Source organism: Arthrobacter sp. AL12 (assembly GCF_029960645.1).
In the GTDB taxonomy this organism is placed as follows: domain Bacteria; phylum Actinomycetota; class Actinomycetes; order Actinomycetales; family Micrococcaceae; genus Arthrobacter.
The window spans coordinates 1-46,966 of sequence record NZ_JASBQY010000007.1 but is presented as its reverse complement, the minus strand read 5'-3'; the positions used below and the strand labels follow the sequence as shown (position 1 = coordinate 46,966).

Genomic DNA, 46,966 nt, shown 5'->3' with positions numbered 1-46,966 from the left:
ACCTCGGCGCGCAGCGGGAGCGCGGGAAGGGGCGCCGGTCGTGGAAGGGTGGCGATGGGGCGCCACGTGGCGGGAGCGCGGGCCGGGCGGGAAGCGCGGAAGGGGGCGCGACGTGGCGGGCAAGCGCGGGCCGGGCGGGGCGGCGCGGGCGGGTGCTGCTAGAGGTCGCGGAGGGTGCGCAGGGCGGCGGCGGTGAGGACTTTGATTCCGAGGCCCAGGGCGCGCTCGTCCAGGATGTAGTCGCCGCGATGCAGGTCGTACTCCTCGCCGCCGGGGGTCTTGGTGCCCAGCCGCATCATGGCGCCGGGAAGGTCCGCGAGGAACCAGGCGAAATCCTCGCCGCCCATGGACTGCGGGGTCAGAACGACGGCTCCCTCGCCGATCTCGGCGCGGGCCGCGGCCTCGATCAGGGCGGTCTCGTGCTCGGAGTTCACCACGGGTGGCACGCCGCGGGTGTGCTCCAGATGGACGTCGACGCCGTACGGGGCGGCGATCTGCTGGATGACCTCGTCGAGGATCTCGCCGGCGTTGTGCCAGGCGTCCCGGTCCAGGCAGCGCATGGTGCCCGCCATGTAGCCGCTGGCCGGGATCGCGTTGGGGGCGGACCCGGCGGAGATGTGGCCCCAGACGACGGACACGCCGCTGCGGACATCAACGCGGCGGGAGAGCACGGCCGGGACGTTGACCGCGATCTGCGCCAGGGCGAAAACCAGTTCCTCGGTCAGGTGCGGGCGTGAAGTGTGGCCGCCGCGGCCGGTCAGTTCGATCTTGATCGTGTCAGAGGCGGAGGTGATGGCGCCGATCCGGGTGCCGATCTTCCCCACCTCGATTCGGGGGTCACAGTGCAGGGCGAAGATCCGCGGCACACCGTCGAGGACGCCCTGATCGATGCAGCTCTGGGCACCGCCGGGCATGGTTTCCTCGGCAGGCTGGAAGATGATCCGGACGGTACCGCGCAGCGGCGACTCCTCGTGCATCCGTTGCAGGACCAGGGCCGCGCCCAGCATCGTGGCGGTGTGGACATCGTGGCCGCAGGCGTGGGTGACGCCGTGGTGCTTCGAGGCGAACGGCAGGCCCGTCTCCTCGATGATCGGGAGGGCATCGATGTCCCCGCGCAGGGCGGTGGCGATCGGACCGTCGCCGATGTCCACGGTCAGGCCGGTGCCTTCGAGGCGGCGGGGCTTGAGCCCGGCTTCCTCCAGGCGCCTGGCGAGCTTGTCCGTGGTGCGGAACTCCTTGAAGGACAACTCCGGGTGCGCATGCAGGTCCCGGCGGAACGCGATCAGCTCCGGCAGCAGGGGCTCGAGCCATGGCCCCACCAATGTGGTGGGCTCAGCTTCAGTAGAGTAGTTACGCACGGAATAACTCTAGCGAGCACACATAAAATAGCGGCATCGCGTACGGCGCGTTACGGACTGGCGAACATTTTCCGGCCGCACCGGTAGGGGCGGAAGACCCTGGAGCGCGACGCCAACGAGAGCGCCGCAAGCTAGAGAACGTCGGTGTCGCCGCTGGCCTTGAGGGCGTCGACGGCCTGCTTCACGCGCTGCGAGTGCTCCTTGTGCATTACGAGCAGCGCGTCCGGGGTATCCACCACCACAACGTCCTTGATCCCGATCAGCGCGATCACGCGCTTGGTATCGGAGACCACGACGCCGCTCGCGTCCTCGGTGAAGACGCGGGCGCCCTCGCCGATCACGGTGACGTCCTTGACTTCCTTCGCGCTGTTGAGCCGGCCCACCGAGGCGAAGTCCCCGACGTCGTCCCACCGGAACGTGCCCGGAACGACGGCGACGTCGCCGGCGGCGGCGGCCGGTTCGGCCACAGCGTAGTCAATGGCGATCTTGGGCAGGGTGGGCCAGACGCGGGCCTGGACCTCGTCGCGCTGCGGGGTGTCCCAGGCCCTGGCGATTTCCTGCACGCCGGCGAAGAGTTCGGGCTGGTTGGCTTCGAGGTGCTTGAGCATCAGCGCGACAGGCGCCACGAACATCCCGGCATTCCAGACGTATTCGCCGCTGTCGAGGTACTCCTGGGCGACCTCTTCGCTGGGCTTCTCCACGAACTCGACGACGGCCTGGGCACTGGCGGCCCCGGCGACGCCAAGGTTCTTCCCGGCCCGGATGTAACCGAAGCCGGTGGACGGGTGGGTGGGCTTAATGCCGATCGTGACGATCTTCCCGGCCGCGGCCGCGTGGATGGCCTCCCTGACCGCGTCATGGAACAGCTCGTCCGGGCTGATCACCTGGTCCGCGGCGAAGGAGCCCATGATGGTGTCCGGGTCGCGCTCGTGCAGGATCGCTGCGGCCAGCCCGATGGCGGCACCGGAGTCCTTGGGCTCGCTCTCCAGCACCAGGTCGGCGTCGTCGATCTCCGGCAGCTGGCGGCAGACCGCGTCGCGGTGGGCCCTGCCGGTTACCACAAGCATGTGTTTGCCGGCGAGCGGTTCCAGCCGGTCGTACGTGGATCTCAGCAGGGTACTGCCCGAACCCGTAAGGTCGTGCAGGAACTTGGGGGCTGCTGCCCGCGACAGGGGCCAGAGGCGGGTCCCCACACCGCCTGCCGGAATCACGGCAATAAACCGGCGCAGGGCCGAATCGTTGAGTGAGTCCTGGCTTGTCGCTTTGTCTGTAGTCATCACGGCTACTTTAGCCGAACCTGCCGCACGAGTCCCCGCCCACACGCGGACACGGCGCTGACGCGTCGTCCCGGGGATGCGGTCCCGGCCCGGTGGCTGCACTGCCGGTCCGGTCCGGGAATGTGGCGTTCGTCTCAAAAGTGGACGAAAACCCCGCCGGGCGCCGTCACCAAGAGGTGGCTGAATTGAATAAGCTGTTAGCGAAGCCTAGATTTAGGCTTGAGCTTACGAGTGCTCTCGCAGCAGGCGTTCCCCCCGCGTGGATCCCATGCCAGCGCCGCTGTGTTGCAGGGAGGTTTATTCAGTGCCGACAAAACCAGCTGGCACCTTGTACCGCGGCCGTGAAGGCATGTGGTCCTGGGTTGGACATCGCATTACCGGCGTAGTGATCTTTTTCTTCTTGTTGGTCCACGTCCTGGACACCTCATTGGTGCGTGTGTCCCCGGAGGCCTACACCGCCGTGATCGGCGCCTACAAGAATCCCCTGATGGCCCTGGGTGAAACGGGTCTTGTCGCGGCGATCGTGTTCCACGCCTTCAACGGCCTGCGGATCATCGCCGTCGACTTCTGGAAGAAGGGCGCGAAGTACCAGCGCCAGATGCTGTGGGCGGTGCTCATTCTCTGGGCAGTCGTCATGGTGGGCTTCTCCATCCGCCACCTTTCCCTCGCCCTTGGAGGTCACTAGCCATGAGTGCAACTCAGATTGAGAGCCCGCGCAGCCCCAAGGCCGCTGCGAAGGTCGGCAGCAACCGGATTGCGCCGCAGTACCGCCGCAACGGCAGTTCCAAGGGGAACTTCGAAATGCTCGCATGGCTCTTCATGCGGCTCTCGGGCGTTGTCCTGGTTGTCCTGATCTTCGGGCACCTGACCGTCAACCTGCTGGTGGGCGAAGGCATCAAAGCGATCGACTTCGGTTTTGTGGCCGGCAAGTGGGCCGATCCGTTCTGGCAGATCTGGGACCTGGCCATGCTGTGGCTCGCCATGCTGCACGGCACCAACGGTGTCCGCACCATCATCAACGACTACGCCGAAAAGGACGCCACGCGTCTCTGGCTGAAGATCGTGCTGTACGCGGCCACCACCGCCATCATCATCCTGGGCACCCTGGTCATCTTCACGTTTGACCCGTGCCCCGTGGTCAACGGCGTCCAGCTGCCCGGCGGGTTCTGCCCCGCGCCGTAGCGGCGCAGCCCCAGCGGCACCCGATCCCTTGCCTGCCCGGTGCGGGCAAGGGATCTCCACGAGGTTTCACCGTCCTGGCTCCGCCGGCCGGTGTTGTTAGCGAATTTTGAGAGAAAGAGCGTCTGGTATGCAGGTCCATAAGTACGACGTCGTCATCGTCGGTGCCGGTGGCGCCGGGATGCGCGCGGCGATCGAATCAGGTCAGCGCGCCCGAACAGCGGTACTGACCAAGCTGTACCCCACCCGCTCCCACACCGGCGCGGCGCAGGGCGGCATGTGTGCGGCCCTGGCCAACGTCGAGGAAGACAACTGGGAGTGGCACACCTTCGACACCATCAAGGGCGGCGACTACCTGGTTGACCAGGACGCCGCCGAGGTGATGGCGAAGGAAGCGATCGACGCCGTCCTGGACCTGGAAAAGATGGGCCTGCCGTTCAACCGCACGCCCGAGGGCCGGATCGACCAGCGCCGTTTCGGCGGCCACACCCGCGACCACGGCAAGGCTCCGGTCCGCCGTGCCTGCTACGCCGCCGACCGCACCGGCCACATGATCCTGCAGACCCTCTACCAAAACTGCGTCAAGCACAACGTCGAGTTCTACAACGAGTACTACGTCCTTGACCTGCTCACGGTCGAGGAAGACGCCGTTCGCGAGGACGGCACGCCGTACAAGCAGAAGCGCGTGGCCGGCGTCGTGTCCTACGACCTCGCCTCCGGCGAGCTGCACGTCTTCCAGGCCAAGTCCGTGGTGTTCGCCACCGGCGGCGCCGGCAAGGTCTTCAAAACCACGTCCAACGCCCACACCCTCACCGGTGACGGCATGGGCATCGCGTTCCGCCGCGGCATCCCGCTGGAGGACATGGAGTTTTACCAGTTCCACCCGACAGGCCTCGCCGGCCTGGGCATCCTCCTCTCCGAGGCCGCCCGTGGCGAAGGCGCGATCCTGCGCAACTCCGAGGGTGAGCGCTTCATGGAGCGCTACGCCCCGACCATCAAGGACCTCGCCCCCCGCGACATCGTGGCCCGTTCCATGGCCAACGAGGTCCGTGAGGGACGCGGCTGCGGCCCGAACAAGGACTACGTCCTGCTGGACCTGACGCACCTGGAGCCGGCGCACATCGACGCCAAACTGCCGGACATCACGGAGTTCGCCCGCACCTACCTCGGGGTCGAGCCGTACACGGAGCCGGTACCGGTCTTCCCGACGGCGCACTACGCCATGGGCGGCATCCCCACCAACATCACCGCGGAGGTCCTCCAGGACAACGACACCGTCGTCCCGGGCCTCTACGCCGCCGGTGAGGTTGCCTGCGTCTCCGTGCACGGCTCCAACCGGCTGGGCACCAACTCGCTGCTGGACATCAACGTCTTCGGCAAGCGCGCCGGCATTGCCGCCGCGGAGTACGCCAAGACCGCCGAGTTCGTGGAGCTCCCCGTCGACCCGGAGGCCTACACGCTGGACCTGCTGGACCACGTCCGCACCTCCGACGGCACCGAGAAGGTCGCTGCGATCCGCAAGGAACTGCAGGACACCATGGATGCCAACATGCAGGTGTTCCGCACCGCCGAGACGCTGAACCAGGTCCTGACGGACATCGCCTCCTTCGAGGAGCGGTACCAGCGCATCAGCGTCCAGGACAAGGGCAAGCGCTTCAACCTGGACCTCCTGGAGGCCGTGGAGCTGGGCTTCCTGCTGGAGCTCGCCAAGGTCATGACCGTGGCGGCCCTGCACCGCGAGGAATCCCGCGGCGGCCACTTCCGCGAGGACTTCCCCGAGCGCGACGACGAAAAATTCATGAAGCACTCCATGGCGTACAAGGATGAGCATGCCCCGGCGGATGGCGGTGCGGAAACCGCAGAAACCACAGCGGGCATCCGCCTTGCCACCAAACCGGTGGTCTTTACGCGCTACGAGCCGATGGTGAGGAAGTACTAAGATGACCGCTGAACTTGCTGAGCCAGCCTCCAAGATCGAACTGCCCGCCCACATCGGTGGCGGCGGTGACATCCCGTCCTTCGACGTCCACCTCCGAGTGCGCCGCTACAACCCGGAGGTCTCCGACGAGTCCACCTGGGATGACTTCCACGTGACCATGTACGGCACGGACCGTGTCCTCGACGCCCTGCACAAGGTCAAGTGGGAAATCGACGGCAGCGTCTCCTTCCGCCGTTCCTGTGCGCACGGTGTCTGCGGTTCCGATGCCATGCGCATCAACGGCCGCAACCGCCTCGCCTGCAAGACCCTGCTGAAGGACCTGGACACGTCCAAGCCCATCACGGTCGAGCCGATCAAGGGCCTTCCGGTGGAGAAGGACCTGATCGTGGACATGGAGCCGTTCTTCCAGTCCTTCCGCGAGGTCATGCCGTTCCTGATCAACCGCGGCCACGAGCCCACGAAGGAACGCCTGCAGTCCGCCGAGGACCGCGAACGCTTCGACGACACCACCAAGTGCATCCTTTGCGCCGCGTGCACCTCGTCCTGCCCGGTGTTCTGGACCGACGGGCAGTACTTCGGCCCGGCGGCGATCGTCAACGCGCACCGCTTCATCTTCGATTCCCGTGATGATGCCGGCGACATGCGCCTGGAGATCCTCAACGACAAGGAAGGCGTGTGGCGCTGCCGCACCACCTTCAACTGCACCGAGGCATGCCCCCGCGGCATCCAGGTCACGCAGGCCATCGCCGAGGTCAAGCAGGCCATCCTTTCCCGCAAGATCTAGCACCTGGCTCCCCAGAACCTGGAGAGCCAGAAGCTAGAGAATCACGACGACGGCGCCTCTCACCTTTCGGGTGGGGGCGCCGTCGTCGTAGTCCGCCCGAACGAAAGGTTCAACGTGTCCCGCTCCGAAAAAGTCTCCTTCCAGGGTTCCACCGGCGAACTCCTCTCCGGCATCGTCGACGTCCCCGAGGGGCCGGTGAAGGGCTGGGGCGTGTTCTCGCACGGCTTCACGCTGGGCAAGGACAGCCCCTCGGCCTCGCGGATGTGCAAGGCGCTGGCGGACAACGGGGTGGGCATGCTCCGCTTCGACAACCTTGGCCTCGGCGAATCCGCCGGGCTCTGGTCGGAGGGCTCCTTCAGCCACAAGGTGGCGGACACCGTGAAGGCCGCCGAATTCATGCGCGACTCCGGCCGGCCGGTCTCACTGCTCGTGGGCCACTCCTTCGGCGGCGCCGCCGTGCTGGCGGCCACGCAGGAGATCCCGGAGCTCGACGCCGTCGCCACCGTGGGCGCGCCGTTCTCACCCAAGCATGTGGCCCACGTCTTTGACGCCGCCCTTGACCGGATCCTCAGCGAGGGCAGCGCCGAGGTGGACCTGGGCGGCAAGCGGGTGGAGATCCGCCGGCACTTCGTGGAGGACCTGGAGAAAGCCGACCTGACGGACTGCATCCGGCGGCTGGGAAAGCCTCTGCTGGTGCTGCACTCCCCCACCGACAACACGGTCGGCATCGAGAACGCCAGCACCATCTTCCAGACGGCACGGCACCCGCGCAGCTTCGTGTCGCTCGAGGGCAGCGATCACCTGCTGACGGCCAAGGGCCAGGCGGCCCGCGCCGCCAAGATTATTTCAGCCTGGGCCGACCAGTACCTCGACGCCACCGCGTAGTCACGGCCGGGCGGGGGCTCTCCCCGGACTCCACGGGCGTCTTGCCCGGCTGGACCCGGCGGGCGCCCCACCCGGTCTTTTTGCCGTCCGGCGCCAGCCTAAGGTCCTTCTCCCGGATCGCCACCCACGCGGCGCAGACCAGGTACACCTGGCTGACCAGGTTGAACCAGATCAGCAGGCCGATGATGATTGCGAAGGGCGCCAGGATGGGGTTCCGTCCGGCGCTGGCCAGCAGCTGGGTGCTGAAGATCTGCAGCACGGTGGTGCCCACCGCGGCCAGGATGGTTCCCTCCAGGAGCGACCGGCGGGCCAGCTTCAGCCCCGCGGCCACCCGGAACATGATCAGGGCGGTCCCCCAGCCGAGCAGCAGCGGCACGAGGATCGTGACCGAGGTCGTCAGGGGCCCGGCCAGCAGCGGATCGAGGTTCAGGGTCGCGGCGACCCAGCCCGCCGCCGTGCCGAACACCAGCGAGGCGGCCGCGCTGGTCACCAGCGCCGCGCCGAGCAGCAGCAGGGTGCCGGCGTCGCGCAGTATCTGCAGGACCGGGTTCATCCCCCGAGGGCCGAGCTGCATCATGCCCCGCACGCCGTCGCGGATGCCGCTGATCCAGCCCAGGGCGGTGAAGACTGTTACGGCGGCGGCGATCACGGCGGCCCAGCCGAGGCTGGCGGGGTTCAGCAGCGCGTACGGGTCGACCAGCCCCTCGCTGCCGTTGACCTGCAGAAGGCCGGGCGCGGTCATGGCCACGCTCCTGATGATCTGATCCAGCAGCGCGGGCTGTCCGCTCAGGAAGAGACCTGCCAGGGCGAATCCGGTGGCCAGCAGACCGGTGACGGAGAAGAACATCCTGAACCCGATGCCGGCACTCATCAGCGGGCCGTGCTGGAGGTTGTAGTGCTGGAAGGCGCGGAGGGGACGGACGGTGTTGAGCCGGGCAAGCAGCCACGGCACCGTCGCCAGCAGCGACGCCATCCGGCCTCCGCCGGAGCGTCGGACCTTTCCCCATTCAACCCGCTTCCGGATGACTTCCAGTTTCAGCCGGGCCAGCTCGGTGGGAAGCGGCGGGTCAGTGGGTGCCTGCTGCACCGTCCTCGCCTCGGTCGTTGTCAGATTCGGTCCCAAAGTCAAGCTCTTCCCGTAGCTGCCAAATGCCGTTGTCGTCGTGCTCGTAGAGTCCCATGCTAACCACAGGGAACGTGGCCCTGTAATCCTTGAGCGCCGTTTCGGCCTCATCGAGGCTCTCGGGGGCGACGTCGTGGGCGACGGTGACGTGCGGGTGGTACGCAAACGGCAGTTCACGCTCCAGCGGTCCGGCCTGCAGCTGCTGGTGCAGGCTGACGCAGTCCCCGAAGCCGTCCTCAACATTGAGGAAGACCACGGGAGACACCGGCCGGAAGGACCCCGTCCCGGCGATGGTCACGTTGAAGGGCTCCTGTTTGCTGGCAACGTCACGCACATGGTTGCGCGTGGCTTCCCAGTCCTGGGTCATGGTGGTGGTCACCAGCGTGATGTGGGCGGGGATGATGCCGGCCATGGGGTCACCGAAGGACGCCCGCCAGCGCTGGAGCTCCTCGGCGATTTCCGCCGGGAACCCCAGGATCACGCCGATACTGATGCCTTCGCTGCGCTGTCCGTCGCCCGCGGCGTCCTGGATCTCTCGGGCCGTGCTGCTGCCGGCACGCGCCGTGGTGCCGGCCGGCGCGTTAGCGGTGACTTTGCTGACGGAGGACATTGCGCTAGCGGACTCCCTGGGTTCCGGCGTAGGGCAGGAACCCCACCTTGGAGTAGACGTCGCGCAGGGTGACGGAGGCGATCTCGCGGGCCTTGTCGGCGCCGAGCGCCAGCAGCCGGTCAAGCTCCGCGGGGTTGTCCAGGAGTTCGTTGGCCCGGGCCCGGATGGGCGTCAGGCGCTCCGCCACAACCTCGGCGAGGTCGACCTTGAGGTGGCCGTACATTTTGCCCTGATAGGCGGCGACGAGGGACTCCACACTCTGCCCGGTGATCGCCGAGTAGATGGTCAGGAGATTGGAGACCCCGGGCTTGGCCTCGCGGTCGAAGCGGATCTCCGTCTCCGCGTCCGTCACCGCGGATTTGATCCGCTTGGCGATGACCTTGGGATCGTCCAGGAGGTTGATCAGCCCGGCCGGGGATTCCGCCGACTTGGACATCTTGGCGGTCGGGTTCTGCAGATCATAGATTTTCGCCGATTCCTTCTGGATAAAAGGCGCCGGAACGTTAAAGGTCTCGCCGAAGCGGGAGTTGAAGCGCTGGGCCAGGTCGCGGCTGAGCTCCACGTGCTGCCGCTGGTCTTCACCCACCGGCACGCCGTGAGGCTGGTAGAGCAGGATGTCCGCGGCCTGCAGGACCGGGTAGGTGAACAGGCCAACGCTGGCCTGGTCCGAACCGTGCCGGGAGGCCTTGTCCTTGAACTGGGTCATCCGGGAGGCCTCACCGAAGCCGGTGATGCAGTTCAGGACCCAGGCCAGCTGGGCGTGCTCGGGCACCTGGGACTGGACAAAGAGCGTGCACTTGTCCACATCCACGCCGCCGGCAATGTACTGCGCGGCCGTGACCCGGGTGCGGTGGGCCAGTTCGGCCGGATCCTGCGGAACCGTGATCGCGTGCAGGTCCGGGATGAAGAAGATGGCGTCAAACTCATCCTGCATCCGGACCCAGTTCACCAGGGCGCCAAGGTAATTGCCCAGGTGCAGGGAATCCGCCGAAGGCTGCATGCCCGAGAGGATGCGCTGCCGGACCCCCAGAGGGACAGCAGAGGCGGGGACGGCGGAGGCAGCCGTGGCTGTGGCGGTTTCGGCGGTGGTGGTGGTGGTTTCGGCGTCAGCGCCGTTGACCGGGGTCACAGTGGAAGGAGAAGTCATTCGTGGGAGCCTTAAGACTAGAGCCGGTAGTCCACTACCAGCGGGGCGTGGTCGGAGAAGCGTGTGTCCCAGGACGGTGCCCGGTCAACAACGGCTGACACGGCCGCAGCGGCGAGAGCGGGCGTGGCCATCTGGTAGTCGATGCGCCAGCCGGTGTCGTTGTCGAAGGCCTGTCCCCGTTGCGACCACCAGGTGTAGGGGCCATCGACGGTGCCCGCCAGGCCCCGGTGAACGTCCCTCCAGCCGATATCCTCGCCAAAGAAACGGTCGAAGTAGGCCCGCTCCTCCGGCAGGAAGCCGGCACGTTTGACGTTGCCCTTCCAGTTCCTGATGTCCAGTTCCGTGTGGCCGACATTGAGGTCGCCCACCACGAGGGCGTGGTCGCTGTGCTTGGCCAGCTCGGGAAGCCGGTCGCCCATCACATCGAGGAAGCGGAACTTGTCGTCCTGCTTCGGGGTGCCCGCCTCGCCGGAGTGCACATAGGCGCTGGCGACGGTCAGCTGCGAGGCCTCCCCCGCCGAGTTGCGGACTATATAGTCGGCCTCGACCCAGCGGCCGGCGGTGGCGAAGTAGTCATCGCCGATGCCTGCCCGGGTCTGCAGGGGTTCGGTCCGGGAGGCGATGGCGACGCCGGCGCGGCCCTTGGCCTCAGCTTCCGCATGCAGGATGTACCAGCCCCCGCCGAGCAGCTCGCGGACGATCGCGTCCGGCGCGCGGACCTCCTGCAGGCAGAGGATGTCCACTTCGCGGGGCTCCAGCCATTCCGCCATGCCGTTCCGGTAGGCGGCACGGAGGCCATTGACGTTGACTGATGCGATGCGAAGGTTGTCCTTCTTCAATGCCGAACTCACCCGATCCACTCTAGTCGACAATGGTTCCGGCGACAGGTTCGTCGGTGCCGGAGGACTTGATCATGTCCCGCGCGTTCGTGGCGGTGATCTCAATGGTCTCAAGCGCCCGGCGGATCGTTTCCTGGTCCGAGGCGGCACCCTTCGCCTGCTCCTGCTCGACGACGCGGACCTGCACCTGGACAATCTTGAACGAGTGGTCGAGTTTCAGGTCCCGGACCTCGTCGGCTTCGCGGCGGACCTGCACGAGGCGGGTGCCGCCATGGTCGACACTGCCCGACGACGGTGCCCGGCCGGCGGCCGCGTTGAAGGCGTTCTGCGCTTCGGTGAGCTTCGCCCCGGCCTTCCGGGCTGCCTTCTGGATGCTGAGGACCACGAAGGAGGCCAGCGCGAGCCAGAAGCCGGCGATGATCGCCACGATCCAGCCGACGACGTCGTTCTGGTTCGCGGCAAAGATGACCGCGACAACGAAGGCGATGATAAACACCATCATGCCGGGCCCGCTGATGCGCAGCATGGAGAACTTGCCGGTGGCGGTGTTGTACGCGGACGGCTTGGAAGACTCGGAGTTGCCCAGAGATTGCATGAGCCCATTATCGCAAACCCCCGCATCGGCCCGGGCCGCTTCCACCCGGGGCGAACGGGGCGTCCGCGCCGGCGTCGCCCCCGGGCCCTATTTGAGGAACAACCGGCGCAGCCTGCTCGTGGTGAGCAGCACGCCGAGGGCGATCATCACGAGGTAATAGCCGATGTGCACCGCCGTCGCCGGGGTGAAGATGCCCACGCTGATCTGCCGGAGCAATTCCACGCCATGCCACAGCGGCATGGCCTGGATGAGCCACTGGATGTACTGCGGGTAGACGCTGAGCGGGTAAAAGGTGGCGCTGAACAGGAACATCGGCAGCATCGCGAAGTTGATCCAGTCCATCTGCTGGAACGTCTTCATGAAGCTGGTGATGCCCATGCCGAAACTCGCGAAGCCGAAGGCGATCAGCACCGCTGCCGGGATCATCAGGATGGCCCACGGCGTGGTGATCAGCCCCATCACGGCCATCACGGCGGTGAACCCCGTGGCGTACATCAAGCCCCGCAGCAGGGCCAGGAAGATCTCCCCCATGGCGACGTCGATCGGGCCCAGGGAGGTGTAGAGCATGCCCTGGTAAAGCTTGGAAAAGTTCATCTTGAAGAACACGTTCCAGGTCGAGTCGTAGACCGCGCCGTTCATCGCGGACACGGCCAGCAGGGCCGGGGCGATGTAGGCGGCGTAGGAAATCTCCCCGCCTCCCGGCCCCGGCACGGAGCCGACGATGGCGCCCAGGCCGACGCCCATCGCGATCAGGTACAGCACGGGCTCGAAGAAGCCGGAGAGCATGACCATCCAGTTGCTGCTCTTGGTAGCCATCAGACCGCGGGCAACGACGGCACGGACGTTCCGGGAGTACAGCGGCCCGAACTTCCGGTTGCGCGCCGCCTCGGCGTCGCTGTGGCGGGTGGTGACGGCGCTCATCCGGCCATCCTCTTGATGAACTGCCGCTTGGTCAGGACCCAGCCAACCACCGTGAGGACCAGCAGGAAGACGAAGTGCGCGATGGTCAGCAGCGGGGGCTCCTGGTATCCATAGCTGAAAACCCGGCCCAGCTCGGTGCCGTGCCAGATCGGGGAGATCCAGCCGATCCAGCGCACGGTCAGCGGCAGGGTGTCCAGCGGGAAGAAGGTCCCGGAAAACAGGAACAGCGGCATCACGATGAAGCGCATCACCATGGCGAACTGGCCCTTGTCCTGCGTGACCGACGCGGCGTAGGCCATCAACGGCAGCCCGAAGGCCAAACCGGTGAGGGTGGCGACCAGGATCGACACCCACCCCCAGGCGCTCGGCGACGCCCCGAACAGCGCCACCACCACGAAGTAGATCGCGGACTGCAGCAGGAAGCGCACCGTGACGGCGATGATCTGCCCCAGCGCGATCTGCTGGGGCGTCAGCGGCGAGGCGTGCGGCCCGTAGTAGATCCGGCGCCACTTGAAGCCGTCCATCACGGGGAAAGTCAGCTCGCTGGCCGCCGCCATGACGGCGGCGGAGACCAGCAGCGCCGGCGCGATGAAGGTCAGGTAGCTAACCCCGCCGAAGCCGGCGTCGCTGCTGGTGTCGACCAGCGTCGCCAGCCCCACGCCCATCGCGAAGAGATAGGCGACGGGCTGCCCGACGCCGTACATCACGATGGTCCAGCCGTAGCTCTTCATCACGCGGAGGACGTGTTCAGCGAAGTAGAGCGACCCCCAGCGCCTGGCCCGGGCCGCAGAGACCTCCGGCGGATGGGCGCGCAGGCCGGGAGCCGCCGTCGCGCCCGTCACCCCGGACACCTGCCCCGGTGCTGCCGCTTTCCTAGTCAACGAGGCTCCGGCCGGTCAGGCGCAGGAAGACGTCCTCCAGCGAGGACCGGCGCACCAGCGATGTCACCGGGCGCAGCCCGCGGGCGGAGACCTCCTCGAGGGCGGCCTCGCCGTCGTGGGCGTAGATCAGGACGCGGTCCGGCAGGGTTTCCAGCCGTTCGCCGATGCCTTCGAGTTCTGTGCCGACGGTGGCGTTGCGCTCCGAGCCGAAGCGCAGCTCGAGGACCTCGCGGGTGGAGTACTCGCGGATCAGGCTGGCGGGTGAGCCCTCGGCCATGATCCTGCCCTTGTCCACCACGATCAGGCGGTCGCAGAGCTGCTCGGCCTCGTCCATGTAGTGGGTGGTGAGGATCAGCGTGACGCCCTGCTCCTTGAGCCGGAACAGCCGGTCCCAGAGGATGTGCCGGGCCTGCGGGTCCAGCCCGGTGGTGGGCTCGTCCAGGAGCAGGATCCGGGGTTCGTTGATGAGGGAGCGCGCGATCGTGAGGCGGCGCTTCATGCCGCCGGAGAGCGCGTCCACCTTGGATTTGGCCTTGTCCGTGAGCTGCGCGAACTCCAGCAGCTCGTCGGCCTTGGGCCGGAGGTAGCTCATCGGTAGCCCGAAGTAGCGCCCGTAGACCAGGAGGTTGTCCCGGACCTTGAGTTCCTCGTCCAGGTTGTCCTGCTGCGGGACGACGCCCAGGTGCGCGCGGACCTCAGGCCCGTTCTGGTCCGGGTCCATCCCCATGATGTTCAGGCTCCCTGAGGTCCGCTGGGACACACCGCCGATCATCTTCATGGTGGTGGACTTGCCGGCGCCGTTGGGGCCCAGCAGGCCGAAGGCCTCACCGGCGGGCACGGAGAAGGAGATACCGTCGACGGCGACGACGTCGCCGTAGCGCTTCGTCAGGTTTTCGGCGGTGATCACATACTGCGGCGGTCCGGTTTCGGCGGGGCTGCTCACTGGGGCGTCCTTTTGGGAGGCTTCCTGGGCTGAGGATTCTTTTGAGACTAGTTCAGGCACCCGAATCACGGTAGTGGATCCCGCCGGACTATGAAAGAGTCTTTTCGTAAAAAATCCAGACGGTGGCCGTTCCGTGATGTCCGTGTGCTGTCCGGGGATTTAACGGCCCAGGGCGCCACCTCCGGGACAGAGGGGCGCCCTGGGAACAGAAAACACTCAGGCGGTTCAGGCGGTGCCGGAGGGGCCCGCCTCGGCCACGTGGCGTTCGGCGGTTTCCACCACGTTGGCCAGCAGCATGGCGCGGGTCATCGGGCCCACTCCCCCGGGGTTCGGGGACAGCCAGGCGGCGACGTCGGCCGCGGCGGGGTCCACGTCTCCGGTGACCACCGCCTTGCCGGAACCGTCGTCGACGCGGCTGACGCCGACGTCGAGCACGATCGCGCCCGGCTTGAGGTCCTCCGCCTTGATCATGTGCGGCTGGCCGGCCGCGGCAATCACGACGTCGGCCTGCCGGAGTTCTGCGGGCAGGTCCACCGTCCCGGTGTGGGCCAGGATGACCGTGGCGTTGACGTCCTTGCGGGTGAGCAGCAGCCCGACCGGGCGGCCGATCGTGACCCCGCGGCCCACCACCAGCACGCGCTTGCCGCTGAGGCTGATGCCGTGCCGGGTGAGCAGTTCCACGCAGCCCTTGGGCGTGCACGGCAGCGGGGACTTCATGGGGCCGCTGACGTTCGCCACGAGCCGGCCAAGGTTCATCGGGTGCAGGCCGTCGGCGTCCTTGTCGGGGTCCATGGCCTCCAGGATGACGTCCTGGTCGATGTGCTTGGGCAGCGGGAGTTGGACGATGTAGCCGGTGCATTCCGGGTTCTCGTTGAGCTCCCGGACCACGGCCAGCAGCTCCTCCTGGCTGGTGTCCTCCGGCAGGTCGCGGCGGATGGAGGTGATGCCCACCTCGGCGCAGTCCTTGTGCTTGCCGCCGACGTACCAGGTGCTGCCCGGGTCGGAGCCGACCAGGATGGTGCCCAGGCCCGGGACGATCCCGCGGGCCTTGAGCGCGGCCACGCGTTCGGTCAGCTCGGCCTTGATCGTGGCGGCGGTGGCCTTGCCGTCGAGGATCCGCGCGGTTTCAGCCGTGTGGGCAGTCTCAGCAGATGTCATGGCCTACCACTGCTCGTGCTGCGGGTACAGCGGGAAGTCGGCGGCGAGCTTGTCCACGCGGGACTGGAGCGCCTCGATGTCGGTGGCGGCACCGGCCTTCAGCGCGGTCGCGATGATCTCGGCGACCTCGGTGAACTCCTTGGCGCCGAAGCCGCGGGTGGCCAGGGCCGGGGTGCCGATGCGCAGGCCGGAGGTGACCATCGGCGGGCGCGGGTCGAACGGCACAGCGTTGCGGTTGACCGTGATGCCGACCGAGTGCAGGAGGTCTTCGGCCTGCTGGCCGTCGAGCTGGGAGTTGCGCAGGTCCACCAGGACCAGGTGCACGTCTGTGCCGCCGGTCAGGACGGAGACGCCGGCGTCGGAAACGTCGGCCTGGTTGAGGCGGTCGGCGATGATCCGGGCGCCCTCGAGGACGCGCTCCTGGCGTTCTTTGAATTCCTCGGTGCCGGCGATCTTGAACGCGACGGCCTTGGCGGCGATCACGTGCATCAGCGGTCCGCCCTGCTGGCCCGGGAAGACGTTGGAGTTGATCTTTTTGGCCCATTCCTTCTTGGCCAGGATCACCCCGGAGCGAGGGCCCGCAAGGGTCTTGTGCACGGTGGAGGTGACGACGTCGGAGTACGGGACCGGGCTCGGGTGCAGACCGGCGGCCACGAGGCCGGCGAAGTGCGCCATGTCGGTCCACAGCAGGGCCCCGACCTCGTCGGCGATCGAGCGGAAGGCCGCGAAGTCCAGGTGGCGCGGGTAGGCTGACCAGCCGGCGATGATCACCTTCGGCCTCTCGGCGATGGCCTGCGCGCGGAGCTTGTCCATGTCGATGCGGAAGTCGTCCTGCTCGACCTGGTAGGCGGCGACCTCGTAGAGCTTGCCGGAGAAGTTGAGCTTCATGCCGTGGGTCAGGTGGCCGCCGTGGGCCAGGGACAGGCCCAGAATCTTATCCCCCGGGGTGATCATCGCGGAGAGCGCCGCGGCGTTGGCCTGGGCGCCGGAGTGCGGCTGGACGTTGGCGTATTCCGCGCCGAAGAGCTCCTTGACCCGGTCGATCGCGAGCTGCTCGGCGATGTCGACGTACTCGCAGCCGCCGTAGTAGCGGCGGCCGGGGTAACCCTCGGCGTACTTGTTGGTCAGGACCGAACCCTGGGCTTCCATCACGGCGCGCGGGGCGAAGTTCTCGGAGGCGATCATTTCCAGGGTGCCGCGCTGGCGGCCAAGCTCCTGGGCAAGGACTGCGGCGATTTCGGGGTCAAGCTCGGCCAGTGGCTGGTCGCTCACGGCGGCTGAGGAAAGGCTAAGAGAGGTGGTCACGGGGGAACTCCTGGCTAGGCAACGGGCACTGCTTAAGGTCAGGTTACCGGCTGGCCCGCGGCGGCGCCCCTAGATTACGGCCCCGGGAAACCGGGACGCGACAAGGGGCCGGCACCCGCAGTGGGGCACCGATGCGGGCCGGCAGCAAGGCGCTGCCAGCCGGAAAAACATGACCCTCGGCCCAGGCGTACGATCCGTGGTCTTCGTGAGTGCCGCTCCCTGGTGGTTAGCCACCCAACGCCAGTTGCGACCGTTCAAGAGTACCCCAGACCGGCGGCACGGACCGAGCCCCCGGTTGACCGCAGGTAGGCTTGACTTCCGTGACTGACGACCAGCTGACTGCCTCCTATATCCTCACCCTCTCCTGCCCGGACCGCCCCGGAATCGTGCACGCCGTGGCCGGCGCCCTGCTCATCGCGGGCTGCAATATTACGGACTCCCAGCAGTACGGCAGCCAGAGCACCGGCACGTTCTTCATGCGCGTCGAGGCCACGACCGCGTCCTCCCAGCTGGAGCTCCAGGCCGCCCTGGAGCCCGTAGCCCAGGCCTTCGGGATGCAGTGGAGCCTCAACCCGGCCGGGCGGAAGGTCCGCACGTTGTTGATGGCCAGCACGTCCGCGCACTGCCTCAATGACCTGCTGTTCCTGCAGCGCTCCGGCACCCTGCCCATCGAGATCCCCGCCATTGTCTCCAACCACCGGGATCTGGCGGGCCTGGCCGAGTTCTACGGCATCCCCTTCCACCACCTCCCGGTCACCCCGGACACCAAGGTCCGGGCCGAGGACGAGCTGCGGGCGCTGATGGCCGAGCATGACGTCGAGCTCACGGTCCTTGCCCGCTACATGCAGATCATCTCCGACGAACTGTGCCAGCAGCTGACCGGCAAGGCCATCAACATCCACCACTCCTTCCTGCCGTCCTTCAAGGGCGCCAAGCCCTACCACCAGGCGCACGCCCGGGGCGTGAAGCTCATCGGCGCCACCGCGCACTACGTGACGGCGGCCCTGGACGAGGGGCCGATCATCGAACAGGAAGTGATCCGGGTCGACCACCGGCGCACGGCCGAGCAGTTCGTCCAGATGGGCCGCGACGTGGAGGGCCGCACGCTGGCCCAGGCGGTGCAGTGGCATGCCGAGCACCGGGTCCTGCTGGACGGGAACCGGACGGTTGTTTTCAACTGAGGACGGTTGTTTTCAGCTGACGGCGGTCATTGAATAGGGGTATGGCACTTTCCCCGGAAGACCCGCTGACCGAATTCGTGGCCCTGCTTAAGGCTGAGGGACGCCGGGGTGTGCTCGGCCTGGACTGCGGCCAGGGCGCAACCGGGCTCCGCTTTGTCCAGTCCGGCATCCACTTCACCGGCGTCGACCCGTCCGAGGAGAACATCCATGCGGCGCGGGCCCGGGGTCTGGAAGCCTCGGTCGCTCCGGCCGGCTCGCTGCCCTTCGCCGACTCGGTCTTCCCCTCGGTGTGGGCGGTGGACGCCCTCGCGGGACTGCCCCCGGAGGAATGGGACGACGTCGTCCGGGAACTGGGGCGGGTGGCCGCTTCCGGGGCGCCGATCGCCGTCGTCCTCCCCGAAGGCCGCCAGCCCGAACAGGACCTCCCCGATCAGAGCCCAGGCTTCACCGTGCTCCGCTCCCCCGCCCCGCCCGCCTGAAAACCCCCGTTGAGCTATCACTTTTGGTCGTTCTCAGGGCTCAGAGCGACCATATGTGATAGCTCAACGGGCCCGGGGAAGACCAGCGTCGCCGCGGCGGTTCAACCCCCGTTGCCCTATCACTTGTGGTGGTTCTCAGCGCTGAGAACCACCACAAGTGATAGGGCAACGGGGAGGGGGTGTGTCCTAGGGTGGAGGCATGGCTCCCATTTACGCTTTCGCCGGGGACACCCCGGCCGTCCACGAATCCGCCTTCATCGCACCGAGCGCCTCGGTGATCGGCAAGGCAACGCTCGCCGAGAATTCCAGCGCCTTCTACGGCGTCTCCGTCCGGGCCGATACCGCCGCGATCAGCGTGGGCACCGGCAGCAACCTGCAGGACAATGTAGTGCTGCACGCCGACCCGGGCTTCCCCTGCACGGTCGGCGCCCGGGTCAGCGTCGGGCACAGCGCCGTCGTGCACGGCTGCACGGTCGAGGACGACTGCCTGATCGGCATGAGCGCCACCATCCTCAACGGTGCCGTGATCGGCGCCGGCTCGCTCGTGGCCGCCGGCGCCGTCGTGCTGGAAGGCACGGTGGTGCCGCCCCGTTCGCTGGTCGCCGGGGTGCCGGCCAAGGTCCGCCGCGAACTGACCGACGAGGAGTTCGCGGGCGTGCAGCAGAACGCGGCGCACTACCAGGAGCTGGCCCGGGCGCACCGCGAGCTGCACGGCTAGGGACGCTGGGAGACTCAGTCCAGCGGGATCGGGCCCAGTTCGTCGAGCACATCGCCCGGACCCGGGTTACCGGCCGCCGCTGACCCGCCCAGGTGGTTGACGACGCCCCAGACCGCGTTCAGCCCGGTGGTCACGGCACCCTCGGCCCAGCCGGCGGTGAAGGACACGTCGTCGCCGGCCAGGAAGATCCCGCGCTGCCCTTCCGGGAGCCGGTCCTGCTTGAAGTGGCTGAAGAGGCGCTGTTGGTAGCGGTACTGTCCCGGCAGGTTGGCCTTGAAGGCCCCCATGAAGTTGGGGTCCGCTTCCCAGGAGACCGTGATGGGCTGGCCGACGATGTGGCCGGCGATGTCCACGTCCGGGTAGATCTGCTCGAGCGAGTGCAGCATCAGCTCGACCCGCTGGTCCGCGTCCAGGGACAGCCATTTCAGCGCGTCATCGTTCCAGGTATAGGAGAGCAGGATCACCGCCGGCTGGTCGGGCCCGTTGTCCAGCAGGTAGGTGGCCCGGTTCAGCCGGTCGGTCAGCGTCATGGACATGACTTCCCGGCCCGTCGCGGGGTCGATGTCCTTCCAGAAGGGCCGGTCGACCATCACGAAGGTTTTGGAGGACTGCATGTAGTGCGAGCGTTCGATCGCGGTCCACAGTTCCGCCGGGAACAGGGTTTCCTCGGTGTGGATCCGCGTCGACAGCAGCCATGACTGGCAGGTGGTGATCACGGCCGGGTAGGCCGCCTCGCGGCCCCACCGCTCCCGGATGCGGAAGTCGCCGGTGCCGTCGCGGGCGATCCGGTCCACGGCGCCCCGCGGGGCGCCGGCGTGCAGCGAGGCCAGCGATGTTCCCTCGGGCCAGTGGACCATGCCCGACGGCGCGTGCTGCCAGAGTGCCTCCGGGAGCCGCTGCGCCCCGCCGGCGATGAGCCGGTGCGCGTCGTCGGCGTCGGTGTAGACGACGCGCAGGATTTCGAGGATGGAGTTGGGGAAGTCCGTGTCCCAGCCGCCGGTGCCGAAGCCCACCTGCCCGAACGCCTCGCGGTGGGCGAACCCGGCCTGCTTGAACGAGTCGCTGCCGGCGATGAACCCGTAGAAGGTCTGTTCATCCAGCAGGGGCAGCAGTGCGTTCCACAGCTCCTTGATCCGGGCGGTGTCCCGGGCGCGGATGGCGTCCTGCATCTCCGCGAACTGGGCGCCGTCGTTGACGGCAGCCTTCCAGGCATCCGCGACCTCCCGGAAGAACGGCGGGAGGTCCGCCGGGGTGCGGGCGTAGTGTTTCTGCCCGGCGAGCTCGATCACGGTGCTGGAGGTCGCCGCTGCCAGCGGGTTGGGGAACTCCTCGGTCTCCAGTCCGAGCAGCTCGACGTAGTGGTAGAAGGCCTTGCCGGAGACGGGGAAGCGCATCCCGCCGAGGTCCGCGACGACGCCGGCTGCGGAGGGGAAGCTCGCGGTCCGCAGCCGGCCGCCGATCTGGTCCGCCTCGTAGAGGACCGGGCGCAGGCCCAGTTTCATCAGCTCGTAGGCCGCCACCAGTCCGGAGAGCCCGGCGCCGACGACGGCCACTTCGGTTCCGTGGAGCCCGGCCGGGATGGCGCCCAGGCCGTCCGGGTGGGCCAGGTAGTGGTCGTAGCTGAACGGGAAGTCGGGGTTCAGCATGGTGATGGGGGCCTGGTCGCCGGCGCCGGGCGCTGCCGGTCCGGGGGCCGGGAGTTCTGTGGCGGTTGTCATGAGTGGTGTGCTTTCATCGGTTCGGGTGCCGGCGGGGTGTCGGAGGAGGCTGCGCCGGATAGTTCACGGTATTCCTCGTGGCTGAGCGCCGCCACCCGGGAGTGCCGGCGGCCGTAGCCGAAGTAGACGGCCAGACCCACCAGCATCCACAGTCCGAAGACCACCCACGTGTCGGCGCCGAGGTTGAGCATGAGATAGCCGCACATGGCGGCGCCGAGGATGGGGGTCAGCGGAAACAGCGGGACGCGGAAGCTCCGGGTCAGTTCGGGCCGGTGGCGCCGCAGGTAGATGACGGCGACGTTGACCAGGGCGAACGCGAAGAGTGTGCCGATGCTGGTGGCGTCCGCCAGCGCCCCGAGCGGGACGAGGCCCGCGGTGAGGGCGACGGCGGTGCCCACAATCAGGGTCCCGGCAACCGGGGTGCCGGTGCGGGGCGAGACGCGGCCGAAGATCCTGGGCACCATGCCGTCCCGCGACATCGACAGCAGGATGCGGGTCTGGCCGTAAAGGACCGTCAGCACGATGCTGGCGATGGCCAGCACGGCCCCGACGGCGAACACCAGCGCAATCCAGGGCTGCCCGGTCGTCTCCTCCAGGATCTTCACGAGGGCGGCTTCGGTGCCGTCGAACCAGCCCCAGGGCCGGGCGCCGATTGCGGCGACAGCGACCAGAACGTAGATGGTGGTGACGATCAGCATGGAGAGCAGGATGGCCCGGGGCAGGTCGCGCTTCGGGTTGCGGGCTTCCTCGCCAGCTGTGGAGGCCGCGTCGAACCCGATGTAGGAGAAGAACACCCGGGAAGCGGCGGCGGAGACGCCGGCGGCGCCCATCGGCAACAGCGGTTCGAAGTGTGCGGCGTTGAAGGCGGTGAAGGCCACGGCGCAGAAGAACACCAGGATGCTGACCTTGACCACCACGATGGCCGTGTTGATCCAGGCGCTTTCCCTGGCGCCGCGGACCAGCAGCGCCATCGCCAGGACCACGATCACAATCGCCGGCGCGTTCAGCACGCCGCCGTCCCCGGGCGGCTGTGAGATGGCGTCCGGCAGCGCGAGGCCGAAGACGGCGAGGGCTTCGTTGACGTACTGGCCGGCGCCGACAGCGACGGCGGCCACGGAGACGGCGTATTCGAGCACCAGGCACCAGCCGCAGATCCAGGCCATGCCTTCGCCCATGGTCGCGTACGTGTAGGAGTAGCTCGATCCGGCCGCGGGCACCATCCCGGCCATTTCGGCGTAGGAGACGGCGGAGAGCAGCGCGGCGACTCCTGCGATGGCGAAGGAGATCCAGATGGCCGGGCCCGCCAGCGGCACGGATTCACCCAGGATCACCAGGATGCCGGTGCCGAGGGTGGCGCCGACGCTGATCATCGTCAGCTGCAGCACGCCGAAGCTGCGGACCAGCCCCGTGCCGCCGTGGCCGTTTTCGGCCTCGCTGACGAGCTGTCCGATCGGCTTCCGGCGAAGCAGCTGCGCGGTCAGTCCGGGACGGCCCGTGGTTGCCGGCGGCCGTTCTCCAATAAGAGTTGGCACAGTCATCGTTGACGTCCGTTCTTCAGTAGTGGTCTTTTCCCCGGTCCAGCCTAGGCTTGTGAGCCAGCTCTCACGGTTGTGCAAAAAGACCTATAGTCTTCAGACATGAGACTTAATGCACCGAAGCACTCGGCCCTGGACGTCCACGGCAACGCTGCTGACGGTGCCGAGCGGCTGGGTTTCGTCACCCTGGCGCAGTTCCTGCGCCAGCTGCCGCCGGAGCTGTCGGTGCTGCACGACGGCGGCCACGGGGCGGAGCGGCTGCGCTGGGTGGAGCCGAGCGAGCTGGAGGACCCCACCCCGTACCTGCTCGACGGCGAGTTCCTGCTCACCGCCGGCCTCCCGTTCCTGGGCGCGGGCGGCGCCGGGGACCTCGTGGACGCCTATGTGCAGCGGCTGGTCGGAGCACGCGTCTCCGCCCTGGGCTTCGGCCTGGAACCGTACTTCGACGCGGTGCCCGACGCCGTGGTGCAGGCCTGCCGGCGGCACAACCTGACCCTGGTGGCCGTCCCGAAGACCGTCCCCTTCGCCGCCGTCGGCCTGGCATTCTCGCAGCTGCTGGAGTCGGACAACGCCACGACGTTCCGGCAGCTCGCGGACACGAACCGGCAGCTCATGCGAGCCGTGCTGTCGGCGCGGCCGGAGCACGAACTCTTGGCCGCCCTCGTGCAGCGGGTGCCGGTCTGGGCGGTCCTGGTGGGCGCCGACGGGCGGGTACGTGCCCGCGGCACCGCCGGCGCACCGGGAGCCACCACCACGCCGGGCGTGGACGCGGCAACGCTGCAGCCCCTGCTGGCGAGGCTGCTCTCCGGCAGCGGCCCGCGCGTGGAGCTGGACTCGTTCGGCACGGCAGGGTCGGCGCTGGTGTTCGGGTATCCCCTGCGCAGCACCCGCGACGCCAACCTGGGCGCCCTGGTCCTGGGCACCGACGCCCCGCTGACCCCGGCCCAGAACAGCGTTGTCTCCACCGCCGTCGGGCTGCTGGAACTGCTGGTGCGCCAGCGCACCAGCGGCTCACTGGCCCCCAGCCAGCTGGCCACTGCGCTGCTGCTGCATCCGGACAGCCTGGTCTCCGGAGGCACCCGGCACCTGAACGGGCTCAAGGACCTGCTGGCGCAGAGCGTCTCCTCCACGAGGTCCGGGCAGCTGCGCGTGGTCCTGGGCATCCGCCCGGAGGCGGCCGGGACTCCGGACGCCCCGGCAGCCCCGGCAGGCTCAACAGCCCCGGCAGCCCCGGCAGGCTCAGCAGCCTCCGCAGTCCCGGCAGGCACCACTGCCGCCCCGGCCCGCGCCGGCCGCTCCGTCGCAAGTCCCGTGCGGGAGCTGCTGGAATGGCGCCGGATGTTCGATACCAAGCTGGTGGAGATCACCGACTCCGGCTTTGCCGCCATCACCCGGCTGAAGGTCGACGACGCCCTGCTGGCCGTCGTGGAACGGCAGGGTTGGCGCCTCGTGATTGGGAGTGCCACCGAACTCTCCGGTCTCGCGGAGGCCTACGAGCGGGCCTGGTCCCTTCGCGGCCGCGTCGGGACCACCGGACGCAGCCTGCGGGTGGATGACGTGACCTGGTCCGTGGCCGGGCTGCTCGGCAAAGAGGCTGGCGCCATGCTGGCCACCCGGCTGCTGGCGCCCGTGCTGGCGCTGGCGCCGGAGCGGAGGGACGCCCTGCTCGGCATCCTCCGCGCCTGGCTCGGCGAAAACGGCAGCTGGGATGCCACGGCCAAAGCGACCGGCCTGCACCGCAACAGCGTCCGCCGGCAGATCGGATTGCTCGCGGAGCTGCTGGAGCTAGATCTCAACCAGGCGCAGGCCCGGGCCGAGCTCTGGATCGCCCTGCAGTACACGGACGAGCTGCCCGGGATGTCTGCGGCCCCGGCCGCCCCGGAGTCCAGCGCCGGTCAGCTGCCCCAGGAGCGGTAGACCCCGGGCCGGAGATCATCCAGGTACGCCACCTCGGGCCCGGCCGCGCCCGGCTCCGGCAGCTCGGCGAACAGCAGCTCGGTCCCGGTGCCGGCGGCCGCCAGGAGCCCGCCGTCCGGGGCCGCGATGACGCTGCCGCCCAGGAAGTCGCAGCCCTCCTCCGTTCCCGAGTGGTTGGCGTAGGCCACCGTCAGATGGTTCTCCAGGGCCCGCGCCCTGATCAGCACCTGCGGCACGGCCTCGAATCCATCGGAAAGGGCGGTCGGCACCAGCAGCAGTTCGGCGCCGCGCACCGCGGCGGCACGGACGGCCTCCGGGAATTCCACGTCGTAGCAGATCACCAGTGAGGTCCTGACCCCAAGGAAGTCCACGACGCCGGGACTGGCGGAGGCCGGGACAAACGCCTGGCGCTCCTCCGGTCCGAAGAGGTGGACCTTGGCGTAGCTGAGGAGCTCCTCACCGTTCTGATCGACGAGGGTGGCCGTGATCTGCCATTCGCCGGTCGCGGTGACGGCTGGGAGGCTGTAGACCAGCGCAATGCCGTTCCGGCGCGCCACCTCCGCCAGGGCCGTTCGAATGGCGGGCAGTGCCGCCGGGTCAAGCTCCGCCCGCAGCCGGAGGGGCGCGTACCCCACCGGGAAGAGTTCCGGGGTGAGGAGCAGCCGGGCGCCTGCCGCGGCGGCCCTGCCGGCGGCGGCATCCACCGCAGCGCAATTGGCATCAACGTCCAGCACGGCGGCATTCGCCTGCATCAGGGCCAGTAGCACCATTACCACCTCAGCGTCCTTAGGGTCCGCCCTTGGCGGCGGACTCTCGCTCCTCCAGCGTAGCCATCCGGCGGCACCGCCGTCCCGGTGCATTTCCGCCCGCCCGCCGGGGAAGCGGGACAGAACGCCCCACCGGCCCCGGCAAGGTCCCCGTCGGACACGGCGCCGGGCCCTGGCGGACACCGCGCCAAGCCACCCAGCCCGCCCCCCAGCCGCCGTCCGGGGCTGTCATGCGTTAACTTCTTGACTACAAGACGTGGATGGGGCAATCTTCATTGCATGCCCTCACCAACGCGCTCAACGAGGAGCCGAACCAAAAACCCCGGATCGCAATCCGCACTCCGGCATCTGAACCAACAGCGGATCATTGAATGCCTTCTGGCCGGGCCCTCCACGCAGGCAGAACTGGCACGGCAGACCGGCCTCTCCACGGCCACGGTCTCGAACATCGTCAAGATCATGCAGGACGCCGGGCTGGCCTCCACCGAACCGATCACCAGCTCCGGCCGGCGGGCCCTGAACGTCCGGCTCAACAGCAACGGGGCCGTCGCCGTAGGCATCGATTTCGGCCGCCGGCACCTGCGCGTCGTCCTCGCCTCCCTGAGCTACCACGTGATCGCCGAGGAATCGGTCCTGCTCCCCTTGGGCCACCACGCCGAGGAAGGCATCACGGCCGCCGTCGGCCTGCTGGGCCGGCTGCTGGCCGGCAGCGGAGTCGAACGCAGCGCGGTCGTGGGCGCAGGCGTCGGCATCCCGGGCCCTATCGACCGCCGCACCGGGACCGTGGCGCAGGGCGCCATCCTGCCCGAATGGGTGGGCCTCAACATCCTCCGGCGCCTCGAGGAGGCGCTGGCTCTTCCGGTTTTCCTCGACAACGACGCCAACCTCGGGGCCCTGTCGGAGGTGACCTGGGGGCCGCACACCGGAACCAGCAACCTGATGTTCCTCAAGATCGGATCCGGCATCGGCGCGGGGCTGATCCTCAACGGGATGCCCTACTACGGCAACGTGGGGATCACCGGCGAAATCGGCCACGCGACCATCCATGAGCACGGGCTGGTCTGCCGCTGCGGGAACCGGGGCTGCCTGGAAACCATCGCCTCCACCACCACCATGATCGAACTCCTGGGCCGCGGCGAGGATGCGCCGCTCACCCCGGAGGACATCGTCCGCAAGGCCCTCGCCCGGGACTCCGCGACCCTGCGCGTCGTGGACGACGCCGGACTCGCCGTCGGCCGCGCCCTGGGCAATGTGGCCAACCTGATCAATCCCGAAGTAATCGTGGTGGGCGGCCCGCTCGCGGGACTGGGCGAGCTGCTGCTGGACCCGATCCGGCGGGGCCTGGTCCGGCACGCCGTGCCTGTGATCGGCGAGACGACGACGCTCACGATGTCCTCCCTGGGCAACCGCGCCGAGGCCCTGGGGGCGACCGCACTGGTCTTCCAGCACGCCGGTATCCGGCGCGGCTAAGCTTTTCGTTATCGTGCCGTTGCGTTAAAGACTTGACGACAAGGCCGTGATCCAGTTTACTTTTCCATCAGACGACCCTGCGGTTTGCAGGGGCGGACAACGAAGTCATGCATTGGAGGCGTAAGGGCAGATGACGTCCCTCAACACGCACAGCGATCCGATAATTCTCGAGATGCGCTCCATCACCAAAGAGTTCCCCGGCGTTAAAGCATTGTCCGAGGTGAACCTGCGGGTTAAAGCCGGTGAGATCCACGCGATCTGCGGCGAGAACGGCGCCGGAAAGTCCACCCTCATGAAGGTGCTCTCGGGGGTCTACCCCTACGGCAGCTACGACGGAGACATCGTCTACCAGGCCGAAGTCCAGCAGTTCAAGGACATCCGGGCCAGCGAGCACGCCGGCATCGTGATCATCCACCAGGAACTCGCGCTGATCCCCGAGCTGTCCATCATGGAAAACATCTTCCTGGGCAACGAGCCCACCAAGCGCGGCGTGATCAACTGGGCCGAGGCCCGGACCCGGTCCACCGAGCTGCTGGCCCGGGTGGGGCTGCGGGAGGACCCGGAGACCCCGATCAAGGAAATCGGCGTCGGCAAGCAGCAGCTCGTCGAAATCGCGAAGGCCCTTAACAAGTCGGTGAAGCTGCTCATCCTCGACGAGCCCACGGCGGCCCTGAACGAATCCGATTCCCAGCACCTGCTGGACCTCATGCTCGGCCTGAAGGGCCGCGGCATCACCTCCATCATCATTTCCCACAAGCTGAACGAGATCGAGCAGATCGCGGACTCCATCACCATCATCCGTGACGGCAAATCGATCGAGACGCTGGACGTCAAGGCCGACGGCGTCGACGAGGACCGCATCATCAAGGGCATGGTGGGCCGGACCCTGGAATCCCGCTTCCCGGACCACGAGCCGAAGATCGGCGAGGTCTTCTTCGAGGTCAAGAACTGGAACGTAGGCCACCCGCAGGTCCAGGACCGCATGGTCTGCAAGAACTCCAACTTCTTCGTCCGGCGCGGGGAGATCGTCGGCTTCGCCGGGCTCATGGGCGCCGGGCGCACCGAGCTGGCCCGCTCCGTGTTCGGCCGGTCGTACGGCCGGTTCCTCTCCGGCCAGATCCATATGGACGGCAAGGACGTCGAACTCAAGTCCGTCAAGCAGGCGATCGACGCCGGACTGGGCTACGTCACCGAGGACCGCAAGTCCCTGGGGCTGAACCTGCTCGATGACATCAAGGCCACCACGGTCTCGGCCAACCTCAAAAAGGTCAGCAACCACAACGTGATTGACGCCAACAAGGTCTTCACCGTCGCCGAGCAGTACCGCAAATCGTTGCGGACCAAGGCGCCGTCGGTGGAGGAAGGCGTGGCCAAGCTCTCCGGCGGCAACCAGCAGAAGGTGGTGCTGGCGAAGTGGATGTTCACCGACCCGGAGCTGCTGATCCTGGACGAGCCCACCCGCGGGATCGACGTCGGCGCCAAGTACGAGATCTACGGCATCATCCAGCAGCTGGCCAACCAGGGAAAGGGCGTCATCGTGATCTCCTCGGAGCTGCCCGAGCTGCTGGGCCTCTCGGACCGCATCTACACCATTTTTGAAGGCGCCATCACCGGCGTGCTCAACAAGGACGAAGCCAGCCAGGAAACCCTCATGAAACTCATGACTTCGGCCCGCAAGAGCGCCTGACCGCCGTGGCCACCTGCAACGAAGACTCAGAACACTCCGTCCACTCCGGAAACAAGGACTGAAACAATGAACGCGCTCAAGAAGCTCTTTGGCGGCAACACCCGCCAATTCGGCATGATCTTCGCCCTGGTGGCCCTGATCATCTTCTTCCAGATTGCAACCGATGGCCGCACGCTCACCCCGGGCAACGTCATCAACCTCTTCAACGGCAACTCCTACATCCTGATCCTCGCCATCGGCATGGTCCTGGTGATCATTGCCGGCCACATCGACCTCTCCGTCGGCTCGGTTGCGGCGTTCGTGGGCGTCTGCGTGGCCCTCTTCATCCGTGACTGGGGCATCCCCTGGTACCTGGGCATCCTGATGGGCCTGGGGCTGGGCGTGCTGATCGGCGCCTGGCAGGGATTCTGGGTAGCCTACGTCGGCATCCCGGCGTTCATTGTCACGCTCTCCGGCATGCTCATCTTCCGCGGCGCCAACCAGTACGTCGGCAAGTCCAACACCATCCCGGTGCCCACCGACTTCCAGAAAATCGGCTCCGGCTACCTGCCCGAGGTCGGGCCGAACATCGGCTACAACAACCTCACCCTGCTGCTGGGCCTGCTCGGCGTCGGCTTCGTGATCTTCAGCGAAATCCGCTCCCGCCGCAACGCCAAGGCCCTCGGCGCCGAGGTGCCCGAAGCCTGGGTCAGCATCACTAAACTGGTCCTGATCTGCGGCGCCATCCTCTACGCGACGTACCTCTTCGCCACCGGCCGCCCGGGCACGTCCTTCCCGGTTCCGGGCCTGATCCTGGCAGCCCTCGTGATCATCTACGGCTTCGTCTCCTCCAAGACCGTCATCGGCCGCCACATCTACGCCGTCGGCGGGAACCGGCACGCCGCCGAGCTCTCCGGCGTCCAGTCCAAGAAGGTCAACTTCCTGGTCATGATGAACATGTCCCTCCTCGCCGGCCTCGCCGGCATGATCTTCGTCGGCCGTTCCACCGCCTCGGGCCCGTTCGACGGCGTCGGCTGGGAACTGGATGCCATCGCCGCCGTGTTCATCGGCGGCGCCGCGGTGACCGGCGGCGTCGGCACCGTGATCGGCTCGATTGTCGGTGGCCTGGTCATGGCCGTGCTGAACAACGGCCTGCAGCTCCTCGGCGTCGGCGCCGACCTGACCCAGATCATCAAGGGCCTCGTGCTCCTGATCGCCGTCGCGTTCGACGTCTACAACAAGTCCCAGGGCAAGAAATCCATCATCGGTCTGATGTTCAAGAATTTCGGCCGCAGCAGCGAGCTGAAGGCCGACGAAACCACCTCCACCAAAGAGGTCATCCGCGAGGGCGCCTAGTTCGCCCCCTGCTCCGTTACCCCTGATCCGTTCCAACACGATTCTCCGCACACCATCTAAAGAAAGTGAACCAAGCAATGCGAATGATTGGTAAAGCAGGAAAGGCAGCAGCAATCGCTGCTATTGCGGCACTGGCGCTGACAGCCTGCGGCCGCAGCGACACCGGCACCACCGGAAGCTCCACCACCGGCGGCGAAGCGTTCCCCAAAGACTCCATGATCGGCGTCGCGCTCCCCCAGAAGACCAGCGAAAACTGGGTCCTCGCTGAGACGCTGTTCAACGACGGCCTCAAGAACGCCGGTTTCAAGCCGGACGTGCAGTTCGCCAACGGCGGCGTATCCGAACAGCAGAACCAGATCAGCGCCATGATCACCAAGGGCGCCAAGGTCATCATCGTCGGTGCCATCGACGGCGCGCAGCTGGGCACCCAGCTGCAGCAGGCCAAGGAATCCGGCGCCACGATCATCGCGTATGACCGGCTGCTCCTGAACACCGCCAACGTGGACTACTACGTCGCCTACGACAACTTCAAGGTCGGTGAACTCCAGGGCCAGGCGCTGCTGGAGGGCATGAAGGCCAAGAAGCCGTCCGGCCCGTACAACATCGAGCTCTTCGCCGGTTCCCCGGATGACGCCAACGCGAAGGTCTTCTTCGACGGCGCCATGAGCGTGCTGAAGCCGAAGATCGACGACGGCACCCTCAAGGTGCTGTCCGGCCAGACGACCTTTGAGCAGGCCGTCACCCAGGGCTGGAAGGCAGAGAACGCCCAGCGCCGCATGGACACCCTGCTCGCCGGTACGTACAGCACTGCACCCCTCGACGGTGTGCTGTCCCCGAACGACACCCTGGCCCGCGCGATCATCACCTCGGTGAAGGCCGCCGGCAAGCCGATTCCGGTCGTCACCGGCCAGGACTCCGAAGTTGAGTCCGTGAAGTCCATCATGGCCGGGGAGCAGTACTCCACCATCAACAAGGACACCAGCAAGCTCGTGGAGCATGCCATCACCATGGTCAAGGACCTCCAGGCCGGCAAGACGCCTGAGATCAACGATGACAAGTCCTACAACAACACGGTCAAGGTTGTTCCGGCGTACCTGCTGGAGCCGGTCATCGTGACCCAGGCGAACGTCAAGACTGCCTACGTCAATGATCCGGTACTCGGACCGCTGACCAAGTAGTTCGTTCACCGCACCACCACGAAGCCCCGGATCCGCCTCCTGGCGGACCGGGGCTTTGTGCTGCCCGGCCTTCCCGCGCAGCCCTTCACAGCGGATCCATAGCTCCGGATGGCGGTCCGCACCGGCGTGCACAACGCGGGACCTCCCCCGCCCGGGTGAGAGGATGACTGCATGACCGCCCACATCGCCACACCCTGGCTGTTCAGCCAGCCGGACCCCGATCCCCGCACAGCGACCGGTGCCAGGCTGCGCTGGGGCGTCATCGCCACGGGAGGCATCGCGGCGTCCGTCACCCGCGATCTGGAACTCCTCCCCGACGCCGAGCTCTACGCGGTCAGTTCGCGCACCCAGGCGGCAGCGGATGCCTTCGCCGCGGATTTCGGCTTCGCCCGGAAGTACGGTGACCTTAACGGGCAGACCGGCTATGAACGGCTACTCGCCAATGACGACGTCGACGTCGTGTACGTCGCCACGCCGCACGCCCACCACCACAAAATCGCGCTGGCGGCCTTGAACGCCGGCAAGCACGTGCTGTGCGAGAAGTCGCTCACCGTCAACGCGCGGGAGGCCGCCGAACTGGTCTCGCTGGCGCGGGCCAAGGGTCTGTTCCTGATGGAGGCGATGTGGAGCCGCTTCCTGCCGAGCATGCAGCGGGCCTTCGAGATCGCCGCTTCCGGCGAGATCGGCGAGGTCAAGTGGGTGGGAGCCGATCTGGGCTTCCCGGCGCCGTATTCGCCTACCTCGCGCCTGTGGGCCCCGAAGGATGGCGGCGGCGCGCTGCTGGATATCACGGTGTACCCGCTGCTCTGGGCCCTGGGCACCCTGGGCTTCCCGCAGACCGTCAGCGCCACCGGCTGGCTGAACGACGACGGCGTGGACGCCCAGAACGCGCTGACCCTCGGCTACCACCACGGCGCCCAGGCGCAACTGACCTCCTCCCTGCTGGCACACGGCCCCCGCACGGCGACCGTGGCCGGCAGCCAGGGCTTCCTGCAGGCCATCGGATCGATCAACAATCCCAAGGAGCTGCAGGTACGGGTCGGCTTCGATGAGACCCGCAGGGAGTCCTTCGACGTCGTCGGCCGGGGCTACTGCTACGAGCTGCGCGAGGTCACCCGGTGCATCCAGCACCGGCTCACCGAGAGCCCCGTGATGCCGCTTGAGGACTCCCTGAACACCATGCGGCTGTTCGACGGGGTGCGCGCCCAACTGGGTATCAGCTACCCGAACGATGCGCGGTGACGGGCCTTTCCGGCCAGCAAAACCGCCCAAGGTTACTTTGGGCTCTGGACTCGCCCCGCGCGCGGACTTACCCTATAGGGAACCGTCGAGCTTCGGGGAAATGGGGTGTGCGCGTGGACCCAGCATCAGTCCCGCTACGCCCGCGCCGTGCGCTCCGGCGGGTCATCCTTGGCGGCGCCGCCGGACTCGCCTGGCTCGCGGTGTCTGCGACGGCTGCCAGCGCGGACGCTACTCCCGCCCCGACCCCCACCTCCGACGTCACTGTCGCCGGAGCAATCACCCCCACCGCAGCCGTCCCCGCACTGACGCTTTCTGCGCCCCCAGCCTCAGCCTCAGCGACTGTCGAGGCCACCGTGGCAGCCGGCCTCACATCCGGGGAAACGCCGTGGGCAACTGTTCCGGCCCCGGCACTCACCGGGGAGCCGGCGCCGGACCCCACTGACCCGGCAGCGTCGATCCTCCCCACTTCAACCGCTCCGGCACCCGCCCCTGAACCTACCGCTCCGCCGACGACCCCGCCGACACCCGTCCCCGAGCCCACCGCTCCGCCGACGACGACGCCGGCACCCGCCCCTGAACCTACCGCTCCGCCGACGACCCCGCCGGCACCCGAACCGGTGACTGAGCCGGTCACCGACCCCACACCGACCCCCACACCGACGGGTTCCGGCCCGACACCTTCGCCGGCTCCGGACCCGGCCGTGACGTATCCGGCGCCCGCGCCGGACCCAACTGCGCCCCCCGTCGGCCCCGAGCTAACACTTCCGGTGGTCACAACCCCAACCCCGCCGACCCCTGATCCGTCGCCCACGACAACGGCACCCACTCCCTCGCCTACCGCTCCGGCACCAGCCGACCCGGCGACAACGGACCCGCTGCCGACAGGACCCACGATCACGGACGCGGTTCCACCGACCGAACCGACGGTTCCGGACCTGACTCTCCAGGTCGCGCTGGCGCCGGCGCAGGTTCCCGTTCCATCTGACCCGGTCCCCGCCCCAGCATCCGACGTCCCGGCAGACTGCAACGTCACCGAGGATGGCCTGGCCGCACTACAGGAACCCGCACCCGCACCCGCCATCGAGGTCTTCGGAACTCCTGTGTACCTCCCTGCCCTGGACACCGCTGTCCGGCCGAAAGCGGACGGACAGCAGACGGGTAGCGCTCCCCCGGCTGGCGCCACCCCGGAAGGCACTGTGCCGCCAGCACCTGCCGGCAAAGACAGCCCTACACCCTGGCCTAACGGGACAGGTTTGCCCGCTCCCGATGCCCTGCCCGCGGCGCCCGGCTCCGGCTCCGGAAATACCGCCTCCGCAGGTGGTGGACCCGCTGGTGGGGCCGCTTGGCTTCCCAGCCCGTACCTGGTCATTCCCACAGCCGGCGCTGACCCAATCCGTGGTCCGCTGCAGCACGTGCACTCAGCCGTCGCCGCTGACCCCGGTTCATCTCCTGACTAGTTAGCCGTCTCTGCCCTCCTCAGAGCACGGCCAATTGGGCTGCCTTGGGCGCCCGCCAACAGTCATTCAGGAGATCCCCAATGGACGGCACCGTCCGCTGCCGGTATTCCGGCGCCCCGCTTTGCCCTCTCGGTTCCCCCTCTAAGGAACGGACGTATTCAGCGCCCGCAGCGCTGCACGCTGCCCAGGCCCGCCCTGCCGAACGCCGGGCGCACCACCAGGAGCGCCCGCCCTAGGGGCCGCTCCCGCTTCCGCTGAGGTCTGTTGAGGCCGGAGTGAGGTCGTTGGGTCCGCTGGGGGACCCAACGGCGTCGAAGGCTCCGGCAGGCATCCCGTCGTTGGGTCCGCTGGGGGACTCAACGGCCTCGCAGGATGCGAAAAGGCATCCGTCGTTGGGTCCGCTGGGGGACTCAACGGCCTCGCAGGATGCGCCAGTCCACCGCACTGCGGCCGTCGGTCCACGGCCGCAGTGCGAGGAGCCGATACCCATCCCGGTATCATTCTTCAGGGGCGCCGCAGTGGCGCACAGGGGGAAGGAACGGGGACAGCGTGGAGAGTACTTCGCCCAAAAGCACCACGGCAGGGCTCTTGAGCGGCCGCTACCAGCTCGGGGAAGTGATCGGCCGGGGCGGAATGGCATCCGTCTACAGTGCCAGGGACGTGAACCTCGGCCGCGACGTGGCCCTCAAGCTCTTTGCCCCGCAATCCGCCGATCCTGACGAACTCAGGCGTCAGGAAGCCGAAATTTTGCTCCTGGCGACCCTGAACCATCCGAGCCTGGTGACACTCTTCGACGCCGGCACGGACACCCGCATCCCGGATGAACCCCGGCCGTTCCTGACCATGGAACTGGTGGACGGGCAGGACCTCCGGGCCCGGATCCGGCACAGCCCGTTGCCGCTGGCCGATATCGCGGTCATCGGAGCCGGCGTGTCGGACGCCCTGGCCTACGTGCATTCGCTCGGCATCGTCCACCGGGACATCAAGCCGGCAAACATCCTGCTCGTTCCGGTCCGCCCCGGAGAGCCCCTCCGGCCGAAGCTCACCGACTTCGGGATAGCCCGCCTGGTGGACGGGACCCGGCTGACCGCCACCGGCACCATGGTGGGGACCGCCGCGTACTTGAGTCCGGAACAGTCCCGCGGCGCGGAGCTTGGTCCGGCAAGTGACATTTACTCCCTGGGGCTGGTCCTGCTTGAATGCATCAAGGGCGAGCTCGAATTCCCCGGCAGTGCCGTGGAATCGGCTGTCGCGAGACTGCACCGGGCCCCGGCCGTCCCCGATTCCGTACCCGCCGAATGGGCCAAACTGATCCGGGCCATGACTGCACTGGATCCCCTGGAACGTCCGCCCGCAGCGGACCTCGAAATGGCGCTGCGACATGCCCTGGTCTCGCCCGAGTCCCTCCCCGGGCTCCTCGCCGAAGAACGCACCCGCGTGCTGCCGGCCCCGCCGCCCCGCCCCCCGCTGCTGTCCCCGCCCGGACCAGGCGCCAACCCGGGGACGCTCGCCATGCCCATTGGTGACCCGGCTGCGGCGACCGGCGGCAGCGCCAGCACCGGCGCCCGGGCCGGGTACCGGCTGGACCCGGACGCGGTTACCACACCGCGGGCAGACCGCGGTTCCTGGCTGTCCCGGACCGCCTCGCGCCTCCGGCTGGCCGGCCGCCGCACCCAGATCCTGCTGTCCCTCGCGCTCCTGGCGCTCGTGACAGGTGCCATCACGGCTGCCGTCGCCCTGGCAGCGCCTGTTCCACCCGCCGTCGTCCCCTATCCGGCCGTGACCGGGGACCTGGGGCAGCACCTGCAAGAGCTGCAGAAGAGTGTGGAGCCATGAACTTGATTGCCCGGCCGGCCCTGAGTGCCCGGTCCCCATTCCGTCCGCGCCGCACCCGTCCGTTCCTCGCGGGTTGGCTCCTCGGCACGGCGCTGCTCACCGGCGCCCTGGCCGGCTGCGCCGCGACGCCGGAGCTGGACGGCGCTGCCGCCCAGGAACTTCAATCCCAGGTCCTTGCCGTGACAGAGGCCGCCGCCGCGGATGACCCCGCCGCGTCGCTGAAACACCTCGACGAGCTCGTACTGAAGCTGGACGAAGCGGCCGGCCGTGGCGAGGTTTCCTTTGTACGGCACCAGAGCATCCGGAAGTCCGTCGATGCCGTCCGGGTGGACCTCAACGCCCGTCAGGCCGACGCGGCCCGGATTGCCGCCGAACAGGAAGCGGCATCGCAGGCCGCGGCCGCCGCCCAGGCCGACGCCGCCGCGGCGGCAGCGGCAGCAGCAGCGGCGGCTCCCCCGCCCGCCGTTGCGCCCGCGCCACCGGACGACAAGGGCAAGGGCAAGGGCAAGGGCAAGGGCGACTAGGGCCGCGCCGCCGGCCCGCAAACAGTCCTCCGCTGGCCGGCCCCCCGAGAAACGCCGAACGGCGCACCGGGGGTCTCCGGTGCGCCGTTCGGGATGAAGCACTGCCGGCAGGAAGCCGGCTTCTGGGCCTAGCCCAGCATGGACAGCACGTCGCTGAACTTCGCCGAGGGGCGCATGACGGCGGTGACCTTGGCCTCATCCGGGTGGTAGTAACCGCCGAGGTCCACCGGGGAGCCCTGGACGGCGAGGAGCTCGCCGAGGACGGTCTCCTCCGCGGAGTCCAGCGCGCCGGAGACAGCGGCGAACGCAGCGGCCAGCTCGGCGTCGTCGGTCTGGCGGGACAGTTCCTGGGCCCAGAACTTGGCCAGGTAAAAGTGGCTGCCGCGGTTGTCGAGCTCGCCGGCTTTGCGCTTCGGGGACTTGTCCTCGAGCAGGAATGTCCCGGTGGCGCGGTCCAGCGTGTCGGCAAGGATCTGGGCGCGGGCGTTGCCCGTGGACGTGGCCAGGTGCTCGAAGCTGACGGCGAGGGCCAGGAACTCACCCAGGCTGTCCCAGCGCAGGTGGTTTTCCTTGAGCAGCTGCTGGACGTGCTTCGGGGCGGAGCCGCCGGCGCCGGTTTCGAAGAGGCCGCCGCCGTTGATCAGCGGAACCACCGAGAGCATCTTGGCGCTGGTGCCCAGTTCCAGGATCGGGAAAAGGTCGGTGAGATAGTCGCGCAGCACATTGCCGGTCACCGAGATGGTGTCCTCGCCCTTGCGGATGCGCTCCAGGGTGAAGGCGGTGGCCTCCTCCGGGGACATGATGCCGATCTGCAGGCCCTCGGTGTCGTGCTCCTTGAGGTACTCCTCAACCTTGGCGATCATCTGGGCGTCGTGGGCGCGGCCCTTGTCCAGCCAGAAGATGGCCGGCACGGCGGAGGCGCGGGCGCGGGTGACGGCCAGCTTTACCCAGTCGCGGACCGGGACATCCTTGGTCTGGCAGGCGCGCCAGATGTCGCCCGGCGAGACCCGGTGCTCGATCAGCACGGTGCCGGCGTCGTCGACCAGCTGGACGGTGCCGGCGGACTGGATCTCAAAGGTCTTGTCGTGGCTGCCGTATTCCTCGGCCGCCTGCGCCATCAGGCCGACGTTCGGGACGGTGCCCATGGTGGTCGGGTCGAAGGCGCCGTGGGCGCGGCAGTCGTCGATGACGACCTGGTAGACGCTGGCGTAGCTGCTGTCCGGGAGGACGGCGAGCGTGTCTGCTTCCTGGCCGTTGCGTCCCCACATGTGGCCGGAGCTGCGGATCATGGCCGGCATGGAGGCGTCCACAATTACGTCGGACGGGACGTGCAGGTTGGTGATGCCCTTGTCGGAATCGACCATGGCCAGCTCGGGGCCGTCGTTGATCCCCTTCTTGATGGCTGCCTCGACGTCGCCGCGGATCTCCTCGGGGAGGTCCTCGAGGCCGTTGAGGATGGAGGCCAGTCCGTTGTTCGCGCTCAGGCCGGCGGCGGCGATCTGGGCGCCGTAGGTGTCGAAGAGCTCGGCGAAGTACGCCTTGACGACGTGTCCGAAGATGATCGGGTCGGAGACCTTCATCATGGTCGCCTTCAGGTGGGCGGAGAACAGCACGCCCTCTTCCTTGGCGCGGGAAACCTGGGCCGCGAGGAAGGTGTCCAGGGCGGCGGCGCGCATCACGGTGCCGTCGATGATCTCGCCGGCGAGGACGGGGAAGGCCCGCTTGAGGACCTTGACCGTGCCGCCTTCCTTGACCAGCTGGATCTTGACGTTTCCGTCAGCCTTGATGACCACGGACTTCTCGTTGGAGCGGAAGTCATCGGCGTCCATCGTGGCGACGTTCGTCTTGGACTCGGCGGTCCAGGCCCCCATGCTGTGCGGGTTCTGGCGGGCGTAGGCCTTGACCGAGAGCGGTGCGCGGCGGTCGGAGTTGCCTTCACGCAGCACGGGGTTGACCGCGGAGCCCTTAATCTTGTCGTAGCGGGAGCGGATGTCCGTCTCTTCGTCCGAGGAGGGGTTGTCCGGGTAGTCCGGGAGGGCGTAGCCCTGGCCCTGGAGCTCCGCGATGGCGGCCTTCAGCTGCGGCGTCGAGGCGCTGATGTTGGGCAGCTTGATGATGTTGGCTTCGGGCTTCTTGACGAGGCCGCCGAGTTCGGCCAGGGCGTCACTGGCGCGCTGTTCCTCGGCGAGGTAGTCGCCGAAGGCGCCGATGATACGGCCGGCCAGCGAGATGTCGCGGGTCTCCACTTCCACACCGGCCGTCGAAGCGAAGGCTTCAACAATCGGCAAGAACGAATAGGTGGCCAGCATCGGCGCTTCGTCGGTGTGGGTATAGATAATCTTTGCCATTGCTCGGGCGTCTCCCTGAAGGTCTGGGTATTTCCGGAAATTTTTGTGCCAATTCAACACCCCTAACTTACCCGAGGGAGTAGGGTTGCCGCCTACCGGCGTCGTGCGCATTTGATTCCGTGACGAGGGCAGCAAGCTGTGACAAGAATTGACAACATGCTTTACAGATCGGTCAAAGTCCCGTAGTTTCGTTCCCATCACAGCGGCCGCTACCGGAGGCCGCACCGCATTCCACCGGTTAGGACAACCATGAGAACACCCAAGACTCTGGCCACCAGCCTCCTCAGCCTCTCGGCAGCGGCGCTGCTGGCCCTGGGCGCCGGGGGCGCAGCGAGCGCCGCCCCGGCACCCGGCAACGCGCCGGCGGAAACGTCCGCAGTCAGCAGCCACACCGTCGTCGAGACCGGCGGAGCGGAGTACTGGACGGAAGAACGGATGCGCAGCGCCATCCCCGGCGACGTGCTGGCTGAAAAGGCCATGCAGAAGAGCGCCAACTCCAAGGCCACCTCGCACCGCCCGGCTGAGGCCGGAGCGCCCAGCACCGTCCAGTCCCAGAGCCCGTCACGCCAGGCCAAGGAGGTCCAGTCCAAGGCGAACGCGAGCGAAACCCCGGTCAAACACATCGGCAAGGTCTTCTTCACCCTGGGCGGGTCCAACTACGTCTGCTCCGGCAACTCGGTCTCCTCCACCAACAAAAGCACCGTTTCCACGGCCGGGCACTGCCTCAACGAGGGCCCCGGGGCCTTCGCCACCAAGTTCACCTTTGTACCGGCCTATCTCAACGGCGCCGCCCCTTATGGCATGTGGACCGCCAAGTCCCTCCACGCACCCACGCAGTGGAGCTCCGGCGGCGACATGACGTACGACACCGGCTTCGCGGTCATGAACACGCTCAACGGCAAGAAGCTCGCGGAGGTAGTGGGCGCCTCGGGCCTGCAGTTCAACGCCGCCCGCGGCCTGAGCTACAAGGCCTTCGGCTACCCCGCGGCGGCACCGTTCAACGGTGAGTCCTTGAAGAGCTGCACCGGCACCGCCGCGAACGACCCGAACAACCCGCAGTTCAACTCCCAGGGCATCCCCTGCAACATGACCGGCGGATCCTCGGGTGGCCCGTGGTTCATCGGCTCCAGCTCCACCGGCTACCAGAACTCGGTCAACAGCTACGGCTACGGCAGCAACTCCACCAAGATGTATGGCCCGTACTGGGGCTCGGTCATCCAGCAGGCTTACACCACCGCGGCCGCTTCCTAGGTCGGCGCCCGGCAACACCCATACCAGCGCGGGGTCACTCGAGGCCCATCTCCTGCAGTGGGGATGGGTCCAGGTGGTCCCGCGTTGTCGTGTGCCCAGGTGCCGGGGCCGGCCGGGGTGGACATGTCCCCCCCGGCCGGCCCCGGCACCACGGGACATGTCCCCCCTGCGGTGGGGTGTGTGGACATAATCTCAATGTGCCCACCCGCGGCCACGAAGAATGAGCATGTCCTTCGGCGCATATTTCCCTGCCTGGCCTGGTCCTCGCCCGCACCACGGGACATGTCCTCCGCGCGGTGCGGTGCGTGGACATACTCCCAATGTGCCCGCCCGCGGCCACGAAAAATGGACATGCCCTCCGGGAAAGGTAGGGCATGTCCATTCGTGGGTGAAGCCGGGCGCACGGACCCCCGCGCCGGCCCGGCTTGGCGCGACCCCCTAGTGGAAGAAGTGCCGGGCGCCGGTGAAGTACATTGTGATGCCCGCGGCGTTGGCTGCGGCAATGACTTCCTCGTCGCGGACCGAGCCGCCGGGCTGGACGACGGCGCGGACGCCGGCGTCGAGCAGGATCTGCAGGCCGTCAGCGAACGGGAAGAACGCGTCGGACGCGGCCACGGCGCCGCGGGCCCGCTCCGGGGCACCGGACGCGTCGATGTTCGAGGCACCGCCGGCGCCGTCGACTTCGGACTCCACGCTCACGCCCAGCGAGTTGGCCCGCTCGACGGCGAGCCGGCAGGAATCGAGCCGGTTGACCTGGCCCATCCCGATGCCCACGGCGGCACCGTGGTTGGCCAGCAGGATGGCGTTGGACTTGGCCGCGCGGCAGGCGGTCCAGGCGAACGCGAGATCGGCCAGGGTGCCGGCGTCGGCGGCCTCACCGGCGGCGAGGGTCCAGTTGGCAGGGTTGTCCCCCTCGGCGTCGACCTTGTCCGTGGCCTGCACCAGCATGCCGCCGGAGACCTGGCGGAATTCGGTCGGGTAGCGGCCGTAGCCCTCGGGCAGGGCCAGGAGGCGGATGTTCTTCTTCTTGGACAGGATCTCCACGGCCTCGTCCTCGAAGCCCGGGGCTATCACGACCTCCGTGAAGATGCCCGCGACGGTCCTGGCCATGCCGGCGGTGACCGTGCGGTTGGCCGCGATCACACCGCCGAACGCGGAGACCGGGTCGCAGGCGTGCGCCTTGGCGTGCGCGTCCGCGATCGGATCCGCCGCGGACGCGGTCCCCACGGCCACACCGCAGGGGTTGGCGTGCTTGATGATGGCAACGGCGGGCTCGGCGAAGTCGAACGCGGCGCGCAGGGCCGCGTCGGCGTCGACGAAGTTGTTGTAGCTCATGGCCTTGCCGTGCAGCTGGTCGGCCTGGGCGATGCCGGCCGGGGCTGCCCGGTCCACGTAGAGGGCGGCCTGCTGGTGCGGGTTTTCGCCGTAGCGGAGGACCTCGGAGCGCTCCAGTGCCAGGCCGGCGTAGGCGGGCCAGTCGATGACGCCGTCGCCGTCCTCGTCGAGGAACTGGCTCGCGGTCCAGCTGGCCACGGCGGTGTCGTAGGTGGCGGTGTGCGCGAAGGCCCTCGCGGCGAGCCGGCGTCGGGTCTTCAGGTCAAATCCGCCGGACGCGGCGGCGGCCACGACGTCGTGGTACGTGGACGGGTCCACCACAATGGCGACGGCGGCGTGGTTCTTCGCGGCGGAGCGCACCATCGCGGGCCCGCCGATGTCGATCTGCTCGACGACGTCGTCCTGCGCGGCGCCCGACTTCACGGTCTCCACGAAGGGGTACAGGTTCACCACCACCAGGTCGAACGGTTCGATGTCCATCGACGCAAGCGTGTCCATGTGGGCCGGGACGCGGCGGTCGGCGAGGATGCCGCCGTGGACGCGCGGGTGCAGGGTCTTGACGCGGCCGTCGAGCATTTCCGGGGAGCCGGTGACTTCTTCGACTTCCTGCACCGGGATGCCGGCGGCGGCGATCCTCTTGGCGGTGGAGCCGGTGGAGACGAGCTTGACGCCGGCGTCGTGCAGGCCCCGCGCGAGTTCCTCCAGACCGGTCTTGTCGTAGACCGAGATGAGGGCCCGGCGGATGGGAACACGGTCGATGGATACACGGTCAAGCTGCGTGAAGCTCACAAAAGTCTCCGTCTTATATCGCGGCGGGGCCGCGGGTGGTGGGGATGGGGCCAGTTTATCGCGTCAGCGCGCCGGGCCTTTCCGCGCCCCGGAGTATGAAGCGGACCGCACCGGCGTGCGAGGGCACGTAGAGTTTTCCCTGGAGGCTGAGAGATGAATACATACACCACTGTGCCCAGCGGCGAACAGGTGGTCCAGGAACTGCCGTGGCGTTGGAAGGTGCAGGGCCGGATCTTCCTGATCGGCGGCCTGGGCTTTATGTTCGATGCTTGGGACGTCACGCTCAACGGCATCCTGATTCCGCTGCTGTCCAGGCACTGGTCCCTCACCCCGGGCGAGGCCGCCTGGATCGGGGCCTCGAACCTGATCGGCATGGCCCTGGGCGCCTTCATCTGGGGCACCATCGCGGACACCATCGGGCGCAAAAAGGCCTTCACCGCCACGCTGCTGATCTTCTCGGTCTTCACCGTGCTGGGCGCCTTCTCCCCTGATTTCCTCTGGTTCGTCGCCTTCCGTTTTATGGCCGGTTTCGGCCTGGGCGGCTGCATCCCGGTGGACTACGCGCTGGTGGGCGAGTTCACGCCCCGCAGGCAGCGCGGCAGGGTCCTGACCGCGATGGACGGCTGGTGGCCGATCGGCGCGGCCCTGTGCGGGTTCGTGTCCGCCGGGCTCGTGGCCCTCTACGGGGACTGGCGGCTGACCATGCTGGTGATGGTGCTGCCGGCGCTGCTGGTGTTCTGGGTCCGCCGCAGCGTCCCGGAATCCCCGCTGTTCCTGATCCGCAAGGGCCGCCGCGACGAGGCCGCCAAGGTGATCGATGACCTCGTCGCAGCGACCGGGGCCGAGCCCCGCGTCTACAGCCTGCCCGAGGCGCAGGACGCGCCGCGGCTCTCCGCCGGCAGCGCCTGGACCCAGCTGCGCCTGCTCTGGCAGTACGACTGGAAAATCACGACGGCGGCCTGGTCGCTGTTCTTTTCCATCCTGCTGGTCTACTACCTGTCGCTGACCTGGATGCCGCGGATCCTGATCGGCGCCGGCTTCGAGGAGTACAAGGCCTTCCTCACCACCGCCTCCATGGCCGCCGTCGGACTCCTGGGGGTGGTGGTTGCCGCGCTGCTGGTGGAGCGTGTGGGCCGGAAGTGGATCCTGGCGATCACCGGTCCGCTGTCCGCGCTGACACTGGTGATCGTGGCGATTGTGGTGGACATCCCGACGGCGGCCGTGTTCTGGCTTCTGGTGTTCGGCTTTGTGGTGCAGGTGGCCATCCCCGTGCTGTACGCCTATGTCTCGGAGCTGTATCCGACGGAGCTGCGCGGCTCGGGCTTCGGCTGGGCCTCGACGTTCTCCCGGCTCGGCGCCGGCTTCGGCCCGCTGGTCTTCGCCGCGTTCCTCTGGCCGGAGCTGGGCCTCGCGACCTCGTTCGCCATCGCCGGGGTGCTGGTGCTGCTCAGTGTGCTGTGGATGGCGTTCTTCGCCCCCGAGACCAAGCAGCGCCACCTCGCCTAAGCCCCCGCTCCCCACGGGTTGCGTCCCGCCCCGGCGGTTGCGCTATCACTTTTGGTGCTTCTGGAAGCTCAGAAACACCAAAAGTGATAGCGCAACGGGGGGTCAGGGCGCGTTAGGCCTACTTTGGGGAGGCGGGGGGGTCGGCGGCGAGGGCCGCCAGGGTCGAGACCAGGAGCCGGCGCTCGACCACCTTGATCCGTTCGTGCAGTGACTCCTCGGATTCGCCGTCCGCGACCGCCACGGCTTCCTGCGCGATGATCGGGCCCGTGTCCACCCCGGCGTCGGCCCAGTGCACCGTGCAGCCGGTGACCTTCACGCCGTAGGCCAGCGCGTCCCGGACCCCGTGCGCACCCGGGAACGAGGGCAGCAGGGCCGGGTGGGTGTTGAGGTATTTGCCGCCAAACGCGTCGATGAAGTCCGCGCTGACAATCCGCATGAACCCTGAGGACACGAGGACGTCGGGCGCGTACGCGGCCACCGCCTCGGTGAGCGCGGCGTTCCAGGCAGCCCGGTCCGGGTAGGCCTTGAAGTCCACCACGAAGGTCGGGATGCCGGCGGCGGCCGAGCGCTCCACCCCGTAGGTGCCGGGCCGGTCCGCACCCACAGCGGCGATCTCGACGTCGAGCCGGCCCTCTGTCACGGCGTCGATGACGGCCTGAAGGTTGGAGCCGGTGCCGGAGACGAGGACTACGATGCGCATTGTCCTAGCTTATGGGGCCGCTCGCGTAGGCTGGAAACCATGAATCCCCCGAACGACTCCGCCGGCAGCAACCGCGGCCAGCCGCAAGGCCAGCACCCGCTCAGCGACGCGGCCAAGGCCTCGCAGGCCAAGACCCACAACCTCTTCCGCAGCTTTATTGTGGCGGTGCTGGGATCGTTCTTCGTCTACCAGTTGGACATCAGTTACCTCTGGCTCAGCGCGCTCCTGACCCTGGCGGGCATCGTGCTGGGCATCATGGTGCTGGTCCGGTACGCCAAATTCAAGGAATCCAAGTTGGTGCTGTTCGGGACGATCTCCGGGCTGGTGGTCCTGGCCGTGCAGGTGCTGCTGCTCCTGAGCTCGGCGCTGTTCTTCAACCAGGTCCGCGACTACCAGCAGTGCAGCCGCCAGTCCCTCACCCAGCAGGCCGCCTCCAGGTGCCAGACCCAGCTGGAAAAGTCGCTGCCGCGGTTCCGCTGAGCGCAGGTTCGCTGAGGAGCCCGTTCCGCCAAACGCCACCACCCGATCCAGGTCCGCTAAACGCGGTGGCGCGTTACAGGGACGCCGTCTCCAGGTCCGCTTCTTGCAGCTTCTGCCGGCGTTCCAGCCACGGTCCCGCCGCGTAACCGATCACGACGCCGACCGCCACCTCCGCGGCCACGAACAGTGCCGTCCGGAGCGGGTCGGGTCCGATCTCGGTGAGCCGTCCGATCCCGGCGGAGCCGCGGGCCAGCCAGGCCAGGCCCGCCGCCAGCAGCCCGGCAACGCTGCCGACCATCACACCGAGAGCCAAGGTGGAGACCGTGGCCGTGAACCAGCGGGCGCGGATCTTGATCGAGAGCCATTCATCGAAGTGGTTTTCCCCTTCGCGCAGGAACCACCAGCCGGCGAGGGTTCCGGCGAGGACCGGCACCACCAGCGCGGCCACCGCGAACTCCTGCGGCCCGGCCGGCAGGGCCGCGAACACCGGGATCGACGGGATCGGCCCGACGGCGGTGCCCAGCGCCCCGGCCTGGGAGCCGACGCCCAGGGCAACGCCCGCACCGCAGATCCAGGCGAGCGCGAACACAACCAGATTGGGCAGGAAGCCGAACTGCGCGATGGTGAGCATGGCGCCTCCCGTCGCGCCGGCGTCGAGCGCTTCATAGACCGCAACCACAAGATTCCAGTGGGTGAAGAAGGTGGCGGCAAGCAGCACGCAGGACATCGCCAGGCTCGCCATCAGCGCCACGAAGCCGGCCTTCACCGCGGACCCCAGGTAGGAGCCGGCCCAGCGCGAATGCTGGCTGGTGCGGGAAAGCCAGGCCACGGCGTCGACGCCGATCAGCCGGCTCCACGAGCCTGCCTCCCGGCGGGCACCGATCACCATGCCGAGCCCGAACGGGATCAGCGGGATGAGGGCGGCGGACCAGAGGCCCACGCCGACGTCGTCCGTGCGGCAGACAAAGCCGGTGGTCAGACCGAACGCGGCGTACATCAGCCACGAGCCGAGCAGCGCCTGCCAGAGCTGGTCCGTGTACGAGGCCCGGGCCAGCCGCCGGCCGGCACGCCAGGCGAGCAGGAACGGGATCAGGGTCAGTCCGAGCGGGATGAGCGAGAGGACGCCGGTCTGATGCGCGGTTGCGGGGCCCGCGCCGGCGGTGTCCAGCAGCAGCGGAACGCCGTGGATCAGCAGCCAGGCCTGGCCGGCGAGGCGGGCCAGGGCATCGGGTTCGGTGTTCAGGAAACCGGCGGTGGCCCACACGGCCAGAATCGGCGCGGCCACCAGCAGGGCGGAAATTATGGCTGCCTGCGCGGACTCGAGGGCTCCCTGCAGCCACAAGGGCATCGGAAGTCCACGTTCCCCGGTCTGATCAGCGCGCAGTTTCATCGTGTTCCATGGTGCCATGTGCGGGGGTTCCTGCCTGTTCCGACAGGCTCAACCGGCCGATTTGGCGAGGATTTTCTCTGCTTCCCGGCGTTCAGGGCTGAATTCAACTACCCGCCCTGCAGGCGCTTTTTTCACTACTCCGCCGTAAAATTGGAATGTCCGCAATCACTGGTTGGAGGCAGAAAATGACTACCGCATCTCCACATGCACACGGCGTTCACTTCGGACGGACAGATGTCCAGAACGTCGGCATGGGTGTAGGTATCGTCCTTATAGTCGTGGGCATCCTCGGATTCATCCCCGGCATCACCACGCAGTACAACTCATTGGCGATCGTTGGACCGAATTCCACGGCCCTGTTCCTGGGCATTTTCCAGGTATCGATACTGCTGAACGTCGTTCAGGCCCTAATCGGCACCCTCGGTCTGGTCATGTCCCGGAACAACCCCATGGGCGCCCGGAACTTCCTCATGGGCTTCGGCCTGCTGTATATCGTCCTTAGCGTCTATTCGCTCATCGTCGGTGTGGGGTCGATGGCCAACTTCCTGTCGATGAACGTCATGGGTGCGTGGGGTTTCTTGATCTTGGGCGTAGCGATGTTATGCGCCGGCTGGCTGATGTCGAGGCATCTGGCCGACGACACAAATACCCGGTAAGCAACAATCGGGACAAAGGGAGCCGCGAATGAGTAACGTTTCATAGCAATCTGAAAATTCGTACTACCTGCTGGTGCAGTCGCCTCGCGGAAACGCAGCGACTGCACCAGCTTTCTTTGTGTGCGGGGATGGCAGGGGCTGATGGGGCAGGGGCGCGCGGCCGAGATCACCCGCGCTGAGCGGACCGCAGCCCGCCGGCCTGGGCGACCGCGACGGCCTGGGCGACGGCGACGGCGACGGCCGATAGTTGAGCCGGCGCCCACCAGAGGTCGGCGACTAGAAGCGGATCTGGGAGTACGGCAGGCTCGGCAGGTTCCCCGCCGTCCAGGGGCGGTCCGATTTTTCCGGTGGAATGAGCCCGCGGCCGTCGCGAACCACCAGCACCACCGTGCCCACGATGGCCAACAGGGCAACCGCAGCCAGGATTACCAGCAGCACCACAATGGACCCGGTCATGTCCAACACCTCTAGCCCCAGGTTTTCATGGCGGGTCCGTCGGGATGGCGTGTTAATCAGGGAAAGG

Annotated in this window: 40 protein-coding genes; 20 read left to right on the top strand and 20 right to left on the bottom strand. The window is 67.8% G+C overall.

Features of this window, described 5'->3' with window-relative positions; all coding sequences use genetic code 11:
• Window positions 1-158: 158 nt before the first annotated feature.
• Window positions 159-1,358 (bottom strand): amidohydrolase, encoded by a 1,200-nt coding sequence (locus tag QK291_RS09880; protein WP_282381285.1) that lies wholly within the window; start codon window positions 1,356-1,358, stop codon window positions 159-161.
• 131 nt (window positions 1,359-1,489) lie between these two features.
• Window positions 1,490-2,635, bottom strand: a complete 1,146-nt coding sequence (locus QK291_RS09875) for a sugar phosphate nucleotidyltransferase (protein WP_282381283.1) — start codon at window positions 2,633-2,635, stop codon at window positions 1,490-1,492.
• Between the two features lie 304 nt (window positions 2,636-2,939).
• Here QK291_RS09875 and sdhC point away from each other — a divergent pair, with 304 nt between their 5' ends.
• From sdhC to QK291_RS09850, 5 genes are all read left to right on the top strand, one after another.
• Entirely contained in the window at window positions 2,940-3,320 is a 381-nt protein-coding gene (sdhC, locus tag QK291_RS09870; RefSeq protein ID WP_144674233.1) for a succinate dehydrogenase, cytochrome b556 subunit, read from the top strand.
• A gap of 2 nt (window positions 3,321-3,322) precedes the next feature.
• Window positions 3,323-3,817, top strand: a complete 495-nt coding sequence (locus QK291_RS09865; protein ID WP_282381277.1) for a succinate dehydrogenase hydrophobic membrane anchor subunit — start codon at window positions 3,323-3,325, stop codon at window positions 3,815-3,817.
• 127 nt (window positions 3,818-3,944) lie between these two features.
• Window positions 3,945-5,753: a succinate dehydrogenase flavoprotein subunit gene (gene sdhA / locus QK291_RS09860; protein WP_282381276.1), complete on the top strand. Its 1,809-nt coding sequence runs from the start codon at window positions 3,945-3,947 to the stop codon at window positions 5,751-5,753.
• A gap of 1 nt (window position 5,754) precedes the next feature.
• A complete protein-coding gene (locus QK291_RS09855) occupies window positions 5,755-6,537 on the top strand; it encodes a succinate dehydrogenase iron-sulfur subunit (RefSeq protein WP_226774031.1) in 783 nt (260 codons plus the stop codon).
• Between the two features lie 114 nt (window positions 6,538-6,651).
• A complete protein-coding gene (locus tag QK291_RS09850; protein ID WP_282381275.1) occupies window positions 6,652-7,422 on the top strand; it encodes an alpha/beta hydrolase in 771 nt (256 codons plus the stop codon).
• Here QK291_RS09850 and QK291_RS09845 read toward each other — a convergent pair.
• The 10 genes from QK291_RS09845 to glyA all read right to left on the bottom strand — a co-directional run bounded on the left by QK291_RS09845 (window position 7,379) and on the right by glyA (window position 16,944).
• Window positions 7,379-8,395, bottom strand: coding sequence for a YihY/virulence factor BrkB family protein (locus QK291_RS09845; RefSeq protein ID WP_282381484.1), 1,017 nt, complete (start codon window positions 8,393-8,395; stop codon window positions 7,379-7,381). The two genes, QK291_RS09850 and QK291_RS09845, sit on opposite strands and share 44 nt — an antisense overlap.
• Before the next feature lie 94 nt (window positions 8,396-8,489).
• Window positions 8,490-9,155: a 2'-5' RNA ligase family protein gene (locus QK291_RS09840; protein ID WP_282381274.1), complete on the bottom strand. Its 666-nt coding sequence runs from the start codon at window positions 9,153-9,155 to the stop codon at window positions 8,490-8,492.
• A 4-nt stretch (window positions 9,156-9,159) separates the two neighbouring features.
• Window positions 9,160-10,302: a tryptophan--tRNA ligase gene (gene trpS, locus QK291_RS09835; protein WP_282381273.1), complete on the bottom strand. Its 1,143-nt coding sequence runs from the start codon at window positions 10,300-10,302 to the stop codon at window positions 9,160-9,162.
• 17 nt (window positions 10,303-10,319) lie between these two features.
• Window positions 10,320-11,153, bottom strand: a complete 834-nt coding sequence (locus QK291_RS09830; protein ID WP_282381272.1) for an exodeoxyribonuclease III — start codon at window positions 11,151-11,153, stop codon at window positions 10,320-10,322.
• 10 nt (window positions 11,154-11,163) lie between these two features.
• Entirely contained in the window at window positions 11,164-11,736 is a 573-nt protein-coding gene (locus QK291_RS09825; protein ID WP_282381270.1) for a hypothetical protein, read from the bottom strand.
• An 87-nt stretch (window positions 11,737-11,823) separates the two neighbouring features.
• Window positions 11,824-12,657: an ABC transporter permease gene (locus tag QK291_RS09820; RefSeq protein ID WP_282381268.1), complete on the bottom strand. Its 834-nt coding sequence runs from the start codon at window positions 12,655-12,657 to the stop codon at window positions 11,824-11,826.
• The gene (locus tag QK291_RS09815) at window positions 12,654-13,508 is read right to left on the bottom strand and encodes an ABC transporter permease (RefSeq protein WP_282381482.1); all 855 of its coding nucleotides are present in this window, start codon (window positions 13,506-13,508) and stop codon (window positions 12,654-12,656) included. Before QK291_RS09815 ends, QK291_RS09820 begins: the two co-directional genes overlap by 4 nt.
• A 22-nt stretch (window positions 13,509-13,530) precedes the next feature.
• Complete coding sequence (locus QK291_RS09810) at window positions 13,531-14,481, bottom strand: ABC transporter ATP-binding protein (RefSeq protein ID WP_282381266.1); 951 nt, start codon at window positions 14,479-14,481, stop codon at window positions 13,531-13,533.
• Window positions 14,482-14,706: 225 nt separating this feature from the next.
• The gene (locus QK291_RS09805; protein ID WP_282381264.1) at window positions 14,707-15,639 is read right to left on the bottom strand and encodes a bifunctional methylenetetrahydrofolate dehydrogenase/methenyltetrahydrofolate cyclohydrolase; all 933 of its coding nucleotides are present in this window, start codon (window positions 15,637-15,639) and stop codon (window positions 14,707-14,709) included.
• Between the two features lie 3 nt (window positions 15,640-15,642).
• A complete protein-coding gene (glyA, locus tag QK291_RS09800) occupies window positions 15,643-16,944 on the bottom strand; it encodes a serine hydroxymethyltransferase (RefSeq protein ID WP_282381262.1) in 1,302 nt (433 codons plus the stop codon).
• A 320-nt stretch (window positions 16,945-17,264) separates the two neighbouring features.
• Between glyA and purU the strand changes: the two genes are divergently transcribed.
• The 3 genes from purU to QK291_RS09785 all read left to right on the top strand — a co-directional run bounded on the left by purU (window position 17,265) and on the right by QK291_RS09785 (window position 19,322).
• Window positions 17,265-18,125: a formyltetrahydrofolate deformylase gene (gene purU, locus QK291_RS09795; protein WP_282381260.1), complete on the top strand. Its 861-nt coding sequence runs from the start codon at window positions 17,265-17,267 to the stop codon at window positions 18,123-18,125.
• Window positions 18,126-18,166: 41 nt separating this feature from the next.
• Window positions 18,167-18,604 carry a class I SAM-dependent methyltransferase gene (locus QK291_RS09790; RefSeq protein WP_282381258.1) on the top strand — a complete coding sequence of 146 codons (438 nt, stop codon included), beginning with the start codon at window positions 18,167-18,169 and terminating at the stop codon, window positions 18,602-18,604.
• A gap of 199 nt (window positions 18,605-18,803) precedes the next feature.
• Window positions 18,804-19,322: a gamma carbonic anhydrase family protein gene (locus QK291_RS09785; protein WP_282381256.1), complete on the top strand. Its 519-nt coding sequence runs from the start codon at window positions 18,804-18,806 to the stop codon at window positions 19,320-19,322.
• Window positions 19,323-19,336: 14 nt separating this feature from the next.
• On the opposite strand, the gene QK291_RS09780 is transcribed toward QK291_RS09785, so the two are convergent.
• Window positions 19,337-21,040 carry an NAD(P)/FAD-dependent oxidoreductase gene (locus tag QK291_RS09780; RefSeq protein WP_282381254.1) on the bottom strand — a complete coding sequence of 568 codons (1,704 nt, stop codon included), beginning with the start codon at window positions 21,038-21,040 and terminating at the stop codon, window positions 19,337-19,339.
• Complete coding sequence (locus tag QK291_RS09775; RefSeq protein WP_282381252.1) at window positions 21,037-22,578, bottom strand: amino acid permease; 1,542 nt, start codon at window positions 22,576-22,578, stop codon at window positions 21,037-21,039. The genes QK291_RS09780 and QK291_RS09775 overlap by 4 nt, the downstream gene beginning before the upstream one ends.
• Before the next feature lie 99 nt (window positions 22,579-22,677).
• On the opposite strand from QK291_RS09775, the gene QK291_RS09770 reads away from it, so the two are divergent.
• Complete coding sequence (locus QK291_RS09770; RefSeq protein WP_282381251.1) at window positions 22,678-24,492, top strand: PucR family transcriptional regulator; 1,815 nt, start codon at window positions 22,678-22,680, stop codon at window positions 24,490-24,492.
• On the opposite strand, the gene QK291_RS09765 is transcribed toward QK291_RS09770, so the two are convergent.
• Window positions 24,471-25,262, bottom strand: a complete 792-nt coding sequence (locus tag QK291_RS09765; protein ID WP_282381481.1) for a nitrilase-related carbon-nitrogen hydrolase — start codon at window positions 25,260-25,262, stop codon at window positions 24,471-24,473. The two genes, QK291_RS09770 and QK291_RS09765, sit on opposite strands and share 22 nt — an antisense overlap.
• Before the next feature lie 276 nt (window positions 25,263-25,538).
• On the opposite strand from QK291_RS09765, the gene QK291_RS09760 reads away from it, so the two are divergent.
• The 7 genes from QK291_RS09760 (at window position 25,539) to QK291_RS09730 (ending at window position 35,988) form a co-directional block, all read left to right on the top strand.
• Complete coding sequence (locus QK291_RS09760; protein WP_282381249.1) at window positions 25,539-26,729, top strand: ROK family transcriptional regulator; 1,191 nt, start codon at window positions 25,539-25,541, stop codon at window positions 26,727-26,729.
• 130 nt (window positions 26,730-26,859) lie between these two features.
• On the top strand, window positions 26,860-28,416 hold the full coding sequence (gene mmsA, locus QK291_RS09755) for a multiple monosaccharide ABC transporter ATP-binding protein (protein ID WP_282381247.1): 1,557 nt from the start codon (window positions 26,860-26,862) through the stop codon (window positions 28,414-28,416).
• Window positions 28,417-28,482: 66 nt separating this feature from the next.
• On the top strand, window positions 28,483-29,751 hold the full coding sequence (mmsB, locus tag QK291_RS09750; protein WP_282381246.1) for a multiple monosaccharide ABC transporter permease: 1,269 nt from the start codon (window positions 28,483-28,485) through the stop codon (window positions 29,749-29,751).
• A 77-nt stretch (window positions 29,752-29,828) separates the two neighbouring features.
• Window positions 29,829-30,929, top strand: a complete 1,101-nt coding sequence (locus QK291_RS09745; protein WP_282381245.1) for a sugar-binding protein — start codon at window positions 29,829-29,831, stop codon at window positions 30,927-30,929.
• A gap of 171 nt (window positions 30,930-31,100) precedes the next feature.
• Entirely contained in the window at window positions 31,101-32,171 is a 1,071-nt protein-coding gene (locus QK291_RS09740; RefSeq protein ID WP_282381244.1) for a Gfo/Idh/MocA family oxidoreductase, read from the top strand.
• A 2,006-nt stretch (window positions 32,172-34,177) separates the two neighbouring features.
• The gene (locus QK291_RS09735) at window positions 34,178-35,464 is read left to right on the top strand and encodes a serine/threonine-protein kinase (RefSeq protein ID WP_282381242.1); all 1,287 of its coding nucleotides are present in this window, start codon (window positions 34,178-34,180) and stop codon (window positions 35,462-35,464) included.
• Window positions 35,461-35,988, top strand: coding sequence for a mucin-associated surface protein (locus QK291_RS09730; RefSeq protein WP_282381240.1), 528 nt, complete (start codon window positions 35,461-35,463; stop codon window positions 35,986-35,988). The genes QK291_RS09735 and QK291_RS09730 overlap by 4 nt, the downstream gene beginning before the upstream one ends.
• A gap of 128 nt (window positions 35,989-36,116) precedes the next feature.
• Here QK291_RS09730 and QK291_RS09725 read toward each other — a convergent pair whose 3' ends face one another.
• Complete coding sequence (locus QK291_RS09725; protein WP_282381238.1) at window positions 36,117-38,336, bottom strand: NADP-dependent isocitrate dehydrogenase; 2,220 nt, start codon at window positions 38,334-38,336, stop codon at window positions 36,117-36,119.
• Between the two features lie 249 nt (window positions 38,337-38,585).
• On the opposite strand from QK291_RS09725, the gene QK291_RS09720 reads away from it, so the two are divergent.
• A complete protein-coding gene (locus QK291_RS09720; protein ID WP_282381236.1) occupies window positions 38,586-39,587 on the top strand; it encodes a hypothetical protein in 1,002 nt (333 codons plus the stop codon).
• Between the two features lie 438 nt (window positions 39,588-40,025).
• Here the strand turns inward: QK291_RS09720 and purH are convergent, their stop codons facing one another.
• On the bottom strand, window positions 40,026-41,711 hold the full coding sequence (purH, locus tag QK291_RS09715) for a bifunctional phosphoribosylaminoimidazolecarboxamide formyltransferase/IMP cyclohydrolase (protein ID WP_282381235.1): 1,686 nt from the start codon (window positions 41,709-41,711) through the stop codon (window positions 40,026-40,028).
• 153 nt (window positions 41,712-41,864) lie between these two features.
• Here purH and QK291_RS09710 point away from each other — a divergent pair, with 153 nt between their 5' ends.
• On the top strand, window positions 41,865-43,217 hold the full coding sequence (locus QK291_RS09710) for an MFS transporter (protein WP_282381234.1): 1,353 nt from the start codon (window positions 41,865-41,867) through the stop codon (window positions 43,215-43,217).
• A gap of 118 nt (window positions 43,218-43,335) precedes the next feature.
• On the opposite strand, the gene purN is transcribed toward QK291_RS09710, so the two are convergent.
• The gene (purN, locus tag QK291_RS09705; protein ID WP_282381233.1) at window positions 43,336-43,917 is read right to left on the bottom strand and encodes a phosphoribosylglycinamide formyltransferase; all 582 of its coding nucleotides are present in this window, start codon (window positions 43,915-43,917) and stop codon (window positions 43,336-43,338) included.
• Window positions 43,918-43,956: 39 nt separating this feature from the next.
• Between purN and QK291_RS09700 the strand changes: the two genes are divergently transcribed.
• Window positions 43,957-44,397 carry a hypothetical protein gene (locus QK291_RS09700; RefSeq protein ID WP_282381231.1) on the top strand — a complete coding sequence of 147 codons (441 nt, stop codon included), beginning with the start codon at window positions 43,957-43,959 and terminating at the stop codon, window positions 44,395-44,397.
• A 73-nt stretch (window positions 44,398-44,470) separates the two neighbouring features.
• Here the strand turns inward: QK291_RS09700 and QK291_RS09695 are convergent, their stop codons facing one another.
• Window positions 44,471-45,787 carry a DUF6350 family protein gene (locus QK291_RS09695; protein ID WP_282381479.1) on the bottom strand — a complete coding sequence of 439 codons (1,317 nt, stop codon included), beginning with the start codon at window positions 45,785-45,787 and terminating at the stop codon, window positions 44,471-44,473.
• Window positions 45,788-45,972: 185 nt separating this feature from the next.
• Here QK291_RS09695 and QK291_RS09690 point away from each other — a divergent pair, with 185 nt between their 5' ends.
• Complete coding sequence (locus QK291_RS09690; RefSeq protein WP_282381230.1) at window positions 45,973-46,443, top strand: DUF4383 domain-containing protein; 471 nt, start codon at window positions 45,973-45,975, stop codon at window positions 46,441-46,443.
• Window positions 46,444-46,719: 276 nt separating this feature from the next.
• On the opposite strand, the gene QK291_RS09685 is transcribed toward QK291_RS09690, so the two are convergent.
• Window positions 46,720-46,966 (bottom strand): hypothetical protein (locus QK291_RS09685; protein WP_282381228.1); only part of this gene is annotated, 247 nt, incomplete at its 5' end.

What these genes read in the sequence shown, in the direction of transcription:
- QK291_RS09740 (WP_282381244.1), top strand. Translation starts at nt 31,101, where the DNA reads ATGACCGCCCACATCGCCACACCCTGGCTGTTCAGCCAGCCGGACCCC.
- QK291_RS09775 (WP_282381252.1), bottom strand. Translation starts at nt 22,578, where the DNA reads ATGACTGTGCCAACTCTTATTGGAGAACGGCCGCCGGCAACCACGGGC.
- QK291_RS09875 (WP_282381283.1), bottom strand. Translation starts at nt 2,635, where the DNA reads ATGACTACAGACAAAGCGACAAGCCAGGACTCACTCAACGATTCGGCC.
- QK291_RS09785 (WP_282381256.1), top strand. Translation starts at nt 18,804, where the DNA reads ATGGCTCCCATTTACGCTTTCGCCGGGGACACCCCGGCCGTCCACGAA.
- QK291_RS09700 (WP_282381231.1), top strand. Translation starts at nt 43,957, where the DNA reads ATGAATCCCCCGAACGACTCCGCCGGCAGCAACCGCGGCCAGCCGCAA.
- QK291_RS09720 (WP_282381236.1), top strand. Translation starts at nt 38,586, where the DNA reads ATGAGAACACCCAAGACTCTGGCCACCAGCCTCCTCAGCCTCTCGGCA.
- QK291_RS09760 (WP_282381249.1), top strand. Translation starts at nt 25,539, where the DNA reads ATGCCCTCACCAACGCGCTCAACGAGGAGCCGAACCAAAAACCCCGGA.
- QK291_RS09805 (WP_282381264.1), bottom strand. Translation starts at nt 15,639, where the DNA reads ATGACATCTGCTGAGACTGCCCACACGGCTGAAACCGCGCGGATCCTC.
- QK291_RS09695 (WP_282381479.1), bottom strand. Translation starts at nt 45,787, where the DNA reads ATGAAACTGCGCGCTGATCAGACCGGGGAACGTGGACTTCCGATGCCC.
- QK291_RS09865 (WP_282381277.1), top strand. Translation starts at nt 3,323, where the DNA reads ATGAGTGCAACTCAGATTGAGAGCCCGCGCAGCCCCAAGGCCGCTGCG.
- mmsA (WP_282381247.1), top strand. Translation starts at nt 26,860, where the DNA reads ATGACGTCCCTCAACACGCACAGCGATCCGATAATTCTCGAGATGCGC.
- QK291_RS09730 (WP_282381240.1), top strand. Translation starts at nt 35,461, where the DNA reads ATGAACTTGATTGCCCGGCCGGCCCTGAGTGCCCGGTCCCCATTCCGT.
- QK291_RS09770 (WP_282381251.1), top strand. Translation starts at nt 22,678, where the DNA reads ATGAGACTTAATGCACCGAAGCACTCGGCCCTGGACGTCCACGGCAAC.
- QK291_RS09780 (WP_282381254.1), bottom strand. Translation starts at nt 21,040, where the DNA reads ATGACAACCGCCACAGAACTCCCGGCCCCCGGACCGGCAGCGCCCGGC.
- QK291_RS09710 (WP_282381234.1), top strand. Translation starts at nt 41,865, where the DNA reads ATGAATACATACACCACTGTGCCCAGCGGCGAACAGGTGGTCCAGGAA.
- trpS (WP_282381273.1), bottom strand. Translation starts at nt 10,302, where the DNA reads ATGACTTCTCCTTCCACTGTGACCCCGGTCAACGGCGCTGACGCCGAA.
- QK291_RS09845 (WP_282381484.1), bottom strand. Translation starts at nt 8,395, where the DNA reads ATGGCGTCGCTGCTGGCGACGGTGCCGTGGCTGCTTGCCCGGCTCAAC.
- QK291_RS09820 (WP_282381268.1), bottom strand. Translation starts at nt 12,657, where the DNA reads ATGAGCGCCGTCACCACCCGCCACAGCGACGCCGAGGCGGCGCGCAAC.
- QK291_RS09825 (WP_282381270.1), bottom strand. Translation starts at nt 11,736, where the DNA reads ATGCAATCTCTGGGCAACTCCGAGTCTTCCAAGCCGTCCGCGTACAAC.
- QK291_RS09690 (WP_282381230.1), top strand. Translation starts at nt 45,973, where the DNA reads ATGACTACCGCATCTCCACATGCACACGGCGTTCACTTCGGACGGACA.
- sdhA (WP_282381276.1), top strand. Translation starts at nt 3,945, where the DNA reads ATGCAGGTCCATAAGTACGACGTCGTCATCGTCGGTGCCGGTGGCGCC.
- QK291_RS09725 (WP_282381238.1), bottom strand. Translation starts at nt 38,336, where the DNA reads ATGGCAAAGATTATCTATACCCACACCGACGAAGCGCCGATGCTGGCC.
- mmsB (WP_282381246.1), top strand. Translation starts at nt 28,483, where the DNA reads ATGAACGCGCTCAAGAAGCTCTTTGGCGGCAACACCCGCCAATTCGGC.
- QK291_RS09840 (WP_282381274.1), bottom strand. Translation starts at nt 9,155, where the DNA reads ATGTCCTCCGTCAGCAAAGTCACCGCTAACGCGCCGGCCGGCACCACG.
- QK291_RS09765 (WP_282381481.1), bottom strand. Translation starts at nt 25,262, where the DNA reads ATGGTGCTACTGGCCCTGATGCAGGCGAATGCCGCCGTGCTGGACGTT.
- QK291_RS09790 (WP_282381258.1), top strand. Translation starts at nt 18,167, where the DNA reads ATGGCACTTTCCCCGGAAGACCCGCTGACCGAATTCGTGGCCCTGCTT.
- QK291_RS09855 (WP_226774031.1), top strand. Translation starts at nt 5,755, where the DNA reads ATGACCGCTGAACTTGCTGAGCCAGCCTCCAAGATCGAACTGCCCGCC.
- purN (WP_282381233.1), bottom strand. Translation starts at nt 43,917, where the DNA reads ATGCGCATCGTAGTCCTCGTCTCCGGCACCGGCTCCAACCTTCAGGCC.
- QK291_RS09745 (WP_282381245.1), top strand. Translation starts at nt 29,829, where the DNA reads ATGCGAATGATTGGTAAAGCAGGAAAGGCAGCAGCAATCGCTGCTATT.